We start from the raw sequence: 57,671 nt of genomic DNA, 5'->3' as shown, positions 1-57,671 counted from the left end.
CTGCTGGGAATACGACATGACCGGCCCTCCCGGAATACCGCCGGAACAGGTGGCGGTACTACCTGAAGTGTAGCGGCCGTCATGCACCATCACATCCGCATCAGGAAAGCACTGCACAAATGCCAGCGCAGGCGTCTCAATCAAGCGGCACCAGGATCAAGTCATTGCCGAACCACTGTTGTCTCAGGCCGCACTGGCGGTCGAGGATGATCGTCAGATAGCCCCGTAACGGGTGGCCGCCAGGCAGCGTGGCGCGGTAATCGCGCAGCGCGGCCTGTGCCGTCATCTGCGCCGCCGGCAGGTGATCGGCGGTGGCGTGGCGTTTCAGCCACTCCAGGGGCGGCAGCAGCAGATGCGTAGCTCGGCTGGCCATGGCCACCCCGATGCCCGCTGCATCGAAGTCGCCGAAGTAGAGATGCAACTTCCCCCTTGCCGACCACGCCTCGCCCAGGGCGGCGAAACCGCCGCCGTAGTGGCGGTCGCCCCGGTAGGCCACCAGCGGTTGCCGACAGTGCGCAGTGGCCACGATGTCGGGCGTGAAGGCGTAGAAGCTGTCGAGGTTTTCCACCTGGATCAGCGCATCGAAAGCGCCCAGATCGAGCGAGCGCCAGTCGAGATCGCGATACTCGCGAGGCTCGGCGGCCAGCCATGCTGGCCGAGCGAGTACCGGCAGGCTCACCAGCGTCCGCCTGGCGCGGGGGCTTTCACGCACGCTCTTCGCTTCGAGACTCCCCTGGTCGGCCTGCTCCGCCGTGGTGCGTCCACTCAGGGCAGCATCCAGCGGCGGCTGCCCCAGGCTGTCCAGCACTTGCCCCATGTCTGCGAGCAGCCGGCGATCGAAGCGCAGCCGCTTGCCCAGGCGATGCACGGTAAGGTCGATGTCGTATTCAGCACACCAGGCTTCGATCTCCGCCACGACCTTGCCACCACGGGGCCTCTCCACGATGGACTCTCGGCGCAGCGTCTCCCGGACCCCACGCAACAGCCGGTAGGCGCCGGGCGAGAGGCTCATGCCGGCAGCGCCAGCTGCAGGTGGACGTCGTGGATCAGCCGCAGGTGGTTGTAGGGGCTGGCCTGGGTCTCCTGCTGGCGGAGGCGGAAGGCGCGCTGCTCGCCTCTGGGCAGCCCCTGGAATTCAGCAATCACCTGGAAGAGCCAGATCTCCTCGCCCCACTCCAGCGCCCCCTCCTGCAGGTATTCCAGGGCGCTGAGCGACTCGCCGCCATGGTCCACCACCGTCAGGTAGAAGCGCTCGACGTCTTCCTTGAGCGCCTGCTGGCGAGCGGCGACGAGAGTGTCTTCCTGGAGAGCGGCGGCGCCGGCGGCCGTCACCGGTTCCGGGCGATGGGTAGGCAGCGGCAACTGGTGCAGCAGCTCGCTGAGGACTCGGGTACCGGGGTGGTGGTCCAGCGCGGCGGCGCCGGCGGCGATCACTGGCGCGGCGCGGTTGACCAGTGCCGGTACCTCGCTTCGCCTCGCGTAGTTGCCGGGCACGAAACCGGGATGCTCGCGCAGGAAGGCGGCCATGCCCGCCACCAGGCGGCTGCGCGACTGCTGCTGACGAAAGCGCGCCATCAGCTCGATCAGCCGTCGCTGCACCTCGCGGAGGCTGGTGTAGTGCTGGCTGAGCTGGTGCTGAAGCCCGCTGACCAGCAGCTTGCGCAGCGCCCCGTCGCTGCCCACCAGTTCGATCAGCTCGTCGAAGTCGATCAGTGCCAGACCATTGAGCAGGCGTTCGATCTGCTTCTGGGCGCGCTCGTTCTCGCGGATCTTGTCGGTGAGCCGGCTGACGAAGCCGAAGTCGCTGTTGAAGCGTCGCCACAGGCTGTCGATGGCGTCGGCGAAGCGGCCGTTGAGATCGTCCACCTCCTGGCGCAGGCGCAGGAGCTGCTGCTCCTGGCGCCAGTACTCGCCGGCGTCGCGGGCTTCCCGGTAGCTCTGCACCAGGCTGCGCGTCAGTTCCAGGGTCTCGGCCACGTCGGCGTTGACGTGGCGGCGGGTCTCGTCGGCGAGCATCTCGGCGATCAGTTCGCGTACCTTGGGGGCGAGCTTCACCCCGCCCTGCTCGTCCGGCCGCCACAGGATACGCGCGGCCAGCAGCCGGTTGAGCGCCGTGGTGCTCAGCCCCTCCAGTGGCACCTCGTCGCGGGCATAGCCGGCCATCAGCGCCTCGGCGTGCTTGCCCAGCAGTGCCAGACGCTCGGCGCCGGTGGTGATCAGCCGGCTCTCCAGGGCGTGGGGGTCGCCGGCGCTCACAGCAGGCTCTCCTGGTCACCGGGGGCCGCCTCGTCGACAGGCAGGTGCTCCTCGTCGCGAATGAAGCGCGTAAGGTCAATGAGGTAGTCGATCTTGGCGGTGACCACGAAGTACTGACGGTCGGCATGGGGCTGGAGCAGGTAGCCGTGCTCCTTCAGGCGCTTGAAGACCTGCTTGATCTGGGCGTCGAGCTGGTCGCTCTGGGAGCCGAAGAAGGGGTCGGTGGCCAGGCGCTCGAGGCGTTCGCGCAGGCCCTGGTTATCCTCGCAGCGCGAGCTGAAGTCGGCGGGTTTGAGCACGTCGCCAGGGGCCGCCAGGCCATCGCGGCCCAGCGCCTCCTGCACCAGCTGCAGCCACTCCAGCAGCGGCAGCAGGCTGTTGACGGTGTCGCCAAGCTGCCGCGAGAGCTGTTCCCGCGCGTCGTCGTTCAACTGCCGCCAGGCCAGGAAATAGACGCTGCCCTCGTCGTTGGTAGCCAGGCGGCGGTTGAGGGGACGCAGGTAGGCATCGAGCTGCTCGCGGATCTCGTCGTCCTGCAGCCGGCGAAAGGCGGCCTCGTCGCTCACCGCGCAGATGAACTGGCCAGCCAGCAGGCGTTCAAGCAGGGGGCCCAGTTCCACCATGGAGTGTTCAACCATTGAACGCTCGATCATACGGACACCTCCTCGGCGGCGCGGGCCTGCAGGCGCTCGGCCAGGCGGCTCAGGCGCGGTTCGATGCGCTTGAGGCGACGCTTGCCGGGGGCGGCCTCGTCGCGGTCGATCAGGTAGCGGTTGTGGAACAGCAGCAGCACGTCCGACTCCGGATTGGGAAAGGCGCCGACGATATGGATGCGGTTGTTGTCGCAGGCATCGAACAGCTTCTCGACGTTGTGATAGGCCAGGGTGCCGATCTCGTCGATGGGCCAGTGGATGGCCACCTCGGCCTGGCCGCGCAGCAACCGCGTGAAGGCGAGCAGGAACTTGCACAGGATCAGGTAGGCCATGCCGTGGCTGGAGGACTCCAGCAGCTGACGGTCGTTCTTGATGACGAGATCCGTGCCGCCCTCGTTGAGGTGCAGCTCCAGGCGCAGCAGGCTCTCGAAGCTGTACTGCTGGTCGCTGCGCAAGAGCTCCACCACGTCGGCCAGGGCCTCGAGATAGTCGTCACCGGGCAGCGTCTGGCCGGAGTCGCGCCATTCGCGGTAGCGCTGGGCAAAGCGCTTGAGCGGCTCCCAGAAGCCCAGCTCGTCGATGGTCGACTGGATCCTGACCTCGGCGCGGCCGATGCCCTCCAGCCGGAGGTCGTCGGCCACCTCGTCGGAGAGCCGCCGGCTCTGGGCGTTGATGCGCCGGTTGAGGTCGCGGAACACGGTGAAGAACTTGTCGAGGTCATCCGAGAGGTTGCGCCCCTCCTGCAACAGTTGCTGCTGCTGCCCCTCGAGCAGCTGGAGCATCTCGGCCAGCACCCCCAGCAGACGCCGCGGGCTCGCGTCTTCCAGCTTGGCGCGCTCGGACTCGAGCGTCGCCTGGAAATCGGCGCTGGCGCCCTTGATCAGGTCACTCTCGATCTTCTCGCAGCCGCGACGCAGCTCGTCGAGCGCTCGGGCGTGGTCGGCCAGCGCCTGGCGGGTGCGCTCGATGCGCTCGGCGGCATCCCCCGGGGTCTCGCCGCGGGGCTCGCTGGCCGGCTCCAGGGGCAGGGCCTCGAGCCTGGCGAGCAGTGGGGCGAGGGTCTCGATGTGCTGCTGCTCGCCGTCGCGACGGCGCTTGAGCTCGCTCACGGTCGCCTGATGCTCGCGCCTGGCCGTCTGGAAGTCGCCCTTGAGGGTCTCGCGCTCGCGCTCGGCGGCCTGCCGTTCGTGACTCAGTTCGGCCTCCCTCGCGACCAGCTGCGGCTTGCGGCTGCCCCACTCCACACGCATGAAGCGCTGGTAGGCGTCCAGTTCGTCCTGGCGCTCGGCGGTCTGGCGAATGCGCTGTCCCAGTTCCTCGAGGCGTGAGCGGGTCGCCTTGAGGCTGACGGTGTCGACGCCCTGCTCGGCCAGCTCGCGGTCGAAGGCGGCCTGCAGCTCCTCGCGCTGGCGGCGGTTCTCCTCCTTGAGTTCGCCGAGCTGGCGGCGGTGCTGGGCGATCTGCTGGTCGAACCCGCTCAGGCGCCCCTGGTAGTCGGCGGTGAGCTCCAGACGCTGGGCGCGGTGGGTATCGGCGAGCGCCGCCAAGGCCTGGTGCTGCTCCTCGCGCAGCGCCTGCAGGCTGGCCTCCTGCTCTTCGAGGGCCTCGCGGCAGGCAGCCTCGCGGTCCTTGCGGGCGGCGGCGTGGCGCAGCTGGCACTGGCTGCGGGCCTGCAGGGCGTAGTCCACCTCCTCGGCGGCGCGGCGGCGTTCGCTGCGCGCGCGGTCGAGCCGTGCGTCGGCTTCCTGCACGCGCTCGTGGCGTGACCGGAGCCCCTTCTCGGCAGCGTTCTCGACGCCCTGGGCCTCGCTCAGGGCCTGTTCGGCGGCCGCGATCTCGGCGAGCAGACTGGCCTCGTCCTGGGCGTAATCAGGCAGCGCGATAGCGGCGAGATCCAGCACCAGCCCGAAGAGGTCGTCACTGGCGGCATCATTGAGTTGTGGCGCCAGGTCGCGGCGCTCCAGGAGACCCGGCGCGATCACCTTGCCCAGGGTCTGCTCCCAACCTGGCCGATGGTGACGCAGGAAGTGGCGCAGGCTGCCTTGGGAGGGGTCGCGCTGGATCTGCAGCGCCTCCAGGCGGGCCTCGGCCCGGGCGCGCTGCGCGCGGGCGCGCTCCAGCTCGCGATCGGCGAGCTCGCGCTCCTGCTTGCGCTCGTCGAGCTCCCCCTGCACGCTCTCCAACGCCGCCACGGCGGCGCTCTGCTCGCTCTGAGCCTGATCGACGCGGGCCTGGACCTGCTCGGCCTCGCGCGCCTCCTCCGGGGTCGCGGCGCTGTGGGCCAGCTGCGCCTTGAGTTCGGAGAACCGGGCGGTGCCCTGCTCCAGCCGGGCACGATAGTCGTCATCCAACGCCTGTCGGCGGGCCTGGTAGTCGGCGTCCAGGCGGCTTTCGGCCTTGCGCTGGGCCTCGCGGCACGCCTCCTTCTCCTCGCCCAGGGCGTCGATCAGCGCCTGGATCTCCTCACTGTGCTGCTCGAGCCGGTCACCGAGCTCCACCAGCCGCGCGTCGAGCCGGGCCCGGCTCTCCGTGACCGCCTGCTGCATCACCTCGAGGTGCTCGCGCAGCTGTTGCTGCTGCTCGCGCCACTGGGGCAGCGCCTCGAGGTCGCGGGCCAGGCCCGGCATGTCGGCCTCCTCGAAGGCCTCGAACTGGCGCTGCAGGTCGTCGAGCACGCGGCGGGTCTGGTCGAGTTCGCTGTCGAGCTGGCTCAAGCGATCGTTCAGCGCATCGCGGGCCTCCTGGTAGGCCTGCTCCCGGGCCTGGAAGTCACGCTGTCGGCTCTGGAGCTGCGCGTCGAGGTCGGCGCTCTCGCGCTCGGCGCGGTGGCGGTCGGCCTCGAGCTGGGGCATCAGCTGCCACAGCGAGGCCTCGATATCGGCGATCTCGCGATCGAGGCTCTGCAGGGCCGCAAGGGAGCGCTGCAGCGGTTCCAGGCGCATCGACTGGCGCATGCGGTCGATCCATTCCCGCGCCTTGGTATTGCGGATGCGGGTCACCGGCAGCTCGACGCCGTCCTCCTCGAAGATTGCCGCCAGCATGGTCTTGAGGGTGTCCATCTTGCCCTCCTTGGCGTGCACCGCCGAGACCAGCTTCTCCATGTGGCGGATCCGCTGCCCCGGGCGAACCAGGCTGAAGCGGGCGGCCACCTGGCGCAGACGCAGCCCTTCGCGGCGGCTGCCCTGGGCCGGGGTGGCGCCGTGATGGGTGAAATCGTTCTGGATCACCGAGCGGTATTCGGAGGTGGCACCGAGCTTTGGCGAGACGCTGATGCCCTGGCGGCGCAGGCCGTTGGCCCACTGGGCGTAGTCCAGGCCGGTGACCCTGCCCTCGCTCTCCACCAGGTAATCCTCGGGGCGGTAGGGGGCACCGACGAAGCGGTACTCCACGCCGCCCTCGCTCTTGCGGGTCAGCACCGCCTGGCAGACGTCACCCTCCTCGCGGCGGTACTCGTAGACCAGGTAGCTGTTGCGATGCGGCAGGTAGAAGGCGTCGAACTTGAGACGCGTCCTGGGCACCACCTTGTTGGGCAGCTCGCCGTAGAACACCGGCACCAGGCGCTGCAGCGTGGTCTTGCCCGAGGCATTGGTGCCGCAGATATTGGTGTGACCGTCGACACTCAGTTCCACCACGCCTTCGAGGTGCCCGTGGATCATCACGATACGTAACAGGTGAGCCATGCCGCGTCCTTGATGGGGTTAGCGATTTGCCATAAGTGACCATTCTACCTACCGCTGTCATGCACGACCAACCGGCGGTATTCCCACCCAGGCCTTATCTTGCGAGGATGAAGCCGAGCAGCGCCGTTTACAGGACAACATGGCCATGGACAGCACCATCGAACACACCCTGACCGAGGTCTTCGGCCTCCAGCAATTCCGCCCCGGCCAGCGGCCGGTGATCGAGGCGGTGGTGGCCGGACGCTCGGCGGCGGCGATCTTCCCCACCGGCTCCGGCAAGTCGCTGTGCTACCAGCTTCCGGCGCTGCACCTGCCTCACCTGACGCTGGTGATCTCGCCGCTGCTGGCGCTGATGCAGGACCAGCTCGCCTTCCTCGAGCGCCACGGCATCCGGGCCGCAAGCATCGACTCCGGCCAGAGTCGCGAGGAAGCGACGGCAGTGATGGAGGGCGTCGCCCGTGGCGATATCCGCATCCTGATGATCTCGGTGGAGCGGCTCAAGAACGAGCGCTTCCGCGCCTTCATCCGCCGGGTGCCGATTTCGCTGATGGTGGTCGACGAGGCGCACTGCATCTCCGAGTGGGGCCACAACTTCCGCCCCGACTACCTGAAGCTTCCCGACCACCAGCGCGAGTTCGGCATTCCCCAGGCACTGCTGCTCACCGCCACGGCCACCCCGCGGGTGATCGACGATATGCGCGAGCGCTTCGACATCACCGAGAGCGACGTGACCGCCACCGGCTTCTACCGCGCGAACCTCGACCTGACGGTGGCCCCGGTAACGGCCGACGCCCGCCCGCGCGCCCTGGTCGACTGGCTACGCCCCCGGCTGCAGGCCGGCCTGCCCGCCCCCACCATCGTCTATGTCACCCTGCAGCAGACCGCCGAGCGCCTGGCCGCCTACCTGAACAAGGCGGGCATCGCCGCCACCGCCTACCACGCCGGCCTCGACGGCGAGCGCCGCGAGGGCATCCAGCAGGCCTTCATGGCCGGCCAGGTGAACTGCATCGTTGCCACCATCGCCTTCGGCATGGGCATCGACAAGGCGGACATCCGCCACGTGGTGCACTTCGACCTGCCCAAGTCGATCGAGAACTACAGCCAGGAGATCGGCCGCGCCGGGCGCGACGGCCGGCCCTCGGAGTGCCTGATGCTGGCCGGCCGCGACACCCTGGGAGTGCTGGAGACCTTCGTCTACGGCGATACCCCCGAGTCCCACGGCATTCGGCGGGTGATCGACGAGCTCCAGGCCGCCGGGCCGCGCTGGGAACTGCTGCTCAACGGCCTCTCGCAGCATGCCAACATCCGGCCGCTGCCGCTCAAGACGCTGCTGGTGCAACTCGAGTTGCGCGGCATCATCCAGCCGCGCCACGCCTACTTCGCCGACTACCGCTTCAAGCTGCTGTGTGAGCCCGAGGCGCTGGTCGAGCGCTTCCAGGGCGAGCGGCGCGCCTTCGTGCAGGCGATCCTGGAGGCCTCAAGGCGCGCCCGCACCTGGCACGAGCTCGACTTCGCGACGCTGGAGGCGCTCGGCCGGGAGCGCGACCTGGATACCGGGAGGGCCCGCGTGATCACCGCCCTGGACTACTTCGTCGACAAGGGCTGGCTCGAGCTGCAGAGCCGCCAGCTCACCGAGGTCTACGAGGTGCTGCGCCCCGACCTCGACCCGGCGGCGCTCAGCGACGAGCTGCACCGCTACTTCCGCGAGAAGGAGCAGGCCGAGATCGCCCGGCTGCATGCCATGCTGGCGCTGTTCGAGAGCGACCGCTGCTTGAGCCGACGGCTCGCCGAGTGGTTCGGCGACGACCGCGCCCCCGAGCGCTGCGGCCACTGCTCGGCCTGCCGCGGGCACCCCGCCCGGCTGCCCGCCGCTGCCCCGCGGCCGCCGCTGGAGGACCAGGACATGAAAACCCTGCTGGGTGGGTTACTCGAACGCCTCGAGATGGCAGGCGATGGCCACCCCGCCACCCCCGACCTGCTGGCGCGCTTCCTCTGCGGCATCACCACGCCGCTGTTCACCCGCCTCAAGGCACGGCAGTTGCCCGGCTTCGCCGCCCTGGAGGGTTACCCCTACGCCGAGGTGCAGGGTTGGCTGGCAGGTCAGTCGTCGGTCGGCGGAGTCAGGGTCTGAAGGCTCGGCGGCAGCCGCGATCCCCCCATCAGGTAGGTGTCGATATGGCGTGCCGCGTCGCGCCCCTCGCCGATCGCCCACACCACCAGCGACGCCCCTCGGCGGGCATCGCCGCTGGCAAAGACACCATCGAGCGACGTCATCATGGCATCGTCGGTTGCCAATGCGCCGCTGTCGGCAAGCGTCAGCCCCTGGTCGACGAACGCCTGGGCCTGGGCACCCTGGAAGCCGATGGCGATCAGCACCAGGTCGGCGGCAATGCGGATATTCTCCTCGAGCACCGTCTTGTCCACGCGCCGTCCCTGGCTATCGAGGGTCCATTTGACGCGCTCGGTGACCAGGGCATCCACGGCACCGTCCTCGTCGTCATCGACGAACGCAGTGACATTGAGCGCGAACAGCGCCCGGCCGCCCTCCTCCAAGGCATAGGTCTGTTCATAGGTGCGCGGCTGCCACGGCCAGGGGTTGTCGGCGGGGCGCGTCATTGGCGGCTGCTCGCGCACACTGATCTGCGCCACCTCCGCGGCGCCCTGGCGATGGGCGGTGGCCACGCAGTCGGCGCCGGTGTCGCCCCCGCCCAGCACTACCACTCGCTTGTCCCGGGCATCGATCGCCAGGCTGTCGCGGCCCGCCTGGCGGCGATTCTCGGCGGTCAGGTAGGGCATGCCGAAATGGATTCCCCTCAGCTCGCGTCCCGGTACCGTCACCTCGCGATGCTGCTGGGCACCGATCGCCAGACACACCGCATCGAAACGTTCACGCAACTGTGCCAATGGCATGACAGGGCCGATTTCGACCCCTGTGCGGAACTCGATACCCTCCTCGCGCAGCTGGTCGAGGCGCCGCTCGACCTGGTGCTTGGCGAACTTGAAGTCGGGGATGCCCAGGGTCATCAACCCGCCGAGCGCCTCATCGCGTTCGAACACCGTGACCGCATGCCCGGCACGGTTGAGCTGCTGGGCACACGCCAGCCCCGCCGGGCCGCTGCCGACCACCGCTACCCGCTTGCCGGTTCGCCGCGCCGGCGGCTCGGGACGGATCCAGCCCCTTTCCCAGCCCTTGTCGACGATCGCCCGCTCGAGGCTCTTGATGGCCACGGCATCGGCGTTGTAGGCCAGCGTGCAGGCCGGCTCGCAGGGTGCCGGGCAGGTATAACCGGTGAACTCGGGGAAATTGTTGGTGGCATGCAACCGCGCCAGGGCCTCGCGCCAGCGGCCACGGTAGACCAGGTCGTTCCACTCGGGGATCAGGTTGCCGATCGGGCAGCCGCCCATGCAGGTCGGCACGCCGCAATCCATGCAACGCTCGCCCTGCTGGCGCAGGTGATCCTCCCGCCAGCTCGGCGCATAGATCTCGCGATAGTCGCCGATGCGCTCGCGCGGGTCGCGCTTGCCGATCGGCTCGCGCGGGTGTCTGAGAAAGCCCTCGGGATGGTTCTCGTCCATCAGGCCACCTCCCGGGCCGCGGTCGGCGGTGCGACGCGAATATCCCGCCCCTCGGCCAGCTCGCGGCTCACTACCTCGGCATAGGCCTCGGGCACGACCTTGACCAGCCGCGCCAGGGTAGCGGGCCAATCATCGAGCAGTGTCCGGGCGCGATGGCTGCCGGTGTAGGCATGGTGATTTTCCAGCAGGCGTTGCACCAGGGCAATGTCACGCGCGTCTTCCACGGTTTCCAGCCCCACCCGCTCGGCATTGACCCGCTCGGCCAGGTCGCCCTGCTCGTCGAGCAGATAGGCCTCGCCACCACTCATGCCGGCGGCGAAGTTCTTGCCGCACGGGCCGAGAATCAGTGCCACACCGCCGGTCATGTACTCGCAGCCGTGATCGCCGACGCCCTCGACCACGGCCAGTGCCCCCGAATTGCGTACGCAGAAGCGCTCACCGGCCAGACCGTTGATGTAGGCCTCGCCACCAGTGGCACCGAACAGCGCGACATTGCCGATGAGGACATTATCGGTCGCGGCATAACCGGCCTCCGGCGGGGTGCGCACGCTGATTCGGCCGCCCGACAGGCCCTTGCCGAGATAGTCGTTGGCGTCGCCGGTCAGGTGCAGGCTGATGCCCCGGGCGACGAAGGCACCGAAGCTCTGGCCGGCCGTTCCTTGCAGGTAGAGGCGCAGGGTATCGTCGGCCGGCATGGTCGGCGCATAGCGCTTGACCAGTGTCGACGACAGCAAGGTGCCGACGCTGCGATCGCGATTGCATACCCTGGTGTCGATACGCACCGGCTTGCCATGCTCGAGCGCCGGCCGGGCCTGGGCGATCAGGCGTTGATCGAGCTTGTCGTCGAGCTCGTGGTTCTGCTCGCGTGTCTTGTAGGGGGTGTCGGTCGATTCCACTCGGGCCAGCAATTCGCCGGGGTCCAGCGTGATGCCCCGGGGGTGCATCACCTTCCGCGGACGGAGCCGGTCGACGCGCCCCACCATCTCGCGGACCGACGCGAAGCCCAGTGTGGCCATGATCTCGCGCAGCTCCTCGGCGACGAAGCGCAGATAATTGATGATGTGCTCGGCCTCGCCATCGAAGCGCTCGCGCAGTCGTGGATCCTGGGTCGCCACGCCGACCGAACAGGTATTGCAGTGGCACTTGCGCAGCAGCAGGCAACCGACGACGACCATCGGCGCGGTGCCGAAGCCGAACTCCTCGGCCCCCAGCAGCGCGGCCATCGCCACGTCGCGCCCGGTCTTCATGCCACCGTCGGTACGCACGGTGATGCGCGAGCGCAGGTTGTTGGCCATCAGCACCCGGTGGGTCTCGGCCAGCCCCAGCTCCCACGGTGTCCCGGTATGCTTGATCGAGGTCTTCTTGGCCGCCCCGGTGCCGCCGGCGTCGCCGGAGATCAGCACCGCATCGGCCCGCGCCTTGGCGACGCCGGCGGCGATGGTGCCGACATTGGCCTTGGAGACCAGCTTGACGTGGATCTCGGCCTCGGGATTGGCGCACTTGAGATCGTGGATCAACTGGGCCAGGTCCTCGATCGAATAGATATCGTGGTGCGGCGGCGGCGAGATCAGCCCGACCCCGGGCACCGTGAAGCGCACCTCGGCGATCGCCGCATCGACCTTGCCGCCGGGCAACTCACCGCCCTCGCCCGGCTTGGCGCCCTGGGCCATCTTGATCTCGATCTGGCGGGCACTCGCCAGGTAGTGCGCGGTGACCCCGAAGCGCCCCGAGGCACACTGCTTCATCGAGTTCTCGGCCTCGGTACCGAAGCGCTCGACCTGCTCTCCGCCTTCGCCGCTGCCGGCCTTGCCGCCGATGCGATTCATGGCGATCGCCATGACTTCGTGGGCCTCGCGCGACAGGGCGCCGAACGACATCGAGCCGGTACCGAAGCGCTTGAGAACCGCCTCGACCGGTTCGACCCGTTCGAGCGGAATCGAGCGTCGCGGATCGATATCGAAGTCGAGCAGGCCGCGCAACGTCTGCAGACGCCGGCTCTGCTCATTGATGAGTTCGACGAAACGCCGATAACTCTCGGCGTCGTTGTGCCGTGCCGCCTGTTGCAGATGCCCGATGGTCTGCGGATTCCACTGATGCCATTCGCCGTCGCGCCGCCAGTAGAAGTCGCCTCCCTGCAACAGTTGCAGGTTGCCGGCGATACGGTCGCTGTAGGCGACGGCATGGGCCTGCTCGGTCTCGTCCTCGATGGTGTCCAGCCCGACGCCCGGGATGTGCGCCGGGGTGCCGGCAAAACACTCATCGACCAGCGCCTGATCCAGGCCGATACACTCGAAGATCTGCGCGCCCTTGTAGCTCTCCAGGATGGAAATGCCCATCTTGGCCATGACCTTGAGCAGGCCGTCCTCGATGGCGAGACGATAGGCATGGCGCGCCGCGGCGCTGCTTCCGACGTCGGTGAGTGCGCCCTCGGCGTGCAAATGCTCGAGGCTGCGGTAGGCCAGCCAAGGATAGATGGCATCGGCGCCATAACTCACCAGAGTGCAGTAGTGGTGCACCGCATAGGGCTCGCCACTGCGCAACACCAACGACACTCGGCTGCGTTTTCCGGCCCGGATCAGGCCATGGTGGACGGCACCGACCACCAACAACGCGGGCACGGCCACTCGCTGCGGCCCCACCCGATGGTCATCGAGGACCAAGAGGGTGGCACCGGCATCGACGGCGGCTTCGGCGTCGCGACGGAGGCGTTCGATGACCGAGGCCATCCCCCGGCCCGGGGGATAGGTGGTATCGATCGTCCGTGCGCGCAGCCCGTCGCCATCGAGCCCGGCCACGGTCGCGAATTCCCGGTCATCGAGGATCGGACTCTCGATCAGCAACTGGCGACAGTGCTCGGGTGTCTCGCCCAACAGATTGCGCTGATAGCCGAGGTAGCCGCTCAGCGAGGTGACCAGCGCCTCGCGCAGGTAGTCCAACGGCGGGTTGGTGACCTGAGCGAAGAGCTGATGGAAATAGGCGAACAGCGGCTTGCGCTGCGCCGACAGGGCCGCGAGCGGGGTGTCGTTGCCCATTGCCCCCAGCGGGTCCTTGCCGGACTCGGCCATCGGCACCAGCAGCACGCGCAGGCCCTCGAGCGTGTAGCCGAAGGCGCATTGATGGGCGGCGAGTGTGGCCGGATCGAATGCATCGATGGCAGGCTCGGCAGTTTCATCGACCAGATCGGCGAGCTTGACCCGGTGCTGGGCGAGCCAGTCGGCATAGGGAGCGGCACCGGTCAGGCGCTGGAAGACCTCCGCCTCGGGCACGATGCGCCCCTCGCGAGTATCGGCGCAAAAGAGCTGGCCCGGGCGCAGCCGTCCCTGCATCACGATCTCGCCGAAGTCGGTGTCCAGGGTGCCGCTCTCGCTGGACATGATCAGCTTGTCGTCGCGGGTCAGGCAGTACCGACAGGGACGCAGGCCGTTACGATCGATGACCGCCCCGACCGCGTCGCCGTCCGTGGCCACGACCAGCGCGGGCCCATCCCACGGCTCCATGAGGGAAGCATGGTAGTCATAGAAGGCGCGGCGCTCCGGCGCCATCGCCGTGTCCTTTTCCCAGGCCTCGGGAATCAGCATGCGCAACGCATGGGGCAGCGAGCGGCCACCGACCAGCAGCAGCTCCAGGACGTGGTCGAAGTCGGCAGAATCGCTCTGGCCCTCTTCGGCCAGGACCGGACGGATCCGCTCGATATCGGCACCGAAACGCTCGCTTGCCAGCAGGGGTTCCCGGGCCCGCATCCAATTGACGTTGCCGAGGAGCGTATTGAACTCGCCGTTGTGGACCAGGGTGCGATAGGGATGCGCCAACTCCCAGGCCCCCAGGGTGTTGGTAGAGAAACGCGAGTGCACCAGCACCAGCGCACTCTCCACCCGTGAATCGCTCAGGTCCGGGTAGTAGCTGGCCAGTTGGGCGCAGGTCAGCAGGCCCTTGTAGACGAGGCGCCGTCGATCCAGGCTACAGATGTAGAACAGGTTGGCTCCTTCGCCGCCCAGTTCCTGCTCGCGCACTCGATTCTGGATTTCGCAGCGCAGCACGTAGAGGCCGACATCGAAGGCCTCAGGCGACATGGCCTGCCTGGGGACCACGAAGCACTGTTCGACCACGGGTTCGGAATCCAGCGCGGTTCGCCCCAGGCCGCGGTTATCGGTGGGCACGCGACGCCAGGCGAGCAGCCGATAGCCCAGCGTATCGATGACCGACGTCATCAGCCGCTTGATGGCGGAGCGTTGCGCCTTGTCCCGGGGCAGGAAGAGCTGGCCGACGCCATAGCAGCCGGCACTGGGTAGGCCGGGGATGGCGGCAGCGTAAAAGCGGTGCGGCACCTGCAACAGCATGCCGGCACCGTCACCGGTGTTTTCCTCGGCGCCACGCGCCCCACGGTGATCGAGGTTGCACAGCATGCGCAGGCCGTCCTCGATCAGGCCATGTGTCGCCTCGCCATGCACGTTGACCACCGCACCAACGCCGCAGTTGGCATAGCCGTCCCGAGGACCAAGGCGGACCTTGCTGGAGTTGGCTGCCGGGTATTGCATGGTGTCGCTACCCCCGCCGGGTGGCTTTGCACCTTCACATACTATGCATGTGGGGCTGGCACTGTCACAAACTCAGACGATAGCAGAAAGCCCGACACCGACTCGCGCGAGCCGGGGGCGAACGCGGCAGGCTCAATGGCGATGGCGGGCGCGCCAATGCTGCAGGCCGATCATCAGCAGATGCACCGGCAGATAGACCGCCACCGGCCACAGCAGCGTCAGGCCGGCCAGATAGACCAGCGGATCCAGGCTGTCCTGGGGCTGGCCGAAGGGCCCGTGCACCCAATTGATATTGCGCTCGGGGTCAGTGAAGACATAGCTCAGGGGAACCACCAGCCAGGTGAGGCCGGTCTGCCAGGCCAGCGCCCGGCGATCGTAGCCGAGCCGCCAGAGGGCGAAGCCGGCCACCGGCGGCAGAATCAGATGGTAGAGCGACATCATGCGGGTCAGCAGCGGCTGGTTCTCGTCGAACATGTACTCGGTGCCGCCGATGGGGTGCATCCCGGTCAGCCAGGCCGTGCCCACGTCCACCGCCCAGAGGCTACCCACCAGGGACACCGCCAGCCACTGCATGGAGAGCAGCAGGCGATGCTCCCGCCACAGCCCCACCAGGATCAGGAAATTGGCCAGGTTGCACAGCCAGAAGTAGTTCTGCGGCCCGAGCAGCACCCAGTAGGTGGGCGCCCAGCCGAGGATCCAGGCGGTAAACGCCAGCTTCAGCCAGAGGGGCAGGCCTGCCCGCGGCCGGCGCCCCCCGGTCAGGCGAGTATGGGCATCGTCAGGCATCACGGTGCTCCTGGCCCGGATGCCCTTACTCTAGCAGCCTGCCGCTCACTCCTCTCCGGCACCGAGGCCATGGCGCTTGAGCTTGTTGGCGATAGTGGTATGGGAGACCCCGAGCCGCTTGCCCAGCTGGCGGCTGGAGGGGTGTTGCGGATAGAGGGCCGCCAGCACCCGACGCTCCACCTCGCCGAGGATCTCGGCAAGCGAGCCCTCCAGGTCGATGCCGGCCAGCCCCGGCGCCTCGCCCACGTCCGGCAGGCGCAGGTGCGAGGCCTCGATGGTGTCGCCCTCGCACAGCGAGACCGCCTGGAAGAGCACGTTCTCGAGCTGGCGCACGTTGCCCGGCCAGTGGTAGGCGGAAAGCCTCGCCAGGGCCGCCGGCGAGAGCGCCGGCAGGCGACAGCCGATCTGCCGGGCGGCACGGTCGATGAAGTGGGCGGCGAGTGCCTCGATGCCGTCGCGGCACTCGCGCAGCGGCGGCACCGTCAGCGAGAGCACGTTGAGGCGGTGGTAGAGGTCCTGGCGGAAGTGGCCTTCGGCGCAGAGCCGCGGCAGGTCCTGCTGGGTGGCACAGATCACCCGCACGTCGAGCCAGGTCTCCTCGTCGCTGCCCACCCGCCGGAAGCCGCCATCCTGCAGGAATCGCAGCAGCTTGACCTGCAGCCGGGGGCTCATCTCGCCCACCTCGTCGAGGAAGATGGTACCGCCAGCGGTCAGCTCCAGCAGGCCCAGCTTGCCCTCGGGCCGTGCGCCCTCGAAGGCCCCGGAGGCATAACCAAACAGCTCAGTCTCGGCCATGGATTCCGGCAGGCCGGCGCAGTTGAGCGCCATGAACGGCGCCTGGCCCCGGGCGCCGGCCAGGTGGCAGGCCCGCGCCAGCAACTCCTTGCCGGTACCGGTCTCGCCCTGGATCAGCAGCGGTGCATCCAGCGGCGCCATGCGTCGGGCCTCGCGGATCAACGCCTGGAGCCGGGGGCTGGCCTGGAAGATCGCCTCGAAGCCGCGCAGCTCCTGGCGCTGCACATGGTAGATGCGCTCGCCGATGCGATCGGCGCTGTGCAGGGTCACCACGGCGCCGGCCAGCGAGGCCACGTCATCCTGGTGTTCGCGATGCAGGGGGGCGATGTCGGCGAGGAAGGTGGCGTCGCGCAGCTTGATGCGCAGGCCATTGACCCGGGCGTTGTTGCGCCGGATCAGCGCCGGCAGGTCGAGGTCAGGCAGGTAGCGGTCGAGCGAGAGGCCCGGCACCTCGTCGATGCGCACGCCGAGCAGCTGGCCGGCGGCACGATTGGCCGCCACGATGTGGCCCTCCATGTCGATGGACATCACCGGGTCGGAGAGCGACGAGAGCAGGGCGTCGAGCTCCAGGTGGCGGCGCTCGCTGGGCATCAGGCTGACGCGACGCACGCCGAACACCCCGGGTACCGCCTCCAGCTCGGGCTTCAGGGTGGTGAGCTGGGCGTTGAGCAGGTTGGGCACGTGCAGGTAGATGGCGTTGCCGTGCTCGCCCCCCACTTCGCCACGCGCCACGTTGAGCCCGTAGTCGGCGAAGGGGGCGACGATGTCGCGCAGTATGCCCACCCGGTTCTGGCAGTGAAACCTCAGGCGCATCGGGAAGTGCCCCTCGTCGTCATGAAAGTCGTCACGTCGGCGTGACTCTCCTGTAAAGATAACGTGACACTCACCCCGACTCAATCACCGTGATGGCGCGGTTCCCATGTCAGCCCCCCTCATCGGCCCCTCACCGTCACGATTCCCTTACGACCATGACCGCCCTTTCGATCGTCATACTCTCCCAGCTCGTCCCCTGACCCTCCCGCTGGCCTTCTAGACTCCAGAACGATAGAACGATGCCTAGTACTCGACGACTAACGCAGTATCACAGCCGCAAACATCACGGAGCGCCCCATGACGGTAACGACCTCTCCCCACAGTGAGTGCGTCAGCAAGACCGGCTACCGCGCCCGGCTGCCCGACGACCAGGGCCATATCGTCTACAGCGACACCGAGAACGCCACCTGGCAGGCCCTGATGCAGCGCCAGTTGGCGATCATCGAGGGCCGCGTCTGTCAGCAGTACCTTGACGGCCTGGAGCGCCTGGCCCTGCCCGAGGACCGTATCCCCCAGCTCGGCGAGGTGGACCGAGTGCTGCAGGACGCCACCGGCTGGCGCACCGCCCAGGTACCCGCGCTGATCCCCTTCGACACCTTCTTCGACCTGCTCGCCAACCGGCGCTTCCCGGTGGCCACCTTCATCCGCACCCCAGAGGAGATGGATTACCTCAAGGAACCGGACATCTTCCACGAGCTCTTCGGCCACTGCCCGATGCTCACCGATCCCTCCTTCGCCGAGTTCACCGCCACCTACGGGCGGCTGGGCCAGGCGGCCACGCACAAGGAGCGGGTCTATCTGGCGCGGCTCTACTGGATGACCGTGGAGTTCGGCCTGGTCGACACACCGTCCGGGCGGCGCATCTATGGCGGCGGCATCATCTCCTCACACAAGGAGACCCTGTACGCCCTCTCCGAGGTCCCGGAGCACCTGCCCTTCGACCCGGTGGAAGCGATGCGTACCCCCTATCGCATCGACATCCTGCAGCCGCTCTACTACGTGCTTGACGCCCTCACCACCCTGCACGACCTTTCGAGGCAGGACATCATGGGCATGGTGCACCGGGCCATGGAGCTGGGGCTCTTCGAACCTCGCTTCGAACCGGCCCCGAGCACCGGCAAGGCGAGCGCCTGACGACCTTTCGACACGACAAGGAGATACCATGAGCCAGCTTTCCGAACAGCAGTGCGAGGTCTGCAGCGGGGACGCCCCCCCTGTCACCGAGGCCGAGATCGAGGCCTTCAAGAAGGACATCCCCGAGTGGCAGATCGTCGAGCGCGATGGCATCATGCAGCTGGAGCGGGTCTACAAGTTCCGCAACTTCAAGCAGGCCCTGGACTTCACCAATCGCATCGGCGAGATCGCCGAGGATGCGGGGCATCATCCGGCCCTGCTGACCGAATGGGGCAAGGTCACCGTGACCTGGTGGTCGCACGAGCTGAAGGGCCTGCACAAGAACGATTTCATTCTTGCCGCCAGAACCGACGAGGTAGCGAAATAAATGTTCGAACACATTGAGCGGGTCCCCGGGGATGCCATCCTCGGGCTGATCGAGGCCTTCAAGAAGGATACCAACCCCCAGAAGGTCGATCTCGGCGTCGGCGTCTACAAGGACGCCCAAGGCAACACGCCGGTGATGCGTGCGGTCAAGGAAGCCGAGGCGCTGCTGCTCAAGAACGAGACCACCAAGGCCTATATCGGCTCCCATGGCGATCCTCGCTACGGTCAGGCGATCCTGCCCATGGTACTGGGCGAGGGCTCTCCGGTGCTCGAGGCCGGTCGTGCCAGCGCTACCCAGTCACCCGGTGGTACCGGTGCGTTGCGCCTGGCGGCCGACTTCATCAAGTCCCGTCTTCCCGGCAAGGGCATCTGGGTCAGCGATCCCACCTGGCCGAACCACTTGGGCATCTTCCCGGCCGCCGGCATCGAGCTGCACAAGTACCCCTATGTCGACGCCGAGAACCGCCTCAACTTCGACGGCATGCTGGCGACCATCAAGACGATTCCCCACGGCGACGTGATCCTGCTGCACGCCTGCTGCCACAACCCCACCGGCTTCGACCTCTCCCGGGAACAGTGGAAGCAGGTGCTCGAGGTGATCCAGGAGCGCAACCTGTTGCCGGTGATCGACTTCGCCTACCAGGGCTTCGGCGAGGGGCTCGACGAGGACGCCTACGCGGTGCGCCTGCTGGCCGAGAGCCTCGACGAGGTGATGATCACCAGCTCCTGCTCCAAGAACTTCGGCATCTACAATGAACGGACCGGCTGCCTGATCGTGGTGGCGAAGGACCACGAGCAGATGGAGAACGTGCGCTCGCAGATGGCCATCGTGGCCCGCGAGAACTACTCCAACCCGCCGGCCCACGGCAGCTCCATCGTCATCGAGACCCTCTACTCCGCCGAGCTGGCGGCGGTCTGGCGCGAGGAGCTGACCGAGATGCGCGACCGCATCAACACCCTGCGGCGCGACTTCGTCGAGGCCCTCAAGCCTTACGGCCTGGACCAGAAGTACCACTGCGTGGCCGAGCAGCGCGGCATGTTTTCCTACACCGGCCTGACCCCCGACCAGGTCGACCGCCTGCGCGATGAGTTCGGCATCTACATGGTGCGCTCGGGTCGCGCCAACGTGGCCGGTTTCTCCCAGGAGAACCTGCCCTACCTGGCCAAGGCGATCGCCGCGGTCAACTGACCGCCACGCCCCGACCAGCCGACACGCCCGGGCCCTTGCCCGGGCGTTTTCGTTGTCGCCGCCTCCCCGCAACTGTCACGCCGCCCTCTTAGGCGGACTGATCCGCAACGCCCACCCAGCAGACCCTGCGGGTGGCCAGACGCGACGGGGGCGCCTGATGGCGCCCCCGTGATCCCTTGATCTGCCCTTGTTCAGTACGTCCCGATCGACGACTCGGCCTCCGCTTCGATATCGGCCTCGACGCCGCCCTCCAGGGTCTCGTCGGTGGCGCCTCTCAGACGCTCGCGATTCATGTCGATCTGCTCCTTGGCCTGATCGGCGGCGCGCTCGCTGGCTCTATCCAGCCCCGGCGCCTGGGTCCTGGCCTCGGTGTCCGCCTCCATCCCGGCATCGTAGCCGGCCTCGGCGTCGTAGCCAGCTTCGGCCTCCGCGTCGTAACCAGCTTCGGCCTCGGCGTCATAGCCAGCTTCGGCCTCGGTGTCGTAACCAGCTTCGGCCTCGGCTTCCAGCCCGGTATCGCTGCCCGCCTCGGCTTCCAACCCGATGTCGGCGCCGGCCTCGGTGCCAGCGGCGGCCAGCAAGGTGGATTCGCTGGCGACACCGCCCAGCGTTGCGGCAGCAGTAGTGTCATGCTGAATGCCCACCCCCAGACTGGTCGCCTCGGCCTGGGCCACCGTACCGGACAGGCCGGCGAAAGCCAGCGTCATGCTTGCGGCGAGAGTCTTGAGTTTCATGGCGTCTCCTTGTCGGCACCGGCGTGTGCCGGGCGCTTCAATGCAGTGAATCTGGAGGCTCTTCCGTGAGCCGCCCGTCGACACGGGCTTCATCCTGGCCATGACAATGCCATCTCCGTGCCAGCATGACTTATTATGCTTTATTTTCAATGTGATAAAAGTAAACAGTGTTTCCATACCTGGCCATTCATTGCCAAAATCTCGCCAGAACGTCGCCACCTGCCAACAGCCATGGGGGGGTGAGACGCGCTTCTGCCTAGTCGGAGTAAGGGCCGACGCTGTCGGCATGAGGAGACAGAAAAGGCGACACCGGACCCATGGGTCCGGTGTCGAGGGGCAGGACAGAAGGGAAGTTCAAGCCGCGTAGCGTGAGACGTCGAGGCCACTCGGGTCGATGGCAGGCCCACGACCGCTCATCAGGTCGGCCAGCAACTGGCCGCTGCCGCAGCTCATGGTCCAGCCCAGGGTGCCGTGGCCGGTGTTCAGCCAGAGGTTGTCGACCCGGGTGGCGCCGATGATCGGGGTGGAATCCGGGGTCATCGGCCGCAGGCCGGTCCAGAACTCGGCCTTCGCCACGTCGCCGCCCTCGGGGAAGATGTCGCTCACCACCATGCTGATGGTCGCCCGGCGCCTCTCCAGCAGGTCGAGATTATAGGAGGCCAACTCGGCGGTACCGCCCACCCGGATGCGGTCGTCGAAGCGCGAGATCGCCACCTTGAAGCTCTCGTCCATCACCGTGGACTGGGGGGCGCCGCCGTCGTCGGTCACCGGCACGGTCAGGCTGTAGCCCTTGACCGGGTAGATCGGCAGCCGGATGTCCATGTCCTTGACCAGGAAGGGCGAGTAGCTGCCCAGGCAGACCACATAGGCATCGGCGGTCAGCTCACCAACGTTTGTCACCACGCTCTCGATGCGGCCCGCCGAGCGCTTGAGGCGCTGGATCTCGACGTTGAAGCGGAACTCGACGCCGAGCCGCTCGCGGCAGTGATCCGCCAGGCGGTTGGCGAAGAGATAGCAGTCGCCGGTCTGGTCGTCGGGCAGGTGCAGGCCACCGACGAACTTGCCGGGCACGCGGGCGAGCGCCGGCTCCACCGCGGCGAGCTCGTCGCCCCCCAGCAGCCGGTGGCGCACGCCGCACTGCTCGAGCACCTTCATGTCCTTGCCCACGGCTTCCACCTGCGCTTCGCTCCTGAACAGCTGCAGCAGGCCGCGCTGGCGATCCTCGTAGCGGATGCCGGTCTCCTCGCGCAGGGCATTGATGCAGGCCCGGCTGTGCTCGGCCACCCGCACCATGCGCTCCTTGTTCACCGCATAGCGCTCGGGGTTGCAGTTGCCGAGCATCTGCATCATGAAACGCGCCATGGTCGGATCCATCTTCGGCTGGATCTTCAGCGGGGCATGTTCCTGGAACATCCACTTGACCGCCTTTTGCGGGATGCCGGGGGCCGCCCAGGGCGAGGAGAAGCCGAAGGAGACCTGACCGGCGTTGCCGTAGCTGGTCTCCAGCGCCGGGGACGGCTGGCGATCCACCACCGTGACCTCGTGGCCCTGGCGGGCCAGGTAGTAGGCACTGGTGACGCCGACGACACCGCTGCCGAGAATCAGTACCTTCATGGGTTCTCCTCCCTTGGCTTCCGTTGTTGGATGGCCTAGTGCTTGTGATCGCTGCCGCAACGCAGGTCGCCCGGCACAGGTGCCGGGCGACGGAAGGAGTATAGGGAAACCTATCCAGTGGATGATGCTGTTTATCCATCTATATCCAATTCATATAAATGTATTTTCAACAACAAGCAGGATTATATTTAATATTAATCCGTAATTATAGTCGATTCGCCTACGGCCAGCTGTGCGGGAGTGAACGCCGTATTCTACGCAAGAGTCGCACCGTGCTCAGCTCAACAGGCTTCCGAGACTCGGCACCACCCCGACGAGCAGCAGCCGCTCGATGGCAGCGGCGGGCATGGGGCGATAGAAATAGAAGCCCTGTACCAGATCGCAGTGTATCTCGCGGACCAGGGCGAGCTGCTCGGCGTTCTCGACCCCCTCGGCCACGACCTCGAGCCCCAGGCGATGGCCGATGAAGACCGCCGCCTCCATGATGGCGCGATCCTCGGGCTGCCCGGGTCCATCCCGCACGAAGGAGCGGTCGATCTTCAAGGATGTCACCGGGAACTGCTTCAGGTAGCTCAGTGACGAGTAGCCGGTACCGAAGTCGTCGATGGCGATGCGGAAGCCGCGATGGTGCAGGGAACGCAATCCCTCGAGGATGCGCGCATCGGCTTCGATCAGCACGTTCTCGGTGAGCTCGATACCGATCTCTCGCGGCCCGAGACGGTAGCGACGAAGGTGGGCCTCGAGTCGCTCGAAGACATCGTGCCGCCCCATCTGCCGTCCGGAAAAGTTGATGTCGATGCGCTCCAGCTTCACGCCGGCATCCCGCCACAACGCCCGCTGCCGGCAAGCCTCCTGCATGACCCAGTCGCCCAGGCGATGGATCAGCCCGGAACGCTCGGCGACGGGAATGAACTCCTGGGGCGAGACCGGTTGCCCATGGAGCGGCGTCCATCGCAGCAAGGCCTCGAGGTTCTCGATCTGGCCACTGACCGCCGACACCTGAGGCTGATAGTGCAGGGAAAGTTCATCGTTGTCGAGGGCAAGCTCGAGGCTTTCGGCCAGGCGGTGCTGTCGTACCAGCTCGTCGTGCAGATGCTGGTGGAAGAACTGCAGCCCCCCTCGCCCCTCCAGCTTGGCCCGGTTCTTGGCCACATCGGCATTGCGGATCAGCTCGCGGGCACCGTTGCCGTTGTCGGGAAACAGGCAGATCCCCAGGCTCGCCGTGATGCCGCGTTTGTGTCCCTCCAGGCCGAAGGGCCGCCGGAAGACCTCCTGCACCTTGTGCAGGACACGCATGACATCGTCTTCCCTGTGCAGGCCGGGAAACGCCAGCACGAACTCGTCACTCGAGACCCGCGACATCAGGTCCGTGGCTCGCAGTTGCTCGCTCAGTCGTCGGCTCAGCTCGATCAGCAGGCGATCCCCCTCCTCGTAGCCGAGGGCATCGTTGATCTCGACGAAGCGATCGATGTCGAGGTAGAGCAGCGCCAGGCCGAGACCCCGTCGGCGACACCCGTCGAGGACCTCGTCGAGATTCGCCTCGAAGGTCTGGCGGTTGGGCAGGTGGGTCAGGCGATCGAAGCGAGTGGCGAACTCCAGATCGCGATGGGCCCGCTTCTGGTCGGAGAGGTCCACGTCGACACAGAACATGAGTGGCTCGTCGGTGTGCTCGTTGAGCATGACGTGGTGGGAGAAGACGGGAACCAACTCACCACTCTGATGCTTGAGCTCCAGCTCGCCTGCGGGAATCTCGACGCCTTCGTGTATCCACGCTCGATGGGCCGCAATGACGCCATCGCGCATGACGTCGGGAATGATCAGGTCCTCGAGCAACTCCCCCTGCGCCTCATCCGGCGCGTAACCGTAGAGACGAGTGCTGGCCTCGTTCCAGTAGATCACGCGACGGTGGCGGTCGTACCCCTGCACCGCCACCTTCGGCAGGCTCTCCAGCAACGCCCTGAAACGCTGCTCGCTCTCCAGATACTGGCGCCGAACACGCTCCACGTCTCCCTGGCCACCCCCTGCGGTGGCAGGCGAAGCGAGTCGAGTCACCGGCCGTTTCGGCAGCCACTGTCCCAGCCACTGCCTGAGACGGGAGTCGCGGGCGAACATTCACATCCTCTTCGTCGGGAACGGCGCCAGCCAACCATCAAGGATCAAGGCCGGGAGGCCTGATCATGCTGGCGCCTAGCTCTTATATCCTACACCTCCCTGTCGCCAATCTCCTACATCCCTGATCGGAGTGGTCCCGACTATCCCATACCACTGGTCGAGATCCATCACCACATTTGTAAATTATAAGTACATTTCTTTGACATTTCATTGCATTTATTTTCATTTTTCTTCTGTGGGTCGGACTTTTGTCCGACAGCGCACGGGCAATTCTGCCCTATCGACAGGAGAAAACTCTCATGAAACTCGAGACCCTGAAGTATGGCTTCGACCTCACCGGCATGCCCATTGATCTGCTGGCAAACTACTGGCCTTCGACAGTGGCCACCTCGCTGGCGCAACAGGACTGGGCACTGACCGAGGTGCGCTCACGCCTGGACCTGGAGGCCTGGCAGGCCTTCACCGACGACCTTCCCCGGGACCCCTACGTCAACCGTCGCTGGAAACGCATGTCCTGGCTGGCACTCGATGAGCTGGGCGACGTCAAGGAGATGGGGCACTGCCCCATGGCACAGGGCGGTGCCTTCAACGACGCCGAGAGCATGGCCGACCGCCTGCGTTACTACGATCCCCTGACGCCCGACTTCCTGGCCCGCCCCGACGTCAAGGCCTTCGTGCGCGCCTGGGCGAGGCTGTGGAACCTCGGCGCCAACGAGCCGATCCTGATGCAGATCACCGGAGTCCGCGGCGAGGGCCGGGTCGACCCATTGCAGGGCCAGGGTATCCATGCCGATGGCTGCAAGGCCCTCAGCATCCTGGTGCTCAAGCGGGAGAACGTGAGCGGCGCAGACAACCACCTCTACGCCGACAAGGCCGGTAGCCACCCCCTCGCGGACGCCACCCTGGCCCCCGGCGATATCCTGCACCTGCGAGATGATCGTATCTTCCACAGTGTGGACGGGATCGCCCAGGATGACCCCGACGCGCCCTTCGAGCGCTTCATCATCATCATCAACAGCCGCTTCGTGGATGACTTCCAGAACCGCATCCTGCGGCGCCACTTCCCCGACGCGGTCCTCAACGAAGGCGCTTGAGCAGATCCCGCGTCGGGAGGGAGGCTCCCGATGCGGCGCCTCCACCACAAACACGACACCCCCGGGCCGAGGGCCCGGGGGTGTCGTCGTTACGGGGTAACGGGGAGCTTACTGGCGTACGCCCTCGAAGGTCACGTAGAGCTCGAGCTCGTGCATCGCCTCCGGGAAGTCGCTCATGTCGATGCCGAAATCGGCCAGGGTCAGCATGGCGGAACCCTCGAAGCCGGCCCGATAGCCCCCCCAGGGATCCTCGCCCTCGCCCATCAGGGTCACCGGCATCTCGATCTCGCGGGTCTCGCCGTGCAGGGTCAGGTCACCGGTCAGCATGCCATCGTCGTCGCCGTTAGGCGTGAAGCCGGTGGAGACGAAGGTAGCGGTCGGATACTCGCCGGCATCCAGGAAGTCGCTACTGAGGAAGTGCTTGTCGCGCTCGGCGTTGTTGGTGTTCAGGCTGTCCACCTGCACCTCCATCTCGACGCTGGCAGCCTCGAGATTCTCGGGGTCGTACTGGAACTGGCCCGAGAACTCCTCGAAGTTGCCGAGGATGTAGGAATAGCCGAGATGGTTGATCTTGAACTGGATGAAGCCGTGCTGGCCTTCGGTGTCGATCGCGTAGTCGTCGGCCTGGGCCTGGGAAAGCGGTACCAAGGCCGCGGCGGCCAAGGCGGTGGCAAGGGCGGTCTTCTTCAGCATCGGTGATGTCTCCTTGGGATCGGGTCCACCCGGGGGCGGAACTTACACGGGGGCGCCCGGCTCAGGGTCGCCGGGAATGCGCCGGATTGATCATTCGCCTGAGCACGTCGTGGTGATTGACGAGATGGTGCTTGAAGGCGGCCAGGGCATGGCCCGCCGCGAGCAGGATCAACGCCAGGGCGCTGTACCAGTGGACCTCGCCGGCCAGGGTGGCCTGGTTGGGCAGGTCGCTGACCAGCGCCGGCACCTCGAAGAGGCCGAATACCCCGATCCCATGGCCGTCGGCGGTGGAGATCAGGTAGCCGCTGACCAGCACCATCAGCATCAGCACATAGAGGGCGATATGGCCGAGGTGGGCGGCGAGGCGCTCGAGACGATGGCCGCGGCCGGCCGGCGTCGGCTGGATGAAACGCCAGGCCAGCCGCAGCAGGGTGGCGAACAGCACCAGCATGCCGATGGAGCGGTGCCACCAGGGGGCCAGGTTGTACCAGCTGTCATAGTAGCCCAGGCCGGTCATCCACCAGCCCAGGGCGAACAGGCCGACGATGGCGATCGCCAGGATCCAGTGCAGCAGGATGCTGACGAGTCCCCAGCCACTCTCCGTATTGCGCCACATGGTCTCGTTCCTCGGGTGCCTCGATGACGATGGCGAGAAGCATACCGTAGCGCATCATCAGCATCCGCTGAAAAAAGCCGAATGCACCATTCGGAAAAACCGTTAGCTCCCGCCCAGCGACGACGCCCGTACCATCACACGGTGGCGCGGGCCATGGCCATCGCGGTTACGCAAAGCGAGGTCCGCTTAAGCCAGGGCGTCGAGGCCGCGGGCCAGGTCGGCACGGATGTCGTCGAGGGCCTCGAGGCCCACCGCCACGCGGATCAGCCCCTCAGTGATGCCGGCGGACGCCTTCTGGTCGTCGGAAAGCCGGCCGTGGGTGGTGGTACCGGGATGGGTGATGGTGGACTTGACGTCGCCCAGGTTGCCGGTGATCGAGAGCAGGCGGGTGGCATCGATCACCGACCAGGCCACCTCGCGACCGCCCTTCACCTCGAAGCCGATCACCGCACCGAAGCCCCGCTGCTGACGGGCGGCCAGTGCATGCTGGGGGTGGCTCGGCAACCCGCTGTAGTGGACCCGCGCTACCGCCGGGTGGGCTTCCAGCCACTCGGCCAGGGCCTGGGCGTTGTCGCAGTGGGCGCGCATGCGCAGGTTCAGGGTCTCGAGGCCCTTGGTGAAGATCCAGGCGTTGAAGGGGCTCAGGCAGGGGCCGCAGGTGCGTACCACGCCGAACAACTCCTCGAGCTCGGCGTCACGCCCCACCACCGCCCCGCCGATGGCCCGGCCCTGGCCGTCCAGGTACTTGGTGGCGGAGTGGATCACCAGGTCGGCACCCAGTTCGATGGGCTTCTGCAGCGCCGGGGTCAGGAAGCAGTTGTCGATGGCCAGCAGCGCGTCATGGCGGTGAGCGAGATCGGCCAACACCGCGATGTCGACCACCTCGGAAAGCGGGTTGGAGGGCGTCTCGGCGAACAGCAGCTTGGTCGCCGGGGTGATGGCCGCCTCCCAGGCGTCGAGGTTCGACAGCTCCACGTAGCGGGTGGTGATGCCGAGCTTGCCCAGGTACTTGTCGAACAGGCTGACGGTGGAGCCGAACAGCGAGCGCGAGGCGACGATCTCGTCGCCGGCCTGCAGCAGCGCCAGGGCGGTGGCCAGTATCGCCGCCATGCCCGAGCTGGTGGCCACGCAACGCTCGCCCCCTTCCATGGCCGCCAGGCGTTGCTCGAAGGTGCGCACCGTGGGATTGGTGAAACGCGAGTAGATGTTGCCCGGTTCCTCGCCACCGAACTTGCGCGCGGCCTCGGCCGCGCTGCCATAGACGAAGCTCGAGGTCGGGAAGATCGGCTCGCCGTGCTCCTGCTCATGGGTACGCTGGTGGCCGGCGCGTATCGCCAGGGTCTCCAGGTCCCAGTCCGGTGTCTGGTCATCGTGCATGGTCGGCCCCTCAGTCATCGATGTCGTCGTCCTGGTTGTGCATCCCCACCAGGGCATGGTCGCCGGCACTCTGCTCCTGCTTGGCGGCGTCGTTGCGCGAGGCCTCCAGGTCCGAGAGATAGGCCTCGTCGATGTCGCCGGTGACGTAGTTGCCGTCGAACACCGAGCAGTCGAACTGCTCGAGGGTCGGATTCACCTCGCGGCAGGCGGCCTTCAGGTCCTCGAGATCCTGGTAGAAGATGCGGTCGGCACCGATCAGCTCGCCCACCTCGGCCTCGCTGCGGCCATGGGCGATCAGCTCGCTGGCCGCCGGCATGTCGATGCCGTAGACGTTGGGGTAGCGCACCGGCGGCGCGGCCGAGGCGAAGTAGACCTTGTTGGCGCCGGCTTCCCGGGCCATCTGGATGATCTGCTTGCAGGTGGTGCCGCGCACGATGGAGTCGTCCACCAGCAGCACGTTCTTGCCCTTGAACTCGATGTCGATGGCGTTGAGCTTCTGGCGCACCGACTTCTTGCGCTGGGTCTGGCCGGGCATGATGAAGGTCCGCCCGATATAGCGATTCTTCATGAAGCCTTCACGGTAGGTCACCCCCAGGTGCTGGGCGAGCTCGAGGGCCGAGGTGCGCGAGGTATCGGGAATCGGGATCACCACGTCGATGTCGTGCTCCGGCCACTCGCTCTGGATGCGATCGCCGAGCTTGCGCCCCATCTGCATGCGGGTGCCGTAGACATAGGCGCCGTCGAGGATGGAGTCGGGGCGCGCCAGGTAGACGTGCTCGAAGATGCAGGGCGCGAGCCGCGGCCGGTCGGCACACTGCTGGGTATGAATGGTGCCGGTCATGTCGACGAAGATCGCCTCGCCCGGGTCCAGGTCGCGGTGCAGCTCGAAGCCACCCACGTCGAGCGCCACCGACTCGGAGGCGATCATCACCTCCTGCCCCTGGCCCTCGTCGCGGATACCGAACACCACCGGGCGAATGCCGTGGGGGTCGCGGAAGGCGACCATGCCGACGCCGTTGATGATCGCCACCGCGGCATAGCCGCCCTTGCAGCGGCGGTACACGCGCCGTACCGAGTCGAAGATGTCGCCGGGCTCGAGGTGCAGCCCCTGCTTGCCCAGCTCGTGGGCGAAGACGTTGAGCAGCACCTCGGAGTCGGAGCTGGTGTTGATATGACGCAGGTCGGAGGAGAACAGCTCCTGCTTGAGCTGGTCGGAGTTGGTCAGATTGCCATTGTGGGCCAGCGAGATGCCGTAGGGCGAATTGACGTAGAAGGGCTGCGACTCTGCCTCGCTGGCGGAACCGGCGGTCGGGTAGCGCACATGGCCGATGCCCACGTTGCCCTTGAGGCGCGTCATGTGGCGAGTATGGAAGACGTCCCGCACCAGGCCGTTGCTCTTGCGCAACAGGAAACGGCCCTCATGCCAGGTCATCATGCCGGCGGCATCCTGTCCGCGATGCTGGAGCACCGTCAGGGCGTCATAGATGCCCTGGTTCACCGCCTGCTTGGCCATCAGGCCCACGATACCGCACATACCACCTTACCTCGCTTGCCTTGATGAGACGTGACCGTAGCCCGTCCCGAATTCATATGTCAGGGGATCGTCGTCGCCGGGTCGGCCTCCGGCTCGATGTCGGCCTGGCGATCGTTGCCGGGCAGGGACATCTCGCCCAGGGACTCGGGCGTCTCGGGAATGCGCCCCTCCCACGCCTCGAGCTGGCTCACCGCCCAGTCGCGCAGTTGCTCGAAGGCCGGACGCAGCTCGGCCTCCTGCCACGCCTCGAGCTGGGCCAATGGCGTGAGGGTGATCAGGATGGTGCCCAGCACCAGGATCGCCGCCCCCTTGGCGGTACCGAAGGCGGCCCCCATCACCCGGTTGAACAGCCCCATGCCGACCCACTCGACGGCGGCATGCACCAGGCGAATGACGATACCGCACAGCAGCACCACGCCGAATATCACCAGGATGAAGGCCAGCACCAGGCGAGCATCGGGGTTGTCGACCAGGCCCGTCATCAGGTCCGCCACCGGCTCGGCCAGCAGCCGCGCTGCGAGCAGCGCGATGATCCACGCCGCCAGGCCCAGCGCCTCGCGGATCAGCCCGCGCAGGAAACCGGTCACGGTGGTCACGGCCAGCACGGCGAGAAAGCTCCAATCGACCCAGGTCAGCGCCATGCTCACTCTCTCACCCGCACCAGCAGGCCCTGCAGGTTGGCCCGTTCCTTGAGCTCGCCCATGGCGCGCTCCCCGTCCTCCGAGGAGTCATAGGGTCCCACATAGACGGTGGTCAGGTTGTCACGTGGGCGGCTGAAGACCGTGAAGCCCTGCTCCCCGAGCCGCGCCTCGAGACGCTCGGCATTGGCCGGTTCGCCGAAGCTGCCCACTTGCACCGCCCACTCGCCGGTAGAGGCCGCCGGCGTCGGCGCTGCCGCCTCGCTCTCGGTGTGGCGCGAACTCTCGGCGAGGCGCTGGTCGGCGGCCCGGGCCAGTTCCGCGATGGGGTCGGCGTCCTCGCGCGCCGGCTCGGACTCGGGCGACGCGACCGCCTCGGCGGCCTCCGCCGTGACCTCCTCGGATGCCTCGTCCGGCGTTTCCTCGGGCGGCACCTCGGCCATGGCTGGCTCGTCGACGGAGGCTGGCTCGCCCTCCTCCGCTGTCCGGGGCGTGAGGACCGAAGGCGACTCGATCTGCCCCAGGCTCGCGGGAGGCTGCGGATCCGGTACGTCATGGCGCTCGACGTCGACGGGCTGCTCGATGGTCAGCACCGGCTGGGGGCGCTCGCTGCGCGGGGCAGGCTCGTCGAACAGCATGGGGACGAAGATCACCGCCAGGGCGATCAGGATCACGGCTCCACTGAGGCGTTCTCGCATTCCGTACTTCATGGGGCTCCCTCGATGGTCGTCTCATCCGCTTCAGTCTGCGCCGACGACTGCCACCATGCCAGTACCTCGCCCACGGTGAAGAAGGAACCGCACACCAGCACCCGGTCCTCGGGGGCAAGGCGGGCGGCCAGCCAGGAGGCCCCTTCGGCGGGGGACGCGGCGCGGTGCCATACTTCCGCGCCGCGGGCGACGAGGCGCTCGGCGAGGTCATCGGCGGTGCGGGCCCGCTCGCCGGCCAGACCGACCGGCACCCAGGCGTCCACCGCCGGGGCCAGCGCCGCCATCACGCCGTCGGCATCCTTGTCACCGAGCATGCCGAGCAGGGCGATGGTGCGGCCGTCGCAGGGGCGCGCCAGTAGCCGCTCGGCAAGATAGGTCGCCGCATGGGGATTGTGCCCCACGTCCAGGCACCACCGGCCCAGCCACTGCATGCGACCGGGCAACGCGACCCGGCTCAGGGCCCGGCGGCAGGAGCCCAGCTCCAGGGGCACCCCGGCGAGCGCCAGGGCCTGCAGGGCCGTGGCCGCGTTGTCCAGCGGCAGGCCGGGGTCGGGTAACCCGCCAAGGGCAAGGACTCCCCTGGAGTCAGGACGGGCCTGATGAGAGGCCTCGCCTGTGGGGTCAGACCCCAAAGGCGCCACCTCGGCAACACGTCCAGAGAACCCCCAACCCTCACCATCACCCTGGCGCCAGTACGCTTCGTCCAGGGCGTAAACCCGAGCGCCCAGCTCGCTCGCCACCGCCTTGACGCTCGCCGGCAGCGTCGTGCTGCCCAGCACGGCCGGGCGTCCGGCGCGCAGGATGCCGGCCTTCTCGCGGCCGATGCCCTGCAGGTCGTCGCCGAGGAAGGCGGCATGGTCCCGGGCCACGGTGGTCACCACCGCGACGTCGGGGTCGATCACGTTCACCGCATCGAGCCGCCCCCCGAGCCCCACCTCGAGGATCGCCAGGTCGGGAGGCCGACGGGCAATGGCCCAGAGCGCGCCGAGGGTGCCGACCTCGAAATAGGTCAGGCTCACCGGCTCGCCGTCGAGGCGCGCGGCCTCGACGGCCTCGAAACCGGCGATCAGGAGGGCATCGTCGGCCTCCTTCCCGTCCAGGCGCAGACGCTCGTTGTAGCGCAGCAGATGGGGGGAGGTATAGGCGGCCGTGGAGACGCCATGGGCCCGGGCCAGCGCCTCGAGCATGGCCACCGTGGAGCCCTTGCCATTGGTCCCCGCCACGGTGATCACCCGCCCGGCGATCGGCGCCTCGAGCAGGCCCATGCGCCGGGCGACCTCGGCCACGCGCTCGAGGCCGAGGTCGATGCCAACCGGATGGGCCGCTTCCAGCCGGGCCAGCCAGGCGTCGAGGGAAGTGGGCAGGGCGGCATCACTCATGGCGATAGCGGTCAGCGCGGGCCATCGGCGCGGTCGTCACGCCCCACTTCCTCGCCTTCGGCGCGCGCGGGGGCCTCATGCTCGGGAAGGGTCAGGGTATAATCGGCGGTGGCCTGGGCCTGTTCGGCGGCATCCACCAGGTCGAGCTCGGGCTCCCCCTCCTCGGCCAGGCCGATGGCCGGCTGATGGGTCAGCTTGCGCAGCACGCCGCCGAGGCGATCGCGCATCTCGCGGCGGTGGACGATCATGTCCACGGTGCCATGCTCGAGCAGGAACTCGCTGCGCTGGAAGCCCTCGGGAAGCTTCTCGCGCACGGTCTGCTCGATGACCCGGGGACCGGCGAAGCCGATCAGGGCATTGGGCTCGGCCACATTGAGGTCGCCGAGCATGGCCAGCGATGCCGAGACACCGCCGAACACCGGGTCGGTGAGCACCGAGATATAGGGCACGCCGGCCTGCTTGAGCTTCTCGAGCGCCGCCGAGGTCTTGGCCATCTGCATCAGCGAGAACAGCGCCTCCTGCATGCGGGCCCCGCCGGAGGCGGAGAAGCAGATCAGCGGGATGCCCTCCTCCAGGGCCACGGTGGCGGCACGCACGAACTTCTCGCCCACCACGCCGCCCATGGAGCCGCCCATGAAGGTGAACTCGAAGGAGACCACCACCACCGGCAGGCCATCGAGGGTGCCCCGCATGGCGATCAGGGCGTCCTTCTCGCCGGTCTCCTTCTGGGCCGCCGCCAGGCGGTCCTTGTACTTCTTGGAGTCGCGGAACTTGAGGCGATCCACCGGCTCCACCCCGGCGGCCAGTTCCTCGCGCCCCTCCTTGTCGAGGAACCAGTCGAGCCGCTTGCGCGCGGTCAGGCGCAGGTGATGGTCGCACTTGGGGCAGACGTTGTGGTGCTTCTCGAGTTCGGGGAGATAGAGCACCGCCTCGCACTTGGGGCACTTGCGCCACAGGCCGTCGGGCACGCTCGCCCGGCGATCCTTGCGCTGGATGCGCCCCCTGGAGGGCACGATCTTGTCTAGCCAGCTCATGTCAGAAAGGGTTCCGTCATCTGGTCGGCGCCCGGTATCCCGGGCGCGTGGATCGAATCTGTCGAAGGCCGTTGTCAGGCGCCGCTCGAGGCGTCCAGGGCCTGGCGCATCTCGCCCAGCACCGCCTTGAGCTCGGCGGGAATCGCCTCCGGCGTCTCGGCGTTGGCGGCGATGCGGCTGACCAGGGCCGAGCCCACGATCACCCCGTCGGCCACCCTGCCCACTTCCGCCGCCGAGGCACCGTCACGGATGCCGAAGCCGACGCAGAGCGGCAGCTCGGTCATCTCGCGCAGCGGCGCCAGGTGACTGGCCACGTCCTCGGCATCGAGGGTCGCCGAGCCCGTCACGCCCTTCAGCGACACATAGTAGAGGTAGCCTTCACCGTGGGCGCATATTGTAGCGGCCCGGGCGCTGGAAGTGGTAGGGGCCACCAGGAAGATCGAGGCCAGCCCCCGGGCCTTGAGCACGGGGCCGAACTCCTCGGCCTCCTCCGGCGGCATGTCGACGGTCAGCACGCCGTCGACGCCGGCCGTCGCGGCCTGCTCGGCGAAGGCCTCGAGGCCGATCCGCTCCATGGGGTTGAGGTAGCCCATCAGTACCACCGGGGTGGTGCTGTCGGTCTGGCGGAACTCGCGCACCATCTCGAACAGGTGGGCGAGGCGCACGCCGTGCCTGAGGGCCCGCTCGCAGGCCTTCTGGATCACCGGGCCGTCGGCCATGGGATCGGAGAACGGCACGCCGAGCTCGATGACATCGGCCCCCGCCTCCACCAGGGCGTGCATGAAGGTCACGGTGTGCTCGGGCGCCGGATCGCCGGCGGTGATGTAGGGAATCAGCGCGCGTCGGCCCTGGGCCTTGAGCGCGGCGAAGCGTTGGTCGATACGATTCATGGTATGGGCCGTCATCTAGAATTCGATCCCGTCGATCTTTGCCACGGTCATGATGTCCTTGTCACCACGGCCGGAGAGGTTGACCACGATCTGCTGGTCGGGCCGCATGGAGGGCGCCAGCACCTTGGCATGGGCCAGGGCATGGGCGGACTCCAGCGCCGGCATGATGCCCTCGATCCGGGTCAGCTCGCGGAAGGCCTCGAGCACCGCCTCGTCGTTGGCGGCCACGTAGTTGACGCGACCCACGTCCTTCCACAGGGCGTGCTCGGGGCCGACGCCCGGATAGTCGAGCCCGGCGGAGATCGAGTGGGTATCGGAGACCTGGCCACCCTCGTCGGACATCAGGTAGGTCCGGTTGCCGTGCAGCACGCCGCGGGGGGCATTGGAGGCCAGCGGGGCGGCATGGCGACCGGTCTCGACGCCGTCGCCGCCGGCCTCGACGCCGTACATCGCCACCTCGTCGTCCTCGACGAAGGGGTAGAAGAGCCCCATGGCGTTGGAACCGCCGCCGACGCAGGCGATCAGCGCATCGGGCAGCTTGCCGAACTCCTCCAGCGACTGGCGGCGCGCCTCGCGGCCGACCACGGCGTTGAAGTCGCGCACCAGCATCGGATAGGGATGCGGGCCCGCCACGGTACCGATGATGTAGAAGGTGTCGTCGACATTGGTGACCCAGTCGCGCAGCGCCTCGTTCATGGCGTCCTTCAGGGTGCGAGTGCCGGACGTCACCGGAATGACGTTGGCCCCGAGCAGGCGCATGCGATAGACATTGAGCTTCTGGCGCTCCACGTCCTCGGCCCCCATGTAGACGTCGCACGACAGCCCCAGGCGTGCCGCCACGGTGGCGGTGGCCACGCCGTGCTGGCCGGCGCCGGTCTCGGCGATCACCCGCGGCTTGCCGCTCTTCTTGGCGAGCAGCGCCTGGCCGATGGTGTTGTTCACCTTGTGGGCACCGGTGTGGTTCAGGTCCTCGCGCTTGAGCCAGATCTGCGCCCCGCCGAGCTGCTTCGACCACCGCTCGGCGTGATAGAGCGGTGAAGGACGGCCCACGTAATGAGCCAGGTCATAGTCGAATTCCGCCTGGAACGCCGGATCGTCGCGAAGACTCAGGTAGGTCTTGGCCAGATCGTCCAGGGCGAAGCTCAGGGTCTCCGAGACGAACCGGCCGCCGTAGGGGCCGAAGTGGCCACGGGCATCCGGTAGTCGGGTCAGGTCACTGAACTTGCTCACGAAAGACACCTCACAGGTCGCCAGAAAGGGGCTGGTGGTTGAAAACTCTTGCTTCAAGGATCAGGCGTGCCGGGACACTGGGCATCACCCGCGGCGCGGAGCGCGTCGCCTCGCCGAACGGCCTGCAGGAAGGCCGCGATGCGCCCGGCATCCTTGACCCCGGGGGCGGCCTCCACGCCGCCCGAGACGTCGACCGCGAAGGGCTGCACACGGACGACCGCCTCGGCCACGTTGTCGGGGGTCAGGCCCCCCGCGAGAATAACAGGTTTTGCCAGGCCTGCGGGGATTCGCGACCAGTCGAAGGTGGCGCCGGTGCCACCCGGCACCCCGGGTCGGTAGGCGTCCAGCAGCAGGGCCCGGGCGCCGTCATGGGCAGCGGCGAGGGCGTGCAGGTCGAGGCCGTCGCGCATGCGCAGCGCCTTGATCCAGGGCCGGGCGAAAGCGGCGCAGGCTTCGGGGGACTCGTCGCCGTGGAACTGCAGCAGGTCGAGATGCGCCGCACAGCGGTGGATCAGCCCGGGCTCCTGGTCAACGAAGAGCCCCACCCGGGTGACGAAGGCCGGCACCCGCGCGGTGAGTTCGGCCAGGCGCGCCTCGTCGATGGCCCGCTTGCTGCCGGGCCAGAGCACGAAGCCCAGGGCATCGGCCCCCGCCGCCACGGCGGCATCGACGTCCTGCGCGCGGGTCATGCCACAGAGCTTGACCCGGGTGCGGGAAGGGATTTGATCGGCATTCGACAAGTAAAATTCTCCATGACCGGGTATTTCTCGATGTTGGCCCTTTCGCTATCCATGTCGGCGGCATGGCCCCATAGGGAGCGGCAGCGTTGAGTGCATCAGCCCTCCTTTTCGACGGCCATCGGCTTGCCGCGCCGGAATTCGACCATGGGGCAGTCGGGCAGTTCGCGCTCGCCGGTCCACTCGCCGAGAAAGGCCAGCAGGTTGGGCCCCAGGGGCTCCCGCGGCAGCCCCCAGGCCTCGTCGTAGAGCGAGTCGACGAAGTGCAGGCCACAGGCCGGCGCGGTGACGTCGGCCAGGGTACGATCCTTGAGGGCCAGCAGCTCGACCAGGTAGTCGCTGCCTCGCTCTCCGCGCCCCACGGTGACCAGGGCGCCGACGATATTGCGGATCATATGGTGCAGGAAGGCGTTGCCCTGGACGTCGATCACCACCAGGGGGCCGTGGCGATGCACCTCGATGAAGTGCAGGTGGCGCCAGGCGGTCTTCGACTGGCAGCCCGCCGCACGGAAGCTCGAGAAGTCGTGCTCCCCCACCAGGGCCTGGGCGGCCAGGTGCATGGCCTCGGCATCCAGGGGGTCGCGACACCAGGTGGCGTTGGCCCGCTCCAGCACCGGCCGGCTCGGCTGGTTGAGGATCACGTAGCGGTAGCGCCGCGCCAGCGCCTTGAAGCGCGCATGGAAGGCGTCGGGCACCGCCTTCACCCAGCGCACCGCGATATCCCGCGGCAGGTTGGCGTTGACGCCGAAGACCCAGGCCTTCTGCGAGCGCGGCGCGGGGGGGTCGAAATGCACGATCTGGCGGGTGGCATGGACGCCGGAATCGGTCCGCCCGCTGGCATGTACCGTCACCGGGTGGCTGGCCACCTTCGCCAATGCCTTCTCCAGTGCGGCCTGCACCGAGGCGGCATGCTTGAGACGCTGCCAGCCGCAGTAGGCGCTGCCGTCATATTCCACCCCCATGACCAGGCGGCCGGTGAGGGGATGGCGATCGTCGAGGGGTCGGAACAGGGTCATGCGGCCTTCAGAGGTCGTGGCGGGTGATCAACTCCCGGGCTTCCTCCCGTGCCGACGGATCGTCGGAGAGATCGACCAGCTCGTGCAGCAAGGGCCGTGCCCGATCACGCTCGCCCGCATCCAGCAGGCGGCGAGCCTCGGCCAGCCTTGACGCGGGGGAAGCGCCGGCGGAGAGCCACTCATTATCCCGATCCAGCGGCGGGAATGCCACCTCTTCGACCTCCCAGTCGTCGGGTGCCCCGGCGGGACCGCGACGCTCGTCGCCGGGCGGCTTCGACTCCTCGTCCGAGGGGCCAGCGGGAGCGGCCGGACTGAACTCCACGCTGGGCTGCATCGGCGTCTCCTCGCGTGGCGCCGGGCTGGGGTCCAGGGCGGGCGGCCGGTAATCGATGATATCGCGACCGAGGTCGTCGACCCGATGGGACAGCGTCGGTGCGGGCGGCGGCTCGGCGGCAGGAGGCGGCTCGGGGGCAGGAGGCGGCTCGGGGGCAGGTGGCGGCTCGTCTTCGCTCGCCTCGGGGCGCGCGGCTTCCGGCGAGGCCGGGGTTGGCCGGACATCGCCTTCGGGCTCGGGCTCCGACACGGACTCGGACTCGGGCCGACGGTAGCGGGCGGCAGGATCCTCGAGCACTTCCGGCTCGGCGGCGTCGTCGGCGACTCGTTCCGCTGGCTCCCCACCAGGCTCGGATGCCGATGGGGACGGCTCCTCGCCGGGCTCGTCGAAACGCCGCGGCGGCAGCTCCGCCGGCTCGGCAAAGACGGCACGGTCGCCTCCCGCCGGCGCAGCCGAGGCGTCCAGCGGCGCGGGGTGCCGGCTCATCAGGCTCTCCACCTCGGCCAGCACCGCCGGGTCGCCGCCGGCCCGCAGGCGCATGGCCTCGCGATCGGCCTTTTCATGGTCACCCTGCTCCAGGTGGACCATCAACAGCTTCACCCTCAGGTCGTCGCGCTCGGGCTCACGCTCCAGGCTGGCCTCGAGCAGCTCACGCGCCTGATCGTAGCGGCCATAGGCGATGAAGATATCGGCCTCGTTGATCGCCTCGGCCTGGGGCATGGCGGTCCGTGCCGGCGCGGCCTCGCCCGCGTCGGCCGCCGAAGGGGTACCCACCGTGGAGCCGGCCCCACCACCGTCCGGCGCCACCGTCTGCAGGCCGAAGGTGGTCGCCGTCTCCTCCCGGCGCCGGCGTCGCACCAGCACCCAGAGCGCCAGCAACGCGGCGAGGGCAGCGCCCCCCAGCATCAGGCTACGGTCCAGCGCCCCCCGGTAGAGGGCGCTCCACCAGGGGGTCTCGGCCGGCTGCCCACTCTCTCCCGGTGGCACCACCCCGCCCGTCCCGGGGCCGTCGCCCCCCTGCCCCCCGGCACTCAGGGCGGCCAGCTCCTCGCGCAGGGCGTCCAGCTCCTCGCGCATCTGGCCGAGTTCGTCCTGCAGTTCGTCGCGCTCGTTGCGTACCGCTTCCAGGGACTGCTGATTCTCGAGCCAGCGGGCCTCGAGGCGCAACAAGCGCTCGTCGCTGGTCAGGTCGCCACCGCCCTGGAGAGCCTGGAGTGCTGTCGGGTCGATGTCGAGCCGTTCCCCGCCAGCCGTCGCGGCACCCTCCTCGCCTGCCTCACCCTCTCCGGGCGCCGCCCCCTCCACCGGGTCGGCGGCCCGCGCCACTTCGGCAGCCACCTCGGCATCGGTGAGCAGCGTCAGGCGCGGTCCCTCCTCCCCATCGATCTCCCCGGGGGCCTCGACGACTGGAGGCGTCGCCGGCTCGGCCTCCTCGCCCTCCGTCGCGGCCGCTGGCTCGGCCGGGGTCTCGGCGGTGCCGGCCGCCGCGACAGCCGCTTCCGGCGAGACCTCCTCGCTGCCGCCCAGCGGCACACGGGCCGGTGCCCCGCTGCCACGATTGGCCCAGGCCTGGTTCATGGCCTGGACGACGCGTGCGGCGTCACCGGCGGAGCGCGCGGCGATGGCGTTCCGGCCCGGCACCACCAGGGTGAAGCCGGCGCGCATGGCGTTGATGTTACCCGACGGAAACACCTCGGGGTTGGCTTCCACCAGCGCCACCATCATCTGGTTCATGCTGATGCCGCTGTCCGGTCGCAGGCGGCCGGCCACCGACCAGAGGGTGTCGCCACTGCGCACCCAGGCCGGATCGTCGCTACCGGCCCGGACCGCCGGACGGACGACGGGGCGTGACGTCGCCGATGGCTCCTGGCCCGGCGACGCAGCGGCGACGGAGGGCGCCGCCGGCCGTGTCGGGGTGATCAGCGCCGGCATCTGGTCATAGTCGGGCGGATCGAGCAACAGGGTCACCTCGCGCAGCTGCTGGCCGTCCGGCCAGTCGAAGCGCAGCAGCAGATCGAGCCAGGGCTCGCGCACGGGACGGTCGGTGGTCAGGACCAGCACCAGCCGGCCCTCGCGCTGCTCGACGGCCAGCCGCACGCTGGCCGCTAGCGGCGTACGAGCCAGGCCGGCGGCCGAGAAGGCCCGCTCATCGGCCACCGAGACGTTGAGCAGTCCCGCCTGCATCCCGGCGGTATCCGTCAGGGGGATGCTGGCACGCAACGGGGCATTGAGCGTAGAGCGCACGTCGGTCTCGCCCAGCCCCAACCCCAGCGCCAGGGGGCTGGTGGCAGAGAGCGAGAGCAGCATGGCGAGAGTCAGCTTGCGTTTCATGGCGTTCCCTTGCTTCTCCCGGCTGGCCGGGTCATCGGGCAGCGGGTGAAATGATTAGTCTCGTTATGATCTTTATGTATCACAAACCTGGCCCCGTGCGCCTGTTCCGGATCATGCTTGATGCCGTGCCTTTCAACGTAAGCCAGAACGAGGCGTTCCCGCGAATCCGCCATTCCACGAGAAAAAACGGGGCGTCTCCCGAAGGAGGCGCCCCGTGGTGGCCATGCCGGCAAGGCTTATTGCTCGCGCAGGATCTTCAGCATCCGCTTGAGCGGCTCGGCCGCGCCCCACAGCAGCTGGTCGCCGACGCTGAAGGCGGAGAGGTACTCGCCACCCATGGCCAGCTTGCGCAGCCGGCCCACGGGCACGCTCAGGGTGCCGGTGGCGGCCGCCGGCGTCAGGCCGGCGATGGTGGCGTCCTTGTCGTTGGGAATCACCTTGACCCATTCGTTGTGCCTGGCCAGGCGGTCCTCGATCTCGTCGATCGGTACGTCCTTCTTCAGCTTGATGGTGAAGGCCTGGCTGTGGGAGCGCATGGCACCGATGCGCACGCAGAGCCCATCGATGGGGATCGGGTTGTCCTGCAGGCCGAGGATCTTGTTGGTCTCGACACTCCCCTTCCACTCCTCCTTGCTCTGGCCATTGTCGCGCTTGACGTCGATCCAGGGCAGCAGGCTGCCGGCCAACGGCGCACCGAAGTTGTCGGTGGGGAAGTCGCCGCTGCGCATGGCCGCGGTGACCTTGCGGTCGATGTCGAGGATCGCGCTGGACGGATCGGCCAGTTCGGCGGCCGCGCTGTCACGCAGCGCGCCCATCTGGTTGAGCAGTTCGCGCATGTGCTTGGCGCCGGAGCCAGAGGCGGCCTGATAGGTCATGGAGGTCATCCACTCGATCAGGTCGGCCTCGAACAGGCCGCCGAGGCCCATCAGCATCAGGCTGACGGTGCAGTTGCCGCCGACGAAGGTCTTCGCCCCCCTGGCCAGTTGGGCATCGATGACGTGACGGTTGACCGGGTCGAGGATGATGGTCGCCTCGTCCACCATGCGCAGGGTGCTGGCGGCGTCGATCCAGTAGCCTTTCCAGCCGGCGCCACGCAGGTCGGCGTAGACCTCCTTGGTGTAGTCGCCGCCCTGGCAGGTGATCACCACGTCCAGCGCCTTGAGGGCCTCGAGGTCGAAGGCGTCCTTGAGCGGAGGCACGTCGACGCCGACGTCGGGGCCGGCCTGGCCGACCTGGGAGGTGGTGAAGAAGACCGGCTCGATGCCATTGAAATCCCCGTCTTCCACCATGCGCTGCATGAGCACCGAGCCCACCATGCCGCGCCAACCGACGAAACCGACTTTCAACATGTGAAGTCCTCCTGAAATTGAATGTGGCCCATATTATACACGAGCCTGCCGCGCCGGGCAGATGGCACCAGGCTCGATCGCCCCCGGGGTTGACCGCCGCTGCACAGGCTCAACCCACCTGCCAGTAACATAAGTTGACAAAACTGGCAGCATGGTAATATAATGCAACATTACCAGCACCCTCGGATACCGGCACTCGGTGTCGGATCAGTCTGCGCTGCGTTCCTGGACATCAAGAGCACCACTATCGGTGGTGGGGATCGCAGAAGATGCACTACGACAACGACTGTTCGGCCTATCGAAGGGGCATGACGCCCAATGAACGGCGCGGGCACCCCAGTCCCACCGTCTCGCCCCATTTCTACTCCACCTACGGGCTCAGGCTCTCCTCGCAACTCGAGTTCCCGGAACTGCGCCCTCTCCCGCCCGGCATGGCAGCAGATGTGGAGATCGTCGCCGACGACCTTCCAGACATGCTCGAAGACTCCGATGGGAGCGAGCCCGGGTTGCAGTACTCGGAAGACCGCTGCCAATTCTGCTGCGAGGGCATCGCTCGCTGCCGGGTCGAGCAGGGTCGGCGAATCCAGCTCGACAGGCGGGTGCCGCTGAAGCCAGGAGCCAGCCCGCCCGACGAGGACCTGCGACACTACCTGCTCAGCACCGCTCTCGGCGCCCTGCTGCATCAGAAGCACTGGCTTCCCCTCCAGCTCAGTGCCCTGGAGACGCCATCCGGCGTATGGGGCTTCACCGGCGATGCCGGCGCAGGCAAATCGACCCTGGCCGCCTGGCTGCACTACTGCCAAGGCTGGCCCCTGGTGAGCGACGACGTCGGGGTGATCAGGCCAGGCGAGACACCTCCCTACCTGTACCCGGGCCCGCCTCGCCTCAAACTCTGGGACGGTGCCCTGGCCACTCTGGGAATCGACCCTCGCGACCTGGTGAGGGACCCGTCGCGGGCCGACAGGTACCACCTCATTCAGCACCACGGTTTCCGCACCTATGCGCAACCGTTGCGGGCACTGGTCACGCTGGAACGAGCCGGGGAGGGAGAGGACGCCACTCTGGAACCGCTGAACGGCCGGGAGGCGTTCAGGGTGGTCGCGGCCTCTCTCTATCACCTGGAATGGGGAAGGACGTTCAACGGTCCGGCGCGCCTGATGACCCATGCCGCCGACCTGGCCCGGCGCATCAGGGTCTACCGGTATCGGCGCCCCTGGTCACTCGACGACATGGAACAGAGCCTGGCCCCACTGGTGGCACTCATCCATGAGGCCGCAAGACGTGATGCCTGATGCCGCGCCGGCGACTCACGCCGCCTCGAAGGCCGCCAGCACGGCGTCGCCCATCTCCGTGGTGGAGACGGTGCGTGTGCCTGCCGAGGCAATATCCGCGGTTCGCAGACCGTCGTCCAGCACCTTGCCCACGGCGGCCTCGATGCACTCGGCGAGCGCGGGTTCGTTCAGCGAATAGCGCAGCATCATGGCCACCGAGAGGATGGTGGCCAGCGGGTTGGCAACATTCTGGCCGGCAATGTCCGGAGCGCTGCCGTGGCAGGGTTCGTACATGCCCTGCCCGGACTCGTTGAGCGACGCCGAGGGCAACATGCCGATGGAGCCGGTGAGCATGGCCGCAGCATCCGACAGGATGTCGCCGAACATGTTGCCGGTGACGATCACGTCGAACTGCTTGGGCGCCCGCACCAGTTGCATGGCGGCGTTGTCGACGTACATGTGCGAGAGCTCGACGTCGGGATACTCCGGCGCCAGGCGCTCCATTACCTCGCGCCACAGGATGGTGACCTCGAGCACGTTGGCCTTGTCGACGCTGCAGAGCTTCTTGTGGCGCTTGCGAGCCATCTCGAAGGCCACGCGACCGATACGCTCGATCTCGGACTCGGCGTAGACATAGGTGTTGAAGCCCACCCGCTCGCCGTCACGCTCCTCGATGCCGCGGGGCTGGCCGAAATAGATGCCGCCGGTCAGCTCGCGCACGATCATGATGTCCAGCCCCGACACCACCTCGGGCTTGAGGCTCGAGGCGTCGGCGAGCTGCGGGTAGAGGATCGCCGGACGCAGGTTGCCGAACAGGCCGAGGTTCTTGCGCAGGCCGAGCAGGCCCTTCTCGGGGCGCTTGGCCAGGTCCTCGATGGTGTCCCACTTCGGGCCGCCCACGGCGCCCAGCAGGATGGCGTCGGCACCCCTGGCCTTCTCCAGGGTCGCGGCCGGCAGCGGCTCGCCATGGGCGTCGTAGGCGCTGCCGCCCACCAGGGCCTCTTCGACCTCGACGTCCAGGCCGCGGGCCTGGCAGGCGGCCAGCACGCGGCTGGCCTGGGCGGTGATCTCGGGACCGATGCCGTCGCCCGGCAGTACCAGAATCTTCTGTGTCATGGTTTCGTCCTTGTGCCGTCACAGCCAGCAGGGCAACAGGAGGGGCGCCGGGGGCAGGCCGAAGAGGAGGTCATTTGCCATGGATGGCAAATGTAGCGCCCAAGGAAGGGTTCACAGCGCCTCCTCGCAGGCCTGCCGCCGGATCAGCCCCGTCACCCGGCCGATGCAACAAGTTTGTATCAAGCCTGAGCGGTATCGCGGAACAACCAGGGGCGCGCCTGCCGATGCTTCTCCTCGAAGGCGCGAATCGCCTCCTCGTCCTTCAGGGTCAGGCCGATGTCGTCGAGCCCCTCGAGCAGGCAGTGCTTGCGGAAGGCATCGACCTCGAACTCGAGGATCTCGCCCGAGGGCGTGATGACCCGCTGGTTCTCGAGGTCCACGTCGAGCCGATAACCCTCGCTGGCCTCGACCTCCTTGAACAGGCGATCCACCGTCTCCTCGGGGAGGGGAATCAGCAGGATGCCGTTCTTGAAGGCGTTGTTGTAGAAGATGTCGGCGAAGCTCGGGGCGATCACCACCCGGAAGCCGAAGTCCTCCAGCGCCCAGGGAGCATGCTCCCGCGAGCTGCCGCAGCCGAAGTTGCGCCGGGTCAGCAGGACGCTCGCGCCCTGGTAGCGCGCCTGGTTGAGCACGAAGTCGGGATTCAGCGGGCGCTTCGAGCAGTCCTGGCCGGGCTGGCCCTCGTCGAGGTAGCGCAGCTCGTCGAACAGGTTGACGCCGAAGCCGGTGCGCTTGATCGACTTCAGGAACTGCTTGGGGATGATCAGGTCGGTGTCGACGTTGGCCCGGTCGAGCGGCGCAACGAGGCCTTCGAGGCGTTCGAACTTCTGCATGGCTCAGGCCTCCTGCACGGATGGTTGAGAGTCGTCAATGCTCCGCACATCGACGAAGTGCCCGGCGATGGCCGCCGCGGCGGCCATCGCCGGGCTGACCAGATGGGTGCGCCCACCGTAGCCCTGGCGCCCCTCGAAGTTGCGGTTCGAGGTGGAGGCGCAGTGCTCGCCGGTGCCGAGCTTGTCGGCATTCATGGCCAGGCACATGGAGCAGCCCGGCTCGCGCCACTCGAAGCCCGCCTCGGTGAAGATCTTGTCGAGCCCCTCGGCCTCGGCCTGGCGCTTCACCAGGCCGGAGCCCGGCACCACCATGGCGAGCTTGATGGAGTCGGCCACCTTCTTGCCCTTGGCCACCCTGGCCGCCTCGCGCAGGTCCTCGATGCGCGAGTTGGTGCACGAACCGATGAACACCTTGTCGAGCCGGATATCGGTGATCTTCTGCTTCGGCGCCAGCCCCATGTACTCCAGCGCCCGGGTGTAACTGCGCTGCACGGTCTCGTCGGGGGCCGCCGCGGGGTCGGGCACTTCGCCGGAGATGCCGGTGACCATCTCGGGGCTGGTGCCCCAGCTCACCTGTGGCTCGATCGTGGCGGCGTCGAGCTCCACCACCTTGTCGAAGGCGGCGTCGTCATCGGAGACCAGGTGGCGCCAGTCGGCCACGGCGGCATCCCACTGCTCGGCGGTCGGGGCAAAGGGCCGTTCGCGCAGATACTCGATGGTGGTGTCGTCGACACCGATCAGGCCCACCCGGGCGCCGGCTTCGATGGCCATGTTACACACCGTCATCCGCCCCTCCATGGAGAGATCGCGGATGGCACTGCCGGCGAACTCGATGGCATAGCCGGTGCCGCCGGCAGTGCCGATGCGGCCGATGACGGCCAGTACGATGTCCTTGGCGGTGACACCGGTGCCGAGCTTGCCCTCCACCCGTACCTGCATGTTCTTCATCTTCTGGGCCAGCAGGCACTGGGTCGCCAGCACGTGCTCTACCTCGGAGGTGCCGATACCATGGGCGAGCGCCGCAAAGGCGCCATGGGTGGCGGTGTGGGAGTCGCCGCACACCACCGTCATGCCCGGCAGGGTGGCGCCCTGCTCGGGGCCCACCACGTGCACGATGCCCTGGCGCGCGTCGTTGATGCGGAACTCCTCGATGCCGAAGGCTTCGCAGTTGTCGTCCAGGGTCTGCACCTGGATCAGCGAGACCGGATCCTTGATGCCGGCATTGCCTTCGGCGCGCTCGATCACGGTGGTCGGCACGTTATGGTCCGGGGTCGCCAGGTTGGCGTCCAGGCGCCACGGCTTGCGGCCGGCCAGGCGCAGCCCCTCGAAGGCCTGGGGCGAGGTCACCTCGTGGAGCAGCTGGCGGTCGATATAGATCAGCGCGGTACCGTCGTCGCGCTCCTTGACGAGGTGCTGCGACCACAGCTTGTCGTAGAGTGTCTGGCCTGCCATGTCGTTCTCCCGGGCCTTCGGGGCCCTCTTAGCTGAATCCGGTCGTTTGCGGCCTTTCGCGGCTCTTCCGTCCGCGGCTCTTCCGTCGACAGGGCGTCGCGGAGGCGCTGTGAACCCTTCCCTGGGCGCTACATTCTTCATCCATGAAGAATGACCTCCGCTTCGCCCTGTCCCCGGCGCCGCTCGGGCTTGGCCCGCGGGTCCCTATGGGGTCAGACCCCGGCGGTGTCGTGTACGCTCGAAACCTGCATCACGGCAGGCTTCGTGACTCGGCTGGGGTCTGACCCCATAGGGGCAGCCTCAGCGTATGCATGGAGTGTCCTGCGACTCGCCCATAAAAGCAATTCATGTTATTTATGGATTGCATTCCCATAAGGAATTCCAGCGAGGTGTCGCCATGGATACCCAGAGCCTTCAGGCCTTTCTCGCCGTGGCCGACAGTGGCAGCTTTTCCCGGGCCGCCGAACAGCTTCACCTGACCCAGCCGGCGGTGAGCAAGCGCATCGCCGTGCTCGAGGGCCAGATCGATGCCCGGCTGTTCGACCGCATTGGCCGGCGCGTCACCCTCACCGAGGCCGGCCGGCTCCTGCTGCCCCGGGCACGGCAGATCCTGGTGATGGTGGACGACAGCCGCCGGGCCCTGGGCAACCTCGCCGGCGACGTGGGCGGCAGCCTGACGCTCGCCACCAGCCACCATATCGGGCTGCACCGACTGCCGCCGCTACTCAAGGCCTATACCCGCCGGCATCCCGGGGTGCGCCTTGACCTGCACTTCCTGGATTCCGAGCAGGCCTACCAGGGCGTGCTGGACGGCGAGCTGGAGATCGCCGTGGTGACCCTCGCCCCCCACCCCGACGAACATCTCGAGGTGGTGCCGATCTGGATCGACCGACTCTGCTTCGTCTGTGCCCCCGACCACCCCCTGGCCAGCCGCGAGCAATTGACGCTCCACGAGCTCTGCGAGTTCGATGCCGTACTGCCCGGTCCGCTGACCTTCACCCGCACCCTGATCGAGGCACGCTTCGCCGCTGTCGGCCTCACCCTGCCCGTGGCGCTCTCCACCAACTACCTCGAGACCCTGAGGATGATGAGCGCCATCGGCCTGGGCTGGAGCCTGCTGCCCGAGGGCCTGGTGACCAGCGAGCTGCGGGTGCTGGCGGTCGACCATCCGCCCATCCACCGCCCGCTGGGCTACCTGGTCCACCAGAGCCGTACCCTCTCCAACGCCGCCCGGGCCATGATCGACGAGCTGGAGGCCGCCCGCGAGCCCGGCGCCAGCGAGTGGCGGGACAGGCGCTGAATTGTTTAGGCTGCTCAGCATATCTTCCGGAGCCCCGCCACCGTGACCGACAGCGACGCCAGCCCTCCCCCGTTCCGCCATGCCCTGGCCGGCGGCCTGACCCTCGCCGGGCTTGTGCTGCAGGTGCTGCGCTTCGCCGGGCTGCCGATCGCCCCCCAACCGGTGAGCTACGGCTTCTGGCTGGCGGTGCTGCTGCTCTGGCCCAACCTGCCGCGGCGCACGCGCCGTCAGGCCGGCGCCCTGGCGGGCATCGGGCTGGGGCTGCTGATCGTGGCGCAGTGGCGGTATGGCGCCGATGTCGCCTGGCCGCGCACGCTCGACGGCAACAGCTATGTGGTGGCGATGCTGGTGGGCGTGAGTTTCATCGGACTGATCGGCAACCGCCGCGGCAACGTCCGCCCCCTGGGGCACCCGGTGACCGGTGGGCGTGGCATCGCCGGCACCTGGCTGGGCGTGCACCTGCTCGGGGCGATCCTCAACCTCTCCACGGTCTTCATGATCGGCGACCGGCTGCAGCGCAACGGCCCGCTGACCACGCCCCAGCTGCTGGCCCTCAACCGCGGGCTGTCGAGCGCCGCGCTCTGGTCGCCCTTCTTCGCCTCCATGGGGGTGGTGATGACCCTCGCGCCCGAGATGCGCTTCTCGACCGTGGTCGCCTTCGGGCTGCCACTGGCGCTGTGCGCCGGGGGGCTCAGCCTGGTGGACCTGTCGCGCCGCTTCGACCTCTCGGAGACCGCGGGCTTCTCGCTGTCGCCGTCGAGCCTGCTGATGCCGGTCTCGATGGCCACCCTGGTGATGCTCTTCCACTACGGGCTGACGCCGGGACTCAGCATCGTCAGCATCATCACCTTCCTGCTGCCCGCCGTGGCGCTCGCCTCCAACCTGCCGAAGGGACCGCGCTGGACACTGCGACGGGTGCAGCTGCACAGCCTGCATCGGCTGCCGGCGATGCGCGGGGAGATCTCGCTGTTCCTCTGTGCGGGGCTGCTGACCCAGGGGCTCTCCACCTTCATCGCCGCCACCACCGGCAGCGAGTGGACGCTCTTCGTCCGTTTCGGCCCCCTCGAGGCAGTGGCGAGCTTCCTCGCCATCGTCGCCAGCGCGGTCCTCGGCCTGCATCCCATCATCGGCGTCTCGGTACTGGCCTCGATGCTGGAACTCGATGCCGGCCGCCAGACGCTGTTCGCCTTCGTGGCGCTGGCGTCCTGGGCGGTGGGCACCAGCGTCGGCCCCCTGTCGGGCATCAACCTCTCCCTCCAGGGGCGCTATGGCGTCAGCGGCTCGCGGATGATGCGCCAGAATCTCGGCTATGCGGCGGCGATGGTGGTGGTAATAATCGCGGCCATTCTACTGCTGGAGGCCAATCTCTAGCTCATACGAGGTCATGACGCCAACGAATGAGAGATTTCAGGCGGCACGAGGCCTTACATAATGCAACAATATGCTGCAGATAGTCGCCTGGCCCGCTCCCCAATCAGGATTGCAACTCCGTTACCAGGTCATATCCTCATGATTGGTTATCAGTATTTTCGCAGCGACGGTTTCGTGTGGCGCAAGCATCAGAGCACCTTGATACCGCTGTCCATGCCGCATCGAAACGCCAACGTCAACCTCATTCGCGCCTTGTTACTGTTGGTTTCCCATAGAGCCTTCCTGATCCGCTGGGAATCCAACTTCGACGGTGCCAATCCGACGGAATGGTGGCACGTGATCAAGACGGGCAAGGAGGAGCTTGATGACCTGAGCGCCAGCACACGCAGCAAGGTGCGGCGTGGCATGCGCCAGTTCGACGCCGCCCCGCTGGACAGGGCGCAACTGCTCGATGAGGGTCACACTGTTTACCTGGCCGCTTTCGAGAGGTACGAGACCTACGAGCAGCGCGTTTCAAAAGAAGGCTTCATCAAGGCCATCCAAGAGCTTCCCCCTGAAACCGAGTTCTGGGGCGTCCGCGACAAGGCAAGCGGAAAGTTGGTGGCCTTCAGCGAGAATCTCGTTATGGATCAGGCCTGCTTCTATCTCTCCATCTGGCTCGATCCCGACTCCCTCAAGCGCTACTCTACATATGCCCTGATCCATACCATGAACAGTCACTACCTCAATGCGCGTGAGATGCGCTATGTCTCCGATGGCGCCCGAAGCATCAGCCATGACACCGCTATCCACGACTTCCTGATCAGCCAGTTCGGCTTCCGTAAGGCATACGCCCGACTACACGTCGTCTACTTCCCGCTGCTTAGCCCAACAGTACACGTCCTCTACCCCTTTCGTCGCCACTTCGAGCGAGCGAGGGGAAGGTTGTATCGGAAGATAGCCGTGCTGCTGGAACAGGAGCGGATACGGCGCAGCTTTTTCCGCCCCCCCGTCCAGACCTCGATGCTGCAGTAATGAACCTTTCACGCCGCAGTTCACACCTTCTCAAACGCACCTTCGACTTTCTGGTCTCCACCCTTGGGCTGGCCCTGACCTGGTGGATCATTGCCATCGCTTGGGTAGCCGCCACTCTCGATACCGGCAGGAATGGGTTCTACATGCAGCGCCGCATCGGCATAGGAGGCCAACCCTTCACGCTGGTCAAGATTCGCACCATGCGCGATACCCCTAGCATTTCGACGACGGTCACCCAGGCCGACGACCCACGCATCACCCCTCTTGGACAGCTGCTGCGACGCACCAAGATCGATGAGCTGCCACAGCTATGGAACGTGCTGATCGGCGACATGAGCTTAGTGGGCCCACGCCCAGACGTCGAGGGTTTCGCCGATGCCCTGGAGGGGGAACAACGACTGCTACTGACGGTACGTCCCGGTATCACCGGACCAGCAACTCTGAAATACCGTCACGAGGAGGAGCTTCTACGGCAGCAGCAGGATCCCGAGAGCTACAACCGAAATGTCATCTGGCCCGACAAAGTGAGCATCAACCTACACTACATGCGACACTGGTCCTTCCGTAAGGACATGAAGTACCTGTGGAGAACACTGTTAAACGGATAGCAACCTGCTGCGCGCAGGAGCACGGATCCCCCACCGACGTAGAGGTATACGCCGGTGGTAACGATCAGGCTGAAACCCGCGAAAAGTAGCGATGCCCGCACCGATGGCACGGCTCGATGCGCGCCACGCCCTCCAGGTTGACCACGGCACCACAGTGCACGCAGGCCATGCGCCCGGGGGCCGCCATCTCGCCCTCGCAGTAGTCGGCGCGGGCGGCCTCCAGGTCCTCCTCGAACCGCTCGCGCTCGATCCGGCTGCGATCGGCGATGGAGAACAGCGACTCCACCACCTTGCGTGACAGCATGGAGAGATCGATGCCGAGCCAGGTCGCCACGCTCTCGCCGCCGGCCCCCAGGTAGCGGCGCATCTCCTTGAGGTCGCGCTCGACCCAGGCACGCAGCAGCGACAGCTCGTCCTTGGTGAACTCCTCCAGCTCGGCCTCGAACTCCACCGCGTCGTCGAGCTCCTGCTGCAGGTTCTCCCAGGTCAGCTCGTGGGCGCCCTCCTTGAGGCGGCCCAGCATGCGCTCGTAGCCTTCGCGCAGGCGGCGGTCGTGACGGGGATCCTTCTGCTCGCTCATGATCTGCTCCTTCCGTTCTCGAGGCGATGGGCCCGGGCATAGCCGGACCCTGCCGTGCTGGGGTATCCTTGCCTACCATTTAGACGACATCCTGCCGGCAGTTCAATGTCTTGACGCATCTTGGCGACGGGACCATGACACCGGACAATGCCCGTTTTGACCCGCGCAGCGCCCGCAAGCGGTGCGCCTGACTTGCAAGGTACCCCTAGACAGCGATGGACGCACAGTACAAGCCCTTCGATATCGAACGCGATGCCCAGCAGTTCTGGGACCAGCACCAGTGCTTCAAGGCGGTGGAGGATGCCAGCCGCGAGAAGTTCTATTGCCTGTCGATGTTCCCCTACCCCAGCGGCAAGCTGCACATGGGGCACGTGCGCAACTACACCATCGGAGACGTGGTCTCGCGCTTCCAGCGCATGCAGGGCAGGAACGTCATGCAGCCCATGGGCTGGGACGCCTTCGGGATGCCCGCCGAGAACGCCGCCATCCAGAACCGGGTGCCGCCGGCCAAGTGGACCTACGACAACATCGACTACATGCGCCGCCAGCTGAAGGCGCTGGGCTTCGCCTACGACTGGAGCCGCGAGTTCGCCACCTGTGACAGCGACTACTACCGCTGGGAGCAGTGGTTCTTCACCAAGCTGCTGGAGAAGGGCCTGGTCTACAAGAAGATGTCCACCGTCAACTGGGACCCGGTCGACCAGACCGTGCTGGCCAACGAGCAAGTGATCGACGGCTGCGGCTGGCGCTCCGGCGCCCCGGTGGAGCGCAAGGAAATCCCGCTGTGGTTCCTCAAGATCACCGACTACGCCGAGGAGCTGCTGGCCGATCTCGACAAGGTGGAGTGGCCCGAGCAGGTCAAGACCATGCAGCGCAACTGGATCGGCAAGTCGCGGGGCGTAGAGATGGCCTTCGACATCGCCGACCACAACGGCGACGCCTTCGAGCCGCTGCGTGTCTACACCACCCGGCCCGACACCCTGCTGGGGGTGACCTATGTGGCCGTGGCCGCCGGCCATCCGCTGGCCAAGGCGGCCGCCGAGGGCAATGCCGAACTCGCGGCCTTCCTCGAGGAGTGCTCCCACGGCGGCACCTCGGAAGCCGAGCTCGCCACCATGGAGAAGAAGGGCATGCCCACCGGCCATGTGGCGGTGCATCCCCTCACCGGCCGCGAGCTCCCGGTCTTCGTGGCCAACTTCGTGCTCATGGAATACGGCACCGGCGCGGTGATGGCGGTGCCCGGCCACGACCAGCGCGACTGGGAGTTCGCCAGCAAGTACGGCCTGCCCATCGAGGCGGTGATCGCCGACGAGAGCGGGCAGGCCCCGGACCTTTCCGTGGGTGCCCATGACGACTACGGCATCCTGATCAATTCCGGCGAGTTCGACGGCCTCGACTTCCAGGCCGCCTTCGACGCCATCGCCGCCAAGCTCGAGTCGCTCGGTCGCGGCGAGGTGAAAACCAACTTCCGCCTGCGCGACTGGGGCGTGGCGCGCCAGCGCTACTGGGGCGCGCCGATCCCGGTCAAGTACGGCCCGGAAGGCCAGACCGTGCCGCTCACCGACGACGAGCTGCCCGTCGCCCTGCCCATGGAGGTCACCGTCGACGCCTCCGGCTCGCCGCTGAAGAAGATGCCGGAATTCTCGGACCTCGGCGACGGCTGGGTTCGCGAGACCGATACCTTCGACACCTTCATGGAGTCCTCCTGGTACTACGCGCGCTTCTGCTGCGCCGACAACCCGGAGGCGATGCTCGACGAGCGCGCCAACTACTGGCTGCCGGTGGACCTCTACATCGGCGGCATCGAGCACGCCATCCTCCACCTGCTCTACGCACGCTTCTTCCACAAGCTGATGCGCGACTTCGGCCTGGTCGATTCCGACGAGCCCTTCCAGCAGCTGCTGACCCAGGGCATGGTGATCGCCGAGACCTTCTACCGCACCACCGAGAACGGCGGCAAGGAGTGGTTCAACCCCGCCGACGTCGAGGTCAGGCGCGACGACAAGGGCCGCCCGATCAGTGCCGTCCTGATCGCCGACGGCCAGCCGGTGGAGATGGGCGGCATCGAGAAGATGTCCAAGTCGAAGAACAACGGCGTCGACCCCCAGTCGATGATCGACCGCTTCGGTGCCGACACCGTGCGCCTGTTCATGATGTTCGCCGCCCCCCCCGAGCAGTCGCTCGAGTGGTCCGACTCCGGTGTCGAGGGTGCCAACCGCTTCCTCAAGCGTCTGTGGCGACTGGTCAGCGAGCACCTCGACGCCGGCAGTCCCGGCACGCTCGACGTCAACGCCCTGACCGACGCCCAGCGCGAGCTGCGGCGCAAGACCCACGAGACCATCAGGAAGGCGAGCGACGACATCGGCCGACGGACCACCTTCAATACCGCCATCGCCGCGGTGATGGAGCTCTCCAACGCCCTGTCGCGCTTCCACAACGACGGCGGCGACGACGCCTCGTCCCAGGGCCTGGCCGTGGCCCGCGAGGCCGTGGAGGCCTGCGTGCTGCTGCTGGCACCGATCACCCCGCATGCCTGCCACGCCCTGTGGCGCGAGCTCGGCCATGACGAGCCGGTCATCGATGCCGCCTGGCCGGTGCACGACGAGTCGGCCCTGGCCCGCGACAGCATCGAACTGGTGGTCCAGGTCAACGGCAAGCTGCGCGCCCGTATCGAGGTGGCCGCGGATGCCGACAAGGCCGCCGTCGAGGCCCGGGCGCTCGCCGCCGAGAACGTGCAGCGCCATACCGAGGGCAAGACGATCCGCAAGGTGATCGTGGTGCCCGGCAAGCTGGTCAATGTCGTGGTGGGCTGAGCAGCGAGACAGGGAGAGACCCATGCAGCGCCGAACCTTTCTACACCTCGGACTGGCCGCCGGCACCTCCCTGGCGCTGGCCGGCTGCGGCTTCCACCTGCGTGGCCTGGCCACCCCCGAGGCGGTGCTCCCCGAGCTCGCGCTCGCCGGACCCGACAGCGACCTCGCGCGGCTGACGGTCGAACGCCTCGCGTCCGCCGGCACCCGGGTCCACGATGGCGCCGCCCTGGCCCTCAACCTGGGCGACGAGACCTTCCGGGAACGGCGCCTGAGCGTGCTCGAGAGTGGCCCCCGCGAGGTGGAGATGGAACTGTCGGCGCCCTTTTCGGTGCAGCGCCGCAGCGACGGCGCCTACCTGCTCGACCAGCAGCGGCTCGAGGTCAGCACCCGCTTCACGGTGACCGACGACAACCTGCTGGCCCAGGATGACATCCGCGCGGAGACGCGCGACCGGCTTCGCCGGGAGGCAGTGACCCGTCTCCTCGACCGGCTCCGGGTGCTGGCCGACGCATGAAGATCTATGCCGACAAGCTGCCCGAGGCGCTGACGAAGAAGTTGCCGCCGGTGGTGATCGTCGCCGGCGACGAACCCCTGCAGCATATGGAAGCCTGTGATGCGGTGCGTGGCGCGGCACGAGACGCCGGCATCGAGGAGCGGGAGATCCTGCCTGTGGAAGCCAATTTCGCCTGGGGACGACTGCGGGAGGCGTCCGCCAGCCTGTCGCTGTTCGCCTCGCGCAAGCTGATCGAACTGCGCCTGGCCGGCAGCAACCTGGGCCAGGAGGGCGGCAAGGCACTGAAGGAGTACGTGGACGGGCTCGGGGACAGCGACAACGTGCTGCTGATCGCCATGGGCAAGCTCGACTTCCGCCAGCAGAAGAGCGCCTGGTTCCAGGCCCTCGACAAGGCCGGGCTGTTCGTGCCGGTGTGGCCGGTGGATGCCTCGCGACTGGGCTTCTGGCTGCGCGACCGGGCCAGCCGCCACGGCCTGACCCTCGAGCTGGACGCCGCCCGCCTGCTCGGCGAACGCACCGAGGGCAATCTGCTGGCCGCCGACCAGGAGCTGCAGAAGCTGGCGTTGCTGGTGCCTCCCGGCACGCGCGTCTCGCCCCGGGAGATCGCCGGCGGGGTGGAGGACAGCGCCCGCTATGACGTCTTCACCCTGGTCGATGCCTGCCTCAGGGGCGAAAGGGCGAGGGTCTCCCGCATCATGGCCGGACTGCGCGGCGAAGGCGTCGAGACGCCCATCATCCTCTGGGCCCTGGCCCGCGAACTGCGCACCCTGCTCTCCCTGCACCAGCACCTGGACCAGGGACAGAGCTTCGAGCACGCCTGCAAGTCGCAGAAGCCGGCAATCTTCGACAAGCGCCGCCCCGCCTATCAGCAGGCCCTGGCTCGCCTGCCGGTGAAGCGCCTGCACAAGCTGCTGCTGTTCGCCCAGCGCCTCGATCTCGCCATCAAGGGCGCCTCGCGACTGCCGGTCCAGGACGGCCTGCACGACCTCGCCCTGACTCTCGCCGGAGGGCGCGGGTTGCTCGCCGAACTGCCCTCCTCCTACCGTATCGCCTGACGAGGCGTATGCCGGAGGGCACACTGCCCTTGCCCCGACGCCATCCGTTGATGCCAACGGCATGAAACTCCAGGCCATTTTTGCCTATACTGGTGACGCATCGTTGCATGCACGTCTCGACCGCTGCCTCGCCTGGACGCGACGCGTGGATCATCAAGGAGCCGGAAGCCAAACCCAAGAAGAAGGAACACCACGATGATGAAGAAGATCTGCCGTTACCTCAGCCCGCTGCTCATCGCCGCCCTGGTGCTGGGCAGTCTCCCCGTTGCCGCGGCTCCCCAGGCCACGCCGGGCAGCGACCTGATCTCCACCCAGGCGGCCCTGAACGCCGAGCGGCCCCAGACCGACCGCGAGCGGATCCACGAGATCCTCGCCCGCGAGGAGGTCCAGCAACAGCTCGTCGCCCAGGGCGTGGACCTCGCGGAGGTGGAAGCGCGCGTCGCCGCCCTGTCCGACGAGGAAGCCGCCCAGATGGCCGAACAACTCGAGCAGCTCCCCGCCGGCGCCGGCGTCGGAAGTGTCGTCGGAGCGCTGTTCGCCGTCTTCGTGATCCTGCTGGTCACCGATATCCTCGGCCTGACCAACGTCTTCCCCTTCACTCGCTGACCGGGGAGTCCCATGACACCACGCCGTTCACGGCAGCACTTGCATGACGCCTCAAGGAACGCCCGCCCTGCGGGCGTTCTCGCCTTGGTGCTGCTGACACTCCTGCTGGCCGGCTGTGCCGGTACGCCGCAGTTGGCCGAGTCCACCCGGGAGCGACTGCCGCGTCAGGCGTCAGTCGAAACGGTTCCCTTCCATGCCCAGCGCGACTACCAGTGCGGTCCCGCCTCCCTGGCCATGGTCCTCAATGCCGAGGGTGTGGAGGTGGGGGTCGACACCCTGATTCCCCAGGTCTTCACGCCCGGTCGGGAGGGAAGCGTCCAGCCCGAGATGCTCGCCACCGTGCGCCGGCACGGTCGCATCCCCTTCGTCATCGACAATCGCCTCGATGCGCTGCTGACCGAGATCGATGCCGGCCACCCCGTGCTGGTGATGCAGAACCTCGCCCTGCCGGCCTGGCCGATGTGGCACTATGCCGTGGCCATCGGCTATGACCTGGACGCCAAAGAGCTGATCCTGCACAGTGGCGAAGAGCCCGAGCGGATCGAGTCCTTCCGTCGTTTCGATGCCACCTGGGCGCGCAGTGACCGTTGGGCCTTCGTCGCCCTGCCCCCCGGCACACTCCCCGCGGGGGTCGCCGAAGACCGCGCCATGGAGGCGATCTCCGCCTACGAACGACTGCATGGCGCGGAGGCCACCCGGCCCGCCTGGGAGGCCCTGGTCGAGCGCTTTCCCCGGGCCGCCCTGGGCCACTTCGCCCTAGGCAATGCGCGGCATGCCACGGGCGATGCCCAGGGGGCCATCCGGGCCTTCCAGCGCGCCGTGGCGGTCCAACCGGAGCTCGCCGTGGCCTGGCTCAACCTGGGCCTGGTGCTTCGCGACCAGGGTGACAGGAATGCCGCCCGCCATGCCCTGCGCCGCGCCGCCGCCCTGCCCGGCCACTGGCAGCCCCGTGCCCGGGAGGCGTTGACCGGCCTGGAGGAGGAAACCCTGTCATGAGCTACGATATCGTCCTCAAGCGCATCTACCGCCCCGCCGAGCCGGAGGATGGCGCCCGGGTCCTGGTCGACCGCCTCTGGCCGCGTGGCAAGCGGCGCGAGAGCCTGGCACTGACCGACTGGTATCGGGACGCCTCGCCATCACCGGCGCTACGCCGCCAGTACCACCTGGGAGAGATCAATCATGCCGTCTTCGCCGCCCGCTATCGCGGCGAACTGCGTGACGACCCCGACAGCCTGATCCCGCTGATGCGCCACGCCCGGTGCGGGCGGCTGACCCTGCTCTCGGCCGCCCGGGAACTGGACGACTCCCATCTGCCCATCCTGCGCGAGGCCCTCCAGCAGGCGCTCGAGGCCGAGGACGCCGAAGAGCGCGAATTCACCTCGCCGCCGTGCTTCAAGGGACAAATCAGGTAGTAAGCGACTACGCCCAGCAGATGGGGCAGAAACGGGGGCAATACCGAAAGAAAATGGCGCGAGGAGCCATTACACTACCTCGCGCATCCTGGAGCGCGGCAGATGTGCCTCGCAGTCGACACAGAAGTAGAATCGCTCGATATGCAAGGCGCGCTCCCACCAACGTTGCTTGACCTTGTAGACACCAAATCCCCTGCATCGTGGACATTGCAAAAGCATGGAACCTCCATGCGGCACCAAGCCTCCACATGAAGGCATATGCCACCTCTCCGGCCGCTCTCTCGCTCCCGAATCCCGAATTAAGAAATAATATAGGCCGCCCGGCAATTCAATCAGCTCGGCGGTCCATATTTTTCATACCAGAGCCCCCCGTGGCAAACCGATGACCTTACGTAGCCATTCGGAAAAGGTATCCGGCCCCCAGGCACCGGCCTGTCCAGCAGAGCTATGCCGAGCCCTCCTCGGGTCGGCCGGGGCCTCGACGGCGATCCCCAATGGCCCCCTCACTTGTAGGAGTAGTG

46 protein-coding genes (1 of these 46 running past the window's edge) are annotated in these 57,671 nt (G+C 67.4%); 16 read left to right on the top strand and 30 right to left on the bottom strand.

Annotation, left to right across the window (positions count from 1 at the left end):
* The 5 genes from CR157_RS12675 to CR157_RS12655 all read right to left on the bottom strand — a co-directional run.
* On the bottom strand, positions 1-18 hold the 5' portion of the coding sequence (locus tag CR157_RS12675) for a dienelactone hydrolase family protein (protein ID WP_110283876.1). It extends 648 nt beyond the left edge of the window; the window shows 18 of its 666 coding nt (coding positions 1-18); it begins with the start codon at positions 16-18; the stop codon falls past the left edge of the window.
* Positions 19-136: 118 nt separating this feature from the next.
* Positions 137-1,012 (bottom strand): DUF7281 domain-containing protein, encoded by an 876-nt coding sequence (locus CR157_RS12670; protein ID WP_110283875.1) that lies wholly within the window; start codon positions 1,010-1,012, stop codon positions 137-139.
* On the bottom strand, positions 1,009-2,256 hold the full coding sequence (locus CR157_RS12665; RefSeq protein ID WP_110283874.1) for a hypothetical protein: 1,248 nt from the start codon (positions 2,254-2,256) through the stop codon (positions 1,009-1,011). The genes CR157_RS12670 and CR157_RS12665 overlap by 4 nt, the downstream gene beginning before the upstream one ends.
* Positions 2,253-2,879 (bottom strand): condensin complex protein MksE, encoded by a 627-nt coding sequence (locus CR157_RS12660; protein WP_110284034.1) that lies wholly within the window; start codon positions 2,877-2,879, stop codon positions 2,253-2,255. The genes CR157_RS12665 and CR157_RS12660 overlap by 4 nt, the downstream gene beginning before the upstream one ends.
* Positions 2,880-2,905: 26 nt before the next feature.
* Complete coding sequence (locus CR157_RS12655; RefSeq protein WP_110283873.1) at positions 2,906-6,589, bottom strand: ATP-binding protein; 3,684 nt, start codon at positions 6,587-6,589, stop codon at positions 2,906-2,908.
* A 145-nt stretch (positions 6,590-6,734) separates the two neighbouring features.
* Here CR157_RS12655 and CR157_RS12650 point away from each other — a divergent pair, with 145 nt between their 5' ends.
* Positions 6,735-8,720 carry a RecQ family ATP-dependent DNA helicase gene (locus tag CR157_RS12650; protein ID WP_219999943.1) on the top strand — a complete coding sequence of 662 codons (1,986 nt, stop codon included), beginning with the start codon at positions 6,735-6,737 and terminating at the stop codon, positions 8,718-8,720.
* On the opposite strand, the gene CR157_RS12645 is transcribed toward CR157_RS12650, so the two are convergent.
* The 4 genes from CR157_RS12645 to CR157_RS12630 all read right to left on the bottom strand — a co-directional run bounded on the left by CR157_RS12645 (position 8,690) and on the right by CR157_RS12630 (position 17,094).
* Positions 8,690-10,165 (bottom strand): glutamate synthase subunit beta, encoded by a 1,476-nt coding sequence (locus tag CR157_RS12645; RefSeq protein ID WP_110283872.1) that lies wholly within the window; start codon positions 10,163-10,165, stop codon positions 8,690-8,692. The genes CR157_RS12650 and CR157_RS12645 overlap by 31 nt on opposite strands.
* Positions 10,165-14,700 (bottom strand): glutamate synthase large subunit, encoded by a 4,536-nt coding sequence (gene gltB, locus CR157_RS12640; RefSeq protein WP_110283871.1) that lies wholly within the window; start codon positions 14,698-14,700, stop codon positions 10,165-10,167. Before gltB ends, CR157_RS12645 begins: the two co-directional genes overlap by 1 nt.
* A 132-nt stretch (positions 14,701-14,832) precedes the next feature.
* Entirely contained in the window at positions 14,833-15,486 is a 654-nt protein-coding gene (locus tag CR157_RS12635; protein ID WP_110283870.1) for a hypothetical protein, read from the bottom strand.
* A 45-nt stretch (positions 15,487-15,531) separates the two neighbouring features.
* Positions 15,532-17,094: a sigma-54-dependent transcriptional regulator gene (locus tag CR157_RS12630; protein ID WP_110283869.1), complete on the bottom strand. Its 1,563-nt coding sequence runs from the start codon at positions 17,092-17,094 to the stop codon at positions 15,532-15,534.
* Between the two features lie 297 nt (positions 17,095-17,391).
* Between CR157_RS12630 and phhA the strand changes: the two genes are divergently transcribed.
* The 3 genes from phhA to CR157_RS12615 are packed head-to-tail and all read left to right on the top strand — an operon-like array spanning position 17,392 to position 19,783.
* Entirely contained in the window at positions 17,392-18,228 is an 837-nt protein-coding gene (gene phhA, locus CR157_RS12625) for a phenylalanine 4-monooxygenase (RefSeq protein WP_110283868.1), read from the top strand.
* Between the two features lie 28 nt (positions 18,229-18,256).
* The gene (locus CR157_RS12620; protein ID WP_110283867.1) at positions 18,257-18,595 is read left to right on the top strand and encodes a 4a-hydroxytetrahydrobiopterin dehydratase; all 339 of its coding nucleotides are present in this window, start codon (positions 18,257-18,259) and stop codon (positions 18,593-18,595) included.
* Positions 18,596-19,783, top strand: coding sequence for an amino acid aminotransferase (locus CR157_RS12615; RefSeq protein WP_110283866.1), 1,188 nt, complete (start codon positions 18,596-18,598; stop codon positions 19,781-19,783).
* A gap of 191 nt (positions 19,784-19,974) precedes the next feature.
* Here the strand turns inward: CR157_RS12615 and CR157_RS22615 are convergent, their stop codons facing one another.
* The 3 genes from CR157_RS22615 to CR157_RS12600 all read right to left on the bottom strand — a co-directional run bounded on the left by CR157_RS22615 (position 19,975) and on the right by CR157_RS12600 (position 24,243).
* A complete protein-coding gene (locus CR157_RS22615) occupies positions 19,975-20,517 on the bottom strand; it encodes a hypothetical protein (RefSeq protein WP_181422052.1) in 543 nt (180 codons plus the stop codon).
* Positions 20,518-20,871: 354 nt separating this feature from the next.
* Positions 20,872-22,191 (bottom strand): D-amino acid dehydrogenase, encoded by a 1,320-nt coding sequence (locus CR157_RS12605; RefSeq protein WP_110283865.1) that lies wholly within the window; start codon positions 22,189-22,191, stop codon positions 20,872-20,874.
* Positions 22,192-22,407: 216 nt separating this feature from the next.
* The gene (locus CR157_RS12600; protein ID WP_110283864.1) at positions 22,408-24,243 is read right to left on the bottom strand and encodes a putative bifunctional diguanylate cyclase/phosphodiesterase; all 1,836 of its coding nucleotides are present in this window, start codon (positions 24,241-24,243) and stop codon (positions 22,408-22,410) included.
* Between the two features lie 299 nt (positions 24,244-24,542).
* On the opposite strand from CR157_RS12600, the gene CR157_RS12595 reads away from it, so the two are divergent.
* Positions 24,543-25,337 carry a 2OG-Fe dioxygenase family protein gene (locus CR157_RS12595; protein ID WP_110283863.1) on the top strand — a complete coding sequence of 265 codons (795 nt, stop codon included), beginning with the start codon at positions 24,543-24,545 and terminating at the stop codon, positions 25,335-25,337.
* A 108-nt stretch (positions 25,338-25,445) separates the two neighbouring features.
* Here the strand turns inward: CR157_RS12595 and CR157_RS12590 are convergent, their stop codons facing one another.
* The 14 genes from CR157_RS12590 to asd all read right to left on the bottom strand — a co-directional run bounded on the left by CR157_RS12590 (position 25,446) and on the right by asd (position 41,205).
* A complete protein-coding gene (locus CR157_RS12590) occupies positions 25,446-26,030 on the bottom strand; it encodes a YceI family protein (protein WP_110283862.1) in 585 nt (194 codons plus the stop codon).
* Between the two features lie 61 nt (positions 26,031-26,091).
* Positions 26,092-26,646, bottom strand: coding sequence for a cytochrome b (locus tag CR157_RS12585; RefSeq protein ID WP_110283861.1), 555 nt, complete (start codon positions 26,644-26,646; stop codon positions 26,092-26,094).
* Positions 26,647-26,832: 186 nt separating this feature from the next.
* Complete coding sequence (locus tag CR157_RS12580) at positions 26,833-28,023, bottom strand: O-succinylhomoserine sulfhydrylase (protein WP_110284032.1); 1,191 nt, start codon at positions 28,021-28,023, stop codon at positions 26,833-26,835.
* A gap of 10 nt (positions 28,024-28,033) precedes the next feature.
* On the bottom strand, positions 28,034-29,557 hold the full coding sequence (gene purF, locus CR157_RS12575) for an amidophosphoribosyltransferase (protein ID WP_110283860.1): 1,524 nt from the start codon (positions 29,555-29,557) through the stop codon (positions 28,034-28,036).
* A gap of 59 nt (positions 29,558-29,616) precedes the next feature.
* Positions 29,617-30,198, bottom strand: coding sequence for a CvpA family protein (locus tag CR157_RS12570; RefSeq protein WP_110283859.1), 582 nt, complete (start codon positions 30,196-30,198; stop codon positions 29,617-29,619).
* Positions 30,199-30,200: 2 nt separating this feature from the next.
* Positions 30,201-30,893 carry an SPOR domain-containing protein gene (locus CR157_RS12565; protein WP_258364152.1) on the bottom strand — a complete coding sequence of 231 codons (693 nt, stop codon included), beginning with the start codon at positions 30,891-30,893 and terminating at the stop codon, positions 30,201-30,203.
* Between the two features lie 8 nt (positions 30,894-30,901).
* Entirely contained in the window at positions 30,902-32,284 is a 1,383-nt protein-coding gene (folC, locus tag CR157_RS12560) for a bifunctional tetrahydrofolate synthase/dihydrofolate synthase (RefSeq protein ID WP_110283857.1), read from the bottom strand.
* An 11-nt stretch (positions 32,285-32,295) separates the two neighbouring features.
* Positions 32,296-33,318 carry an acetyl-CoA carboxylase, carboxyltransferase subunit beta gene (gene accD / locus CR157_RS12555; RefSeq protein WP_258364151.1) on the bottom strand — a complete coding sequence of 341 codons (1,023 nt, stop codon included), beginning with the start codon at positions 33,316-33,318 and terminating at the stop codon, positions 32,296-32,298.
* 74 nt (positions 33,319-33,392) lie between these two features.
* Positions 33,393-34,208 carry a tryptophan synthase subunit alpha gene (gene trpA, locus CR157_RS12550; RefSeq protein ID WP_110284031.1) on the bottom strand — a complete coding sequence of 272 codons (816 nt, stop codon included), beginning with the start codon at positions 34,206-34,208 and terminating at the stop codon, positions 33,393-33,395.
* 15 nt (positions 34,209-34,223) lie between these two features.
* Positions 34,224-35,438, bottom strand: coding sequence for a tryptophan synthase subunit beta (trpB, locus tag CR157_RS12545; RefSeq protein ID WP_181422051.1), 1,215 nt, complete (start codon positions 35,436-35,438; stop codon positions 34,224-34,226).
* Between the two features lie 53 nt (positions 35,439-35,491).
* On the bottom strand, positions 35,492-36,127 hold the full coding sequence (locus tag CR157_RS12540; RefSeq protein WP_110284029.1) for a phosphoribosylanthranilate isomerase: 636 nt from the start codon (positions 36,125-36,127) through the stop codon (positions 35,492-35,494).
* Between the two features lie 146 nt (positions 36,128-36,273).
* Positions 36,274-37,191: a tRNA pseudouridine(38-40) synthase TruA gene (gene truA / locus CR157_RS12535; RefSeq protein ID WP_110283856.1), complete on the bottom strand. Its 918-nt coding sequence runs from the start codon at positions 37,189-37,191 to the stop codon at positions 36,274-36,276.
* Positions 37,192-37,198: 7 nt separating this feature from the next.
* Positions 37,199-39,856 (bottom strand): FimV/HubP family polar landmark protein, encoded by a 2,658-nt coding sequence (locus CR157_RS12530; RefSeq protein ID WP_110283855.1) that lies wholly within the window; start codon positions 39,854-39,856, stop codon positions 37,199-37,201.
* A 236-nt stretch (positions 39,857-40,092) separates the two neighbouring features.
* On the bottom strand, positions 40,093-41,205 hold the full coding sequence (gene asd, locus CR157_RS12525; RefSeq protein ID WP_110283854.1) for an aspartate-semialdehyde dehydrogenase: 1,113 nt from the start codon (positions 41,203-41,205) through the stop codon (positions 40,093-40,095).
* Between the two features lie 308 nt (positions 41,206-41,513).
* On the opposite strand from asd, the gene CR157_RS12520 reads away from it, so the two are divergent.
* Positions 41,514-42,497, top strand: coding sequence for a hypothetical protein (locus CR157_RS12520; protein WP_146218687.1), 984 nt, complete (start codon positions 41,514-41,516; stop codon positions 42,495-42,497).
* Positions 42,498-42,512: 15 nt separating this feature from the next.
* Here the strand turns inward: CR157_RS12520 and leuB are convergent, their stop codons facing one another.
* The 3 genes from leuB to leuC form a co-directional block, all read right to left on the bottom strand.
* The gene (gene leuB, locus CR157_RS12515) at positions 42,513-43,592 is read right to left on the bottom strand and encodes a 3-isopropylmalate dehydrogenase (protein WP_110283852.1); all 1,080 of its coding nucleotides are present in this window, start codon (positions 43,590-43,592) and stop codon (positions 42,513-42,515) included.
* Positions 43,593-43,771: 179 nt separating this feature from the next.
* Positions 43,772-44,425: a 3-isopropylmalate dehydratase small subunit gene (gene leuD / locus CR157_RS12510; RefSeq protein WP_110283851.1), complete on the bottom strand. Its 654-nt coding sequence runs from the start codon at positions 44,423-44,425 to the stop codon at positions 43,772-43,774.
* Between the two features lie 3 nt (positions 44,426-44,428).
* Entirely contained in the window at positions 44,429-45,877 is a 1,449-nt protein-coding gene (leuC, locus tag CR157_RS12505) for a 3-isopropylmalate dehydratase large subunit (protein ID WP_110283850.1), read from the bottom strand.
* 397 nt (positions 45,878-46,274) lie between these two features.
* Between leuC and CR157_RS12500 the strand changes: the two genes are divergently transcribed.
* Genes CR157_RS12500 through CR157_RS12485 form a run of 4 tightly spaced genes read left to right on the top strand, consistent with a single transcriptional unit; the run spans position 46,275 to position 50,170 of the window.
* The gene (locus tag CR157_RS12500) at positions 46,275-47,177 is read left to right on the top strand and encodes a LysR family transcriptional regulator (RefSeq protein WP_110283849.1); all 903 of its coding nucleotides are present in this window, start codon (positions 46,275-46,277) and stop codon (positions 47,175-47,177) included.
* A 42-nt stretch (positions 47,178-47,219) separates the two neighbouring features.
* The gene (locus CR157_RS12495) at positions 47,220-48,548 is read left to right on the top strand and encodes a hypothetical protein (protein ID WP_258364149.1); all 1,329 of its coding nucleotides are present in this window, start codon (positions 47,220-47,222) and stop codon (positions 48,546-48,548) included.
* A 60-nt stretch (positions 48,549-48,608) separates the two neighbouring features.
* Entirely contained in the window at positions 48,609-49,562 is a 954-nt protein-coding gene (locus CR157_RS12490; protein ID WP_146218686.1) for a hypothetical protein, read from the top strand.
* Positions 49,562-50,170 carry a sugar transferase gene (locus CR157_RS12485; RefSeq protein WP_110283847.1) on the top strand — a complete coding sequence of 203 codons (609 nt, stop codon included), beginning with the start codon at positions 49,562-49,564 and terminating at the stop codon, positions 50,168-50,170. Before CR157_RS12490 ends, CR157_RS12485 begins: the two co-directional genes overlap by 1 nt.
* A gap of 64 nt (positions 50,171-50,234) precedes the next feature.
* On the opposite strand, the gene CR157_RS12480 is transcribed toward CR157_RS12485, so the two are convergent.
* Positions 50,235-50,750, bottom strand: coding sequence for a zinc ribbon-containing protein (locus CR157_RS12480; protein ID WP_110283846.1), 516 nt, complete (start codon positions 50,748-50,750; stop codon positions 50,235-50,237).
* A 215-nt stretch (positions 50,751-50,965) separates the two neighbouring features.
* Between CR157_RS12480 and leuS the strand changes: the two genes are divergently transcribed.
* The 6 genes from leuS to CR157_RS12450 all read left to right on the top strand — a co-directional run bounded on the left by leuS (position 50,966) and on the right by CR157_RS12450 (position 57,150).
* Positions 50,966-53,563: a leucine--tRNA ligase gene (leuS, locus tag CR157_RS12475; protein ID WP_110283845.1), complete on the top strand. Its 2,598-nt coding sequence runs from the start codon at positions 50,966-50,968 to the stop codon at positions 53,561-53,563.
* Between the two features lie 22 nt (positions 53,564-53,585).
* A complete protein-coding gene (locus CR157_RS12470) occupies positions 53,586-54,077 on the top strand; it encodes an LPS-assembly lipoprotein LptE (RefSeq protein WP_110283844.1) in 492 nt (163 codons plus the stop codon).
* Positions 54,074-55,132 (top strand): DNA polymerase III subunit delta, encoded by a 1,059-nt coding sequence (holA, locus tag CR157_RS12465; RefSeq protein WP_110283843.1) that lies wholly within the window; start codon positions 54,074-54,076, stop codon positions 55,130-55,132. The genes CR157_RS12470 and holA overlap by 4 nt, the downstream gene beginning before the upstream one ends.
* Positions 55,133-55,330: 198 nt before the next feature.
* Positions 55,331-55,738, top strand: a complete 408-nt coding sequence (locus tag CR157_RS12460; RefSeq protein ID WP_110284027.1) for a PA2779 family protein — start codon at positions 55,331-55,333, stop codon at positions 55,736-55,738.
* A gap of 12 nt (positions 55,739-55,750) precedes the next feature.
* The gene (locus CR157_RS12455; protein WP_110283842.1) at positions 55,751-56,734 is read left to right on the top strand and encodes a PA2778 family cysteine peptidase; all 984 of its coding nucleotides are present in this window, start codon (positions 55,751-55,753) and stop codon (positions 56,732-56,734) included.
* The gene (locus CR157_RS12450) at positions 56,731-57,150 is read left to right on the top strand and encodes a DUF488 domain-containing protein (RefSeq protein ID WP_110283841.1); all 420 of its coding nucleotides are present in this window, start codon (positions 56,731-56,733) and stop codon (positions 57,148-57,150) included. The genes CR157_RS12455 and CR157_RS12450 overlap by 4 nt, the downstream gene beginning before the upstream one ends.
* The last annotated feature ends 521 nt before the right edge of the window (positions 57,151-57,671 follow it).

Origin of the sequence: Halomonas sp. LBP4, assembly GCF_003202205.1 — a bacterium.
Classification (GTDB): Bacteria; Pseudomonadota; Gammaproteobacteria; order Pseudomonadales; family Halomonadaceae; genus Halomonas; species Halomonas flagellata.
This window is presented reverse-complemented; position numbering and strand designations above follow the sequence as displayed.

Bases quoted from the DNA above. Each gene is read 5' to 3' on its own strand.
- purF (WP_110283860.1), bottom strand. From the start codon at position 29,557: ATGTGCGGTATCGTGGGCCTGATGGCCAAGCAGGCGGTGAACCAGGGC.
- CR157_RS12645 (WP_110283872.1), bottom strand. From the start codon at position 10,165: ATGGACGAGAACCATCCCGAGGGCTTTCTCAGACACCCGCGCGAGCCG.
- CR157_RS12595 (WP_110283863.1), top strand. From the start codon at position 24,543: ATGAAACTCGAGACCCTGAAGTATGGCTTCGACCTCACCGGCATGCCC.
- folC (WP_110283857.1), bottom strand. From the start codon at position 32,284: ATGAGTGATGCCGCCCTGCCCACTTCCCTCGACGCCTGGCTGGCCCGG.
- leuD (WP_110283851.1), bottom strand. From the start codon at position 44,425: ATGCAGAAGTTCGAACGCCTCGAAGGCCTCGTTGCGCCGCTCGACCGG.
- trpA (WP_110284031.1), bottom strand. From the start codon at position 34,208: ATGAATCGTATCGACCAACGCTTCGCCGCGCTCAAGGCCCAGGGCCGA.
- CR157_RS12530 (WP_110283855.1), bottom strand. From the start codon at position 39,856: ATGAAACGCAAGCTGACTCTCGCCATGCTGCTCTCGCTCTCTGCCACC.
- CR157_RS12615 (WP_110283866.1), top strand. From the start codon at position 18,596: ATGTTCGAACACATTGAGCGGGTCCCCGGGGATGCCATCCTCGGGCTG.
- CR157_RS12460 (WP_110284027.1), top strand. From the start codon at position 55,331: ATGAAGAAGATCTGCCGTTACCTCAGCCCGCTGCTCATCGCCGCCCTG.
- CR157_RS12540 (WP_110284029.1), bottom strand. From the start codon at position 36,127: ATGACCCGCGCGCAGGACGTCGATGCCGCCGTGGCGGCGGGGGCCGAT.
- CR157_RS12580 (WP_110284032.1), bottom strand. From the start codon at position 28,023: ATGCACGATGACCAGACACCGGACTGGGACCTGGAGACCCTGGCGATA.
- phhA (WP_110283868.1), top strand. From the start codon at position 17,392: ATGACGGTAACGACCTCTCCCCACAGTGAGTGCGTCAGCAAGACCGGC.
- truA (WP_110283856.1), bottom strand. From the start codon at position 37,191: ATGACCCTGTTCCGACCCCTCGACGATCGCCATCCCCTCACCGGCCGC.
- accD (WP_258364151.1), bottom strand. From the start codon at position 33,318: ATGAGCTGGCTAGACAAGATCGTGCCCTCCAGGGGGCGCATCCAGCGC.
- CR157_RS12570 (WP_110283859.1), bottom strand. From the start codon at position 30,198: ATGGCGCTGACCTGGGTCGATTGGAGCTTTCTCGCCGTGCTGGCCGTG.
- CR157_RS12650 (WP_219999943.1), top strand. From the start codon at position 6,735: ATGGACAGCACCATCGAACACACCCTGACCGAGGTCTTCGGCCTCCAG.
- CR157_RS12670 (WP_110283875.1), bottom strand. From the start codon at position 1,012: ATGAGCCTCTCGCCCGGCGCCTACCGGCTGTTGCGTGGGGTCCGGGAG.
- gltB (WP_110283871.1), bottom strand. From the start codon at position 14,700: ATGCAATACCCGGCAGCCAACTCCAGCAAGGTCCGCCTTGGTCCTCGG.
- CR157_RS12485 (WP_110283847.1), top strand. From the start codon at position 49,562: ATGAACCTTTCACGCCGCAGTTCACACCTTCTCAAACGCACCTTCGAC.
- holA (WP_110283843.1), top strand. From the start codon at position 54,074: ATGAAGATCTATGCCGACAAGCTGCCCGAGGCGCTGACGAAGAAGTTG.
- CR157_RS12630 (WP_110283869.1), bottom strand. From the start codon at position 17,094: ATGCGCCTGAGGTTTCACTGCCAGAACCGGGTGGGCATACTGCGCGAC.
- CR157_RS12520 (WP_146218687.1), top strand. From the start codon at position 41,514: ATGACGCCCAATGAACGGCGCGGGCACCCCAGTCCCACCGTCTCGCCC.
- CR157_RS12470 (WP_110283844.1), top strand. From the start codon at position 53,586: ATGCAGCGCCGAACCTTTCTACACCTCGGACTGGCCGCCGGCACCTCC.
- CR157_RS12620 (WP_110283867.1), top strand. From the start codon at position 18,257: ATGAGCCAGCTTTCCGAACAGCAGTGCGAGGTCTGCAGCGGGGACGCC.
- CR157_RS12490 (WP_146218686.1), top strand. From the start codon at position 48,609: ATGCAACAATATGCTGCAGATAGTCGCCTGGCCCGCTCCCCAATCAGG.
- CR157_RS12590 (WP_110283862.1), bottom strand. From the start codon at position 26,030: ATGCTGAAGAAGACCGCCCTTGCCACCGCCTTGGCCGCCGCGGCCTTG.
- asd (WP_110283854.1), bottom strand. From the start codon at position 41,205: ATGTTGAAAGTCGGTTTCGTCGGTTGGCGCGGCATGGTGGGCTCGGTG.
- CR157_RS12500 (WP_110283849.1), top strand. From the start codon at position 46,275: ATGGATACCCAGAGCCTTCAGGCCTTTCTCGCCGTGGCCGACAGTGGC.
- leuS (WP_110283845.1), top strand. From the start codon at position 50,966: ATGGACGCACAGTACAAGCCCTTCGATATCGAACGCGATGCCCAGCAG.
- CR157_RS12585 (WP_110283861.1), bottom strand. From the start codon at position 26,646: ATGTGGCGCAATACGGAGAGTGGCTGGGGACTCGTCAGCATCCTGCTG.
- CR157_RS12565 (WP_258364152.1), bottom strand. From the start codon at position 30,893: ATGCGAGAACGCCTCAGTGGAGCCGTGATCCTGATCGCCCTGGCGGTG.
- CR157_RS12450 (WP_110283841.1), top strand. From the start codon at position 56,731: ATGAGCTACGATATCGTCCTCAAGCGCATCTACCGCCCCGCCGAGCCG.
- CR157_RS12600 (WP_110283864.1), bottom strand. From the start codon at position 24,243: ATGTTCGCCCGCGACTCCCGTCTCAGGCAGTGGCTGGGACAGTGGCTG.
- CR157_RS12635 (WP_110283870.1), bottom strand. From the start codon at position 15,486: ATGCCTGACGATGCCCATACTCGCCTGACCGGGGGGCGCCGGCCGCGG.
- leuB (WP_110283852.1), bottom strand. From the start codon at position 43,592: ATGACACAGAAGATTCTGGTACTGCCGGGCGACGGCATCGGTCCCGAG.
- leuC (WP_110283850.1), bottom strand. From the start codon at position 45,877: ATGGCAGGCCAGACACTCTACGACAAGCTGTGGTCGCAGCACCTCGTC.
- CR157_RS12480 (WP_110283846.1), bottom strand. From the start codon at position 50,750: ATGAGCGAGCAGAAGGATCCCCGTCACGACCGCCGCCTGCGCGAAGGC.
- CR157_RS12455 (WP_110283842.1), top strand. From the start codon at position 55,751: ATGACACCACGCCGTTCACGGCAGCACTTGCATGACGCCTCAAGGAAC.
- CR157_RS12660 (WP_110284034.1), bottom strand. From the start codon at position 2,879: ATGGTGGAACTGGGCCCCCTGCTTGAACGCCTGCTGGCTGGCCAGTTC.
- CR157_RS22615 (WP_181422052.1), bottom strand. From the start codon at position 20,517: ATGAAACTCAAGACTCTCGCCGCAAGCATGACGCTGGCTTTCGCCGGC.
- CR157_RS12655 (WP_110283873.1), bottom strand. From the start codon at position 6,589: ATGGCTCACCTGTTACGTATCGTGATGATCCACGGGCACCTCGAAGGC.